We start from the raw sequence: 57,671 nt of genomic DNA, 5'->3' as shown, positions 1-57,671 counted from the left end.
GCGGGTACGTCACCGGTGTCCGCGTCGGCTCAGCCGACGCGGGTCAGCTTCGCGCCGAAGCCGGGCTCGGCGAGGTCCGACTTCAGCGCGACCGGGATGCGTACGGCGTCGCTGGAGCCGTCGCCGACCCTCAGCTCGCCGACGACCGTGCCCGCCTTGCCGGTGTGCGGGACGGCCGACGTGCCCTCGGCCATGCTCAGCCGGGTCTTCAGACCGGGCCAGCCGATCGCGGTCATGTTCTTCGTGGCGACGACCGGGGTCCGGCCGCCGAGCTGGTCGTCCACGTACCCGACGACCTGGCCCTTCTTCACCACCGTGGCGGTGACCAGGCCCTGCTGGACCTTGTCGATCAGCTTCTGGCTGTTCGTGATCGCCAGCTGGAGGCTGTCCCAGAGCTTGCCGGTGCCGGCGTTCTGGTTCATCACCGCGCCGTAGATCGTCTGCGTCTTGCCGTCCACGACCTTGGTCGCGGCCCACACCAGGTTGCCGCCGGCGGGCGTCGACGAACCGGTCTTCAGACCGATCACGCCGACCTGCTTCACCAGCAGGTCGTTGTTGTTGTAGATCGTGCCGGGCAGCCCCGGGATGTCCGCCTTGGCCATCCCGACGATGCTGCGGAAGACGTCGTTCTTCATGACCTTCTTGGCCAGCTTGATCTGGTCCGTGGCCGTGCTGACCGTCGTCTTCTGCAGACCGCTCGGGTCCGTGTACGTCGTGTTCGTCATGCCGAGGTCCTTGGCCGCGGCGTTCATCTTGGCGACGAAGCTCTTGGCGTCGGAGTCCCAGCGGCTCAGCAGCCGCGCCACGTTGTTGCCCGAGGGGATCATCAGCATCTGGAGCATCTGACGCTCGGTGAACTGCTGGCCCTTCGTCATCCGCGCCGTCGACTCGTCCGGCAGCTTCGACTCGTCCTCGGCCTGCTGGTCGACGGTGATCTTCTCGCCGTCCTCGTTCCCCTTCAGCGGGTGCTCCTGAAGGATCACGTACGCCGTCATGATCTTGGCGACGCTCGCCGTGGGGGCGGGGGTCTGCTTGCCGTCGGTCCCCAGGCTGCCCACGCCGTCCACCTCGATCGCGGACTGGCCCTGACCGGGCCAGGGCAGGTCGAGCGTGCCGCCGCCGAAGGTGTACGTGCTGTCGGCGCTGAGCACGAGCGACGGGGCCGGCAGCGGACGGAATGCCTGCGCGACTGCAAAGATCACCACGAGCAGCAGGACCAGCGGCGTCCAGATCTTGACGCGCCGCACGAGGGTGCGGACCGGGGTCTGCGGCGGCGGCGGAGTGTTCGTCAGCTCGGCGAGCAGGTCCAGCGGGGGCTTCGGAGGAAGCGGGAGCTGGGTGGTGCGCTCGGGGCCCACCTGCGGGATGGCCGTGGTGGCCGTGGCCGTGGCGGGTCTGTCGACCGGCTTGGGGGCGGGCGGCGCGGTGCGCGCGGGCTTCGCGGCGGGGGCCGGCGCGGCGGGGCTCGCCGCCTTGGCGGGCTCCGGCCTCGCGGGCCGGGCCTTGGCGGGCTCCGGCTTCGCGGTCTCCGGCTCGGCGGTCTCCGGCTCGGCGGCGGACTCGGGCTTCGGGCGCGCCGGGGCGAAGTCGTCGAGCCGGTTGAGCGGGACGAACTTGCTGGTGCGCACGCCGGAGGAGGCGGGCTTGTCGCCGGTCCGCTCCGACGAGGTGCCGGCGGGCTTGTCGCCGGGCTTCTCGTCCGACGTCTCGTCGGCCGGCCTCCGGGTCGCGCCGCCCAGCTTGAGCATGGTGGTGGGCTGGTCGACGGCGGGGCGGCGCTGGGTCTTGAAGACGGCGGTGGGCTGGTCGACGCGGGGCTCGGGGGCGGAGTCCTCGTCGGAGTCGGTGTCGGTGAAGTCGGGCTTCGCGCCGGAGGGCTCGTCGGAGACCTTGTCCGGGACCGCGTCCGCCGGAGCGTCCACGGGCTCGTCGGAGGAGTCCCCGGCTGCGTCGGAGCGGTCCTGGGGGGCGTCCTGGGGCTCGTCCTCGTGCCGGGCCTCGGCTTCGGGGCCGCTCGCGTCCTCGCTCGTGTCCTCGGAGGCGGAGGCGCGCGCGTCCTCGGGCTCGTCGTCCTCGGGCTCGTCGTCGGCGGGAGTCGCGTCGGCCGCGGCCCTCGGCTCGGAGCCGGACCCGGCGTCCTCGTCGCCGTCCGTGTCGGCGTCGATATCGATGTCGGCGGCGGAATCGGCGGCCTCGTCCGTGGCGGACGTCGCGCCGGAGGCGTCGGCGTCATCGGCGTCGGACGTGCCGTCCGTCGCCTCGGCCTCCGCGGGCTCGTCCTGCTCGTCGGCGGGCCCGGTCACGGCGTCGGCGCCCTCGGCCTCGCCGGAGGCCTGCGCACCGTCCGTGTCACCCTCGGACGCCTCGGCGTCGTCGTCGGCGTCCCCGGACCCGTCCGTCGCTCCGGCGCCCGTCCCGGCCCCGTCCTGGTCACCGGCGTCGCCGTCCGACGCGTCCTCCGGGGCGGGCTCGTCCGAGCCCGCGACCCACGCGGCCACCGCCGCGCGCAGCCGGGTGTCGCCCTCGGCGTTCTTCTCCCCTGACGCGCCGTCGCTCCCGGCGGAATCCGTGGCCGTCTCCGGCTCGGCCGCGGGAGCGGCGTCCGCCGTGCGGGAGCCCTCCCCCGACAGCGCCTTCGTCGAGAAGACCGCCGTCGCCTGATCCACCCGTACGGTGGCGGCCCGCTCACGGGCCATCGCCATCCTGGGGTCGGCCGGAGCCGAGCTCTGGGCCGTCGCCTGCGCGCCCGACCGCGCCGGACCCGGAACCGTCGCCGGGCTCGCCGGCGTCGTTTCTGCCGACGACGCCGACGACTCGTGCTGCTTCGACCTGTCGGGGGACTCGCCCGCCACCGATGCCTCCTCCATGCGGCGCGCGCCCTCCGCGCACCGAAAACGAACCGTCAAACCCTTGAACCGCCGCCCGGACACCGCTGCCCGAACCATGTACCAGTGTCCTGTGCGAGGGCTCGACCCTTGCGGTAGACGAGAACGACATACCTGCCGGTTCCCTCATATTCCGGTCACGTGCTCTCGACAGACCAATGTGAGAGGGGTCACCCTGTCATTCATCCACGCGGGGAGGCATGGATGGGCAAGAGCCGCAGAACAATTCCGGAGGAGCTTCTGCTGCTGGCGTTGGACCCGGCCACGGGTACCACCGCGCAGCCGCAGTCGCTCGACCTCGGTCTGGCCGGAGCACAGCTAGTGGAGCTGGCGCTGGCCGGACGGATAGCCCCAGACGGGGATCGTATCGCCGTGGTGGTGCCACGGCCGACCGGAGATCCGACACTCGACTGTGCGTTGGAACTCCTTCGCCGCCGCGGGGCACCCGTACGCGCGGTCAACTGGATCGGCGGACCCCGCCTGGGGCTTCGCCAGACCTACCTCTCGCATCTGGAGAGGTGCGGCATGGTCCATGCCGTGGCAGGCCAGATGTGCGGGGTTCTTCCGACGACTCGCTACCAGGCGACGGACACGGACATCAGCCGGGAGATCCGAGCCCGGCTGGACAACGCGATCCGCACCGGCGTACCGCCGGACCCGCGGACCGCGGCGCTCGCCGCACTGGCCCACGCGGTCGGTCTCGGCAAGCACCTGTATCCGGGGAACGAGGGACGATCGTCCCGGTCCCGGCTGCGGGACCTGATCAGGCACGACCCCATGGGCGGCCTCGTGGCGCACGCCGTGATGGACGTTCAGAGCGGTGTGGCGGCACAGCCGCGCCGCAACCCGGCACCGGCAGGCCGTCCGGCCACCGCCGGCGTCAGGTCCGCACCGGAGCCCGCACGCGGCGTTCCGATGCAGCCGCGCCATGGTTCGATGGCGCGCGCCGTGGCGCACTGAGCCGCGAGCCCCGGCGGCCCGCTTCGGACACCGCCGCCGGCACCCGTGGCACACCGCACCGGCACCACCGCACCTGCACGGCCAAGCACCGCCAGCACCGCCAGCACCGCCGTAAGACCCAGCGCCGCACCGCAGTCCCCATGATCCGGTTCGGGAGCCGCAGGCTCGCGCGGGGTGGCCGGGACCGTACGTCCGGACGACGACACGGTCCCACCGCCCCGCGCGACCGCATCCGGGCGAGGTCCACGCCCGGGAGCCGGCGTGCGCACGGGCGGCGGCCCGCGCCACAGTGGCGACCGCCCGGAACACGAGCGCGTCCGACCGGAACACGGCGTCCTCCGACCGGACTGCGTCCACGTCCGACCGGACACGGCCGGATCCCACCGGATCGCGACGCCGATCCCTCATGCGATCAAGGGGAGTTCGCCGGAATCGCGACGACGGTCCCCGACCCGCCGACCCTCGGCTATACACGCGGAATCTGTGAACTTGCGCCCACCCGGCGCATATACGCCGTTTCCCAGCGGTAGAAAGCACCTTGGTGGCAATCTGCTCAACAGCAGATACGCAAAGTACAGGCCCGCAGCCGGAGGTGCACGTCCCGTGGCGTCAAGTGTCAATCCCACCGTCCGGCGGCGCCGGCTGGGCCAGGAGCTTCGGCGGCTCCGCGAACTCAAGGGCATGACGGCCGAAGAGGTCGCCGAGCGCCTGCTCGTCTCCCAGTCGAAGATCAGCCGCCTGGAGAACGGCAGACGCAGTATCAGCCAGCGCGACGTCCGCGATCTGTGCGGGGTCTACGAGGTCGAGGACCACCGGATCGTCGACTCGCTGATGCAGATGGCCAAGGACTCCCGCCAGCAGGGCTGGTGGCACTCCTTCGGCGACATCCCGTACAGCGTCTACATCGGTCTGGAGACCGACGCCGCGAGCCTGCGCGTGTACGACCCGCAGGTCGTCCCGGGGCTGCTGCAGACCCGGCAGTACGCCGAGGCACTGATCGCGGGGGCGCTGCCGGAGACCGCGGCCGCCGACATCGACAAGCGCGTGCAGGTCCGGATGAAGCGGCAGGAACGAATCTCCGCCCCCGACAACCCGCTGCGCCTGTGGACCGTCCTGGACGAGGCGGCCCTGCGCCGCGCCGTCGGCAACCGCGCGCTGATGCGCGAGCAGCTGGAGTACCTCGTCGAGCAGTCGCAGCTGCCGCACGTGACCGTGCAGGTGATCCCCTTCGACATGGGCGCGCACCCGGGCCTCAACGGCCAGTACGCGATCCTGGAGTTCCCCGACGCGGCCGACTCCAGCGTCGTCTACATCGAGGGCGTGACCAGCGACCTGTACCTGGAGAAGGCGAACGACGTCCAGAAGTACAGCGTGATGTACGAGCACCTGCGGGCCCAGGCGCTGAACGTGGAGCAGTCGCGCCAGTTCATCGCGGACCTCGCCAAGGAGTACGCGCGCTGACCGGTACGGCCCCGTGAGGGCACCCAGGCGAAGGGCGGCCGGACCTTACACCGTTGCCGCCCTTTCGCGGAAGACCCCCATGGAATATGCCATCCAGTCGGGTGAATAGTCGCTTCGTCAGCCGATGTTGGCGAGTAGCGTCGATCACGCCATCGAGCAATCACGTTGGCGCAATCCGGACTGCGGGTGTCCTGACGGATCCGCGGTCCGGTGACAGTGCGCCGACGGCCCGGTGGTGGCAACTCATCGACGAACGACAGTTCTCTGGAGCGATCATGGCAATTCAGCAGGGCGCCACCGACACCTGGACCAAGTCTTCCTACTCCACCGGCAACGGCGCCTGCGTCGAGGTCAAGTCCCCGGTCGTCGCGGCGATGGCCGTCCGGGACTCCAAGGTTCCCGCCGGCCCCACCCTGGCCTTCCCCGCGGACGCCTGGAACGCCTTCGTCACCGAGGTGAGCCGCGGAGGGTCCGCCCTCGTCTGACCCGACCCCCTGTGGCCGGAACAACTTCATACGCTCCAACGACAGAGCCCTCTCGTCCGGCCCGCCGACCTGGCCGAGAGGGCCGGCTCCATCCGTGCGGCCCGTTCCGACTCCGGAGGGCCGCGGCCGGGCGCCGTCTCCTCAGCGCAGCCGGTCCACGTACGTGTCCGTTCCCGGGACCGTGGGGATGAAGGGGGCCACCAACTCCACCCGGCCCAGGCCCGACTCCGCCACGGCCGCGTCCAGGCCCGTGAAGTGGTCCTCCCAGCACGTGCGGGGATCCGCCTGGAGGAACCACAGCAGGGTCAGCCGGGTGTCCACGCCCTCGACCTGCTTCACATAGGTCATGCGGTCGCCGGGCAGCGGTGTCGGGCGGAAGACGGTGACCAGGGCCGCGGGTGAGCCACCGAGACGCTTCGGGAGGTGGCGGGAGCGCAGCCACTCCAGCAACTCGGCGCGCTGTTCGGGGGATTCGGCGTCGATCACCTCGACCACGAGACCGGCGTAGGGGTGGTCCAGGGCGTGGAAGTCGCGGGGGCCCGCCGCGCCGTCGCGGTAGACGGTGGTCTCGTGGTCCTGGAAGGCCGTGAAGACGTGCGTACGGTCCTGGTAGACGCGGCCGTCGCGGTTCAGCCGCTTGTTGATGCCGACGGTCCACTTCATGTGGTCGTCGTAGCGGCCCTCGGTGACCCAGTAGGTGGAGATGTAGCAGCCCGCGGTGACCGGCTGGGCGACCGCCGACTTCTCGGGGTAGCGCAGCAGCTGGAGGTCGCGGGTGGCCACCCAGCGGCGTCCGGCGTACATCCAGGGCATGGCCATCGCGCCCGCGTAGTAGTGGTCGTCCTCGTACCAGCGGTTGTAGGCGTACTCGTGGCCCGGGTGCGGTTCGACCAGGGTGATCAGCGCGTGGCCCGGACGGACGCCGTACGGGCCGAGGGCGGCCAGTTCCGCGTAGGTCTCGCTGCGGGTCTCCTCCGACATGACGAACCCCTTCCTCGGTGGAACGTGCGCGGGACTTCCTTCCTCCTCCGGACGCCCCTACTCTGACGCCCCGTCAGACAATGCGCCAGAGCCGCGTCGGAGGCGAGTGGGAGCGTTCCTCGCACCGACGGACCGGGCCGGGCCGCGACGAGGGGAGGCCTCGGATGTCACTGCTCGACGGCAGGACCGTGGTGGTGTCGGGAGTCGGAGCCGGGCTCGGCCATCAGGTCGCGGCGGCCGTGGTGCGCGAGGGGGGCAACGCCGTGCTCGGTGCGCGCACGGAGGCCAACCTCGCGAAGGTGGCGGCCGAACTGGACCCGGACGGCACGCACACGGCGTTCCGCGCCACGGACATCACCGACGAGGGGCAGTGCGAGGCGCTCGCGGCACTCGCCGCCGAACGCTTCGGGCGGATCGACGCGGTGGTCCACGTCGCCGCCTGGGACAGCTACTTCGGCGGCCTGGAGGACGCCGACTTCACGACCTGGCGGTCGGTCATCGACGTGAACCTGCTCGGCACGCTGCGGATGACCCGCGCCTGCCTGCCCGCCCTGAAGGAACGCGGCGGTTCGGTCGTCGTCATCGGCACGCAGTCCTCGGTCGCCGCGCCGAGCCAGGTGCGCCAGGCGGCCTACGCGGCCTCGAAGGGCGCGCTGACGAGCGCGATGTACTCCCTCGCGCGCGAGCTCGGACCGCACCGGATCCGGGTCAACACCGTGCTGCCCGGCTGGATGTGGGGTCCTCCGGTGGAGGCGTACGTGCAGTTCACGGCCCACACCGAGCAGGTGCCCGAGGCCGAGGTCCGCAAGCGGCTCACCGAACGGATGGCCCTGCCCGAGCTGGCCACGGACGGGGACGTGGCGGACGCCGTGGCGTTCCTTGCCTCCGACCGGGCCCGGGCGATCACCGGGCAGTCCCTGCTCGTGAACGCGGGCGAGATCATGCGGTAGCCGGTACGGCCGCTCCCCTCCCAGCCGTACGGGACCCGCATCCCGTACGGCTGCCTGCTTCTCCTTGCTGCTGTGGGTCTGACGAAGTGCCCGCCCATGGTGTGGTCCACGTCACGAGCACGACAACCGCCCGGTGGGTAAAGTGGAGGCAAAATCGTTCTGCTTTCTGATCCCCGTTCATATCTGTGACCGCGCGAGGTCTTGACCGGCCGGTCGGACCGGCGGTTCAATCCCCCAAGTCCCCGCTCCCGCACGGGGCCGCCCGACTGCCTACTGGCGAAGTGCCGTCCGGTATCTGCAGGTTCACAAGGCGGACCCCTGGAGGGGGCACATGAACGGTCTCGACTGGGCCGTCCTGGTCGCGTACTTCGGCGTGATGACCGCGATCGGCGTCTGGTCCCACAAACGGGTGGACGACGTCAGCGACTTCTTCACCGCGGGCGGCAGGATGCCCTGGTGGCTGTCCGGCATCTCGCACCACATGTCGGGCTACAGCGCGGTGATGTTCACCGGCTACGCCGGCATCGCGTACACCTACGGCATCACCTCGTACGTCACCTGGGCGCTGCCCATCGCCATCGGCGTCGCCATCGGCGCCAAGGCCTTCGCGCCCCGGCTCAACCGGCTCCGGTCCCGGCTGCACGTGGCCTCGCCCCTCGAATACCTCAAGGACCGCTACAACCTGCCGACGCAGCAGGCGCTGGCGTGGTCCGGCATCCTGCTGAAGATCGTGGACGTCGGTGCGAAGTGGGCGGCCATCGCCACCCTGCTCAGCGTCTTCACCGGCGTCACGCTCACCCAGGGCATCATCATCACCGGCGGCATCACGGCGGTGTACTGCACGATCGGCGGGCTGTGGGCGGACGCGCTGACCGAACTCGGCCAGTTCGTCATCCAGTTGCTGGCCGGGCTGTCGATGCTGGTCATCGTGCTGAACAAGATCTCCGACCAGGGCGGGCTGTCCAAGGCGCTCGACTCGCCGAAGCTGCACGGTCACGGGGACGGCTTCGCGGGCCCGTACCTCACGGTGTTCTTCATCGCGTACCTGTTCATCAAGCTGTTCGAGTACAACGGCGGCATGTGGAACCAGGCCCAGCGCTACATGGCCACGGGCAGCGCCCGGGAGGCCACGCGGTCGGCCCTGCTGTCCGCCGGGCTGTGGTTCGTCTGGCCCGTCATCCTGTTCATCCCGATGTGGCTCTCACCGCTCCTGGTCACGGCGCAGAAGCCGGACGGCTCGGACGCCTACGGCCTGATGACCGAACAGCTGCTGCCGCACGGGCTGCTGGGCCTGGTCGTCGTCGGCTTCTTCTCGCACACGATGGCCATGTGCTCCTCGGACGCGAACGCCATCGCGGCCGTGTTCACCCGGGACGTGATGCCGGTGTTCTCCCGGGCCGCCCGCGCCTGGGACACCCGCTCGGGGCTCATCGCCGGCCGCGTCACCACCGTGGCCTTCCTCGGCCTGTCCATGGCGGTGGCGACCCAGGTCAACTCCCCCACCTTCAAGGACATCATCACCGTCGTCATCAAGTGGGTGGCCGGCCTCATGGGACCGATCGCGATCCCGTTCATCCTGGGCCTGCTGCGGCCGTTCCGCCGGTCCGGCCCGACGGCGGCGCTCACCAGCTGGGCCTGCGGCCTGATCGCCTTCTTCCTGGTCAACTACCACCTGGACTTCTCGCAGCGCACGGACGTGAAGCTGGAGTACCAGGTCTCCGTCCCGATGGTCATCTCCCTGGTCCTGTACGTCCTCATCGGCCTCCTGCGGCCCGAGGACACCCCGGAGCGGGACGCGCTCATCGAACTGCTCAACACGGACGACGACGGCTCGGCGGCCGCGGCGGTCCCGGCACCGGCGGGGGCGGCTGACGGCGCGGTGGACGGCGCGGTGGGCACGCCCGTGAAGGACTAGCGCCTGCCGGACGGGCCCCCGGCGTGCGGGGCCGGGGATCCGGTCAGGCGCGGGGATAGCGGGCGAGCCAGCCCGGGGACGATCCGGCGGGCCCGTGCAGCGCGGGCCCCTGGGTCATCTCCATCGCGAAGTCGTCCGCGAGCACCAGCACCGTGGGGCGGCCCTCCAGTTCGGCCAGCCAGGCCGGCGGCAGGGCCGTCTCCCCGTGCAGGGCGCCCAGCAGACCGCCCGCCAGGGCTCCGGTGACGGCGGAGGGCCCGCCGTGGTTCACCGAGAGGCACAGACCGTGCCGGACGTCCTCGCCGACGAGCACGCAGTACACGGCGGCGGCCAGCGGCCCCTCCGCGGCGCCGCTCCCGGCGAGCTCCCCGACCCGCTCGGGCGAGGGCATCCCCTGCCGGACCGCGCCCAGCGCGTGCTGGAGCGCGGCGGCGACCTGCTGATGCCCCGGGCGGGCCACGAGCAGCGCGAGAGCCTGCTGCACGGCCGCGTCGGGGTTCTCCCCACGGGCGAGCGCGTGCACGATCACGGCGTACGCGCCCGCCGTCAGGTACGCCGAGGGGTGCCCGTGCGTCTGCGCCGCGCACTCGACGGCGAGCTGCATCACGAGCTGCGGCTCCCAGCCGACGAGCAGCCCGAAGGGCACGGAACGGGCGGCGGCCTCGGGGCCCGGCTCCCCCGGGTTCTTGGGCGCGTCCAGCGTCCCCATGATGTCGTCGGCGAGGCCGAGCAGACAGGCCCTGGCCGGGTCACGGCGGGCGTAGAGCCACTCCTCGCGGGCCAGCCAGCCGTCGTCCTTGCGGCGCTCGTCGGGCCCCCAGTCGCTCTGGGTGGCCGCCCAGCGGCGGTAGGCGCGGTGCACGTCGGACGGCGGATGCCAGGCGCCGGTGTCGCGGCGCACCTGGGCGCGGATGAGCCCGTCGACGCCGAACAGGGAGAGCTGGGTCAGATGCGTGACGGCGCCGCGCCGCCCGTACGCGGGGGCGAGCCCGATCAGGCCCTCGGCTCCGTAGGCCTCCCGGATGCCCTCGAGGGGGAGCCCGTCGACCGGGGCGCCCAGCGCATCGCCGACGGCCGCGCCGAGCAGCGTCCCGCGGACCCGGCTGCGGAAGTCCTGCTGCTCCCCGCGCCCCCAGACGGCACCGGCTGTCGCCCCCACCGAGACCTCCTGCGGAACTGACCGTACGTACGTCCGACAGGTCGGCACTGTAGTCCAACACGAACGGTCGGTTGAGGCCACGGATCCACAAAGAACCGGCCGGTTCCGCCACCGGCTCGATCAGCCGCCGTGGCGCTCCCGGACGGCGTCGCGGGCCGCCGTGACCGTGGCGAGGCGCGGGGTCAGCTCGGCCGTCTCGGCGTCGGGAGAGCGCAGGAGTTCGGCGAGGACGTCCACGAGGTCCGCCAGCTCGTCCCAGCCGGGCTCGAGGGCCAGCAGAGCGGTCAGTTCCCGGTCGGCGGCGGCCCAGTCCGCGAGGGCCCACCCGACGATGCAGCGGCCCGACCCGCGGAGCGGTTCCTCCGTTTCCGTGTCCAGCAGCCGCGCCAGCTCCCGCCACCAGGGTTCCGCGGCCGCCCGGCCGCGGAACCGCCGTTCCGTCATCGCCAGCTCGAAGGTGCCCGGCAGCGGTGCCTGTTCGCGCAGCCGCTCGGCGAGCTCCCGGGCGCGCCCGCCCTGCCCCGTGTGCCGGAGAACCTCGACGTGGAGCTGGTCGCGGTCCGGGACGAGGGGGTCGTCCGGGCCCGGCGCCGGGTCCTCGGCCAGCCGGGCCGCCGCCTCCTCCCACCGGCCGCAGTGGATCAGCAGCGCCGCGGTCTCCCGGCGGGCCTCGGCCGTGTCGCCGCCCAGGGCGATGCGCCGTTCCCAGTCGGCGAGGGCCCGCCCGGTCCGGCCGGTCGCCCGGAGGACGCGGGCGCGCCGGTCGAGTGCGTAGGCGTAGTCCGGGTCGGCCGCCAGGGCCCGGTCGAGCCAGGCCAGCGCCTGCGTGTGGTCCCCGGCCTCGTGGAGGACGGCGCCGAGGCAGCCCATCGCCGATTCGTTCCCGGGGTCCCGTTCCAGGAGGTGCCGGAAGACGGCGGCGGCCTCCGGGTACCGGTCGTCCAGGTGGTAGGTGCTGCCCAGCTCCAGCTCGATCCAGTCGGCGTCCGGTTCCGCGGCGAGCGCGCGCCGCAGGTCCTCGTACGCGCCGGGCAGGTCGTCGAGACGGCGCTTCGCCCGGGCCCGCATCACCAGCGCCCAGGCGTAGTCCGGGACCAGTTCGACGGCGCGGTCGAGGTCGGCCAGTGCCTGGGCCGCGTGGCCCAGTTCGAGGTGCGAGGCGCCCCGGCTCGCCAGGGCCGAGGCATATCCGGGCGCGAGGGCGACGGCGCGGCCGAGTTCGGCGACCGCCTCCTCGAAGCGGCCCGCGAGCCGGTAGGTGTCGCCGCGTTCCGAGGCGACCCAGGGGGAGTCGGGTTCCAGGCGGGCGGCCTGGTCCAGATCGGCGAACGCCGTCTCCCACGCGTCCGTGTCGCGGCGCAGCCGGGCCCTGCGCACCAGCGCCCACAGGTAGTCCCCGTCGATGCCGAGCGCCCGGTCGAAGTCCGCGGCCGCCTCCTCGAACCGGCCGAGGGCGTGCCGGCACACCCCTCGGGAGGCCAGCGCGACGGCGTCCGTCGGGTCCAGCACGACGGCCCGGTCGAAGTCGGCCTCCGCCTCCGCCACGCGGCCGGCCAGCCGGTGGGTCTCCGCGCGCTCGGCGATGATCCAGGCCGTGCCGGGCCGCAGTTCGTCCGCCCGGTCGAAGGCCGCGAGCGCCGCGGGGAGGTTCTCCAGCGACTGGAGGGTGAGGCCACGGCCGTAGTGCACGCGCGCCTCCTCCGGATCGAGTTCCAGCGCCCTGTCGTACTCCGCCAGGGCCCGCGTGTACTGCCCGGCGACCCGCAGTTCCCTGGCCAGCACCCCGTGGGCCAGGGCCCGGGCCCGTCCCCGGAGCTCGGGGCGGGCCAGCAGCAGCTCCATGGCCCGGCCGACCCCGTCCTCGTCGGCGAGGGCCTCGGCCAGCGACCTGCCCAGCGCGCCCGGGACCGGGGCTCCGGCCGCGTCCCCGGCTTCCTGGAGCATCCTGGCCCAGGTGCGCCCGGCCGCCGGGTCGGCACGGCAGGCCTCGACCGTCGCGTGGAGCGCGTCGCCCAGGGCGGCGCGAGGGCGGGCGCACAGCCGGTGGTACGACTCCTCCAGCCGCAGCCGCAGCCAGGGCTCGTGCCGCCACACCTCGTCGGGGTCGGCCAGTCCCCTCCCCGCCTCCTCGCGCCACCCGCGAAGGACGTCCGCGAGCCGCTCGTGGCGCTCGGTCCAGCCGCGCGGGGAGTGGCGGCGCTGGAGCCGCAGCATCGCCTCGCGGACCAGGTCGTGGTAGCGGACCCGGTCGCCGCGGCCGTCCACGAAGGGCAGGGCGCGCAGCCAGTCGAACAGCGCGCCGCTCTCCGCGTCCGCGCGCTCCCCCTCCGGGCGCCTCCCGTCCGTCCCCTCCCCGCCAGGGCGCTCCCCCGCCGCCCGCTCCCCGTCCGGGTGCTCGACGGCCGCCCGGAACACGTCCAGGTCCAGGCTCCGGGGCAGGGCGCACGCGAGCGCCACCGCCCGGCGCAGCGGATCCTGTTCCCACTTGAGGAACCGCTCGACGGCGGTGGCGGAGGGGTCTCCGACGTCCTCGGGGTCCGCCGGCCGCTGCTCGGCCAGGGTCGAGACCAGCAGGGGCAGTCCGCCGGTGAGCCGCAGGACCTCCGCGACGACCGGCTCCGAGACGACGCCCTTGCCCGCGAGGAGCCCCCGAGCCTCCGTCTCCGTGAACGGCCCGAGGGGCAGCTCGGTGACGAAGTCGCCGAAGCCGCCCCAGCGGGCGGTGTCGAGGGGGCGCTGCCCGGCGGTCACCACCACGACCGTGGAAGGCAGCGCGCCGTACTCACGGCTGGTCATCATCGTGTGGAGCCAGCCGTCGAGGAACGGACCCGTCCTCTCGTACGTGTCGAAGAACAGGACGATCCACGGCGCGGCCCGGGCCGCCTCGGAGAGCTCCGCGACGAGGACCGGGGTGAGCACGGCCTGGGGCGCGAGGACCAGCCGTACCTCCTCCTGGCTCCGCAGCCGGGCGCTGATCCTCGCGTGCAGCCGGTCGGCGCCCTGGGCCAGCTGGGCGGGATCGACGATCCCGGCGAGGGCGCCGACGCCCGGCACCATCCCGAGGCCGAGCAGGCCGGCCCGCGCCACCGTCAGGCCGGCCGCCGAGGGGCCGGGCGGCTCCGTGTCCTGCGGGGCGAGCACGGCGCTCTGCGCCTCGTGACGCCTCTCGTGGTAGGCCGCGAGGAGCCGGTCGAGCTCCTTGAACCGGTGTCCCTGGGCCGCGAACCGACGGCTCAGCGCCTCCATGGTCTCGGGCAGCCCCGTGACGCTCTCGTCGACGTGGGCGGTCAACGCTCCGTGTTCGAGAGCCAGTTGTTCCATCTCACGGACGAGGAACGACTTCCCCACGCCCGCGTCCCCGTGCACATGGAACAGGAACCGGTGCCGCTCGTCCTCGGGCGCCAGCCCGAAGTTGGCGCGGAAAACGGCCCGTTCGGCCCCACGCCCCACGAAGCCGTGCCGCCGCCGCCCCTCGATCAACTCCTGCATCGACGCCCGCACCCGCACCATCGGCCCGCTCCCTCCCCCGTGGCCCGCCCGGTCCGCCCCCAGTCTGGCGCATCCCGTCCCGGCCGGAGGGGCGGCGGCGGGACGGGGACCGCACGACGGCTGAGCGGGGACCTCGGCGGCCGGAAGCGCGCTTCCGGCTCTCCCCCGGTCCCTCAGTGCCTCAGTCGAGCACCGGCAGGAGTTCCGGGAGATGGCCGTCCGAGGCCGCTGCCGTCTGCTGGCGCTCCAGGGGGACCTCTCCGTAGAGCGTGGTGCGGGGGCGGGCGGGGCGGCCCGCGGACTCGGCCACCGCGACCAGGTCCTTGACCGACATGTAGGAGCCGTAACGGGAGCCCGCCATACGGGAGATGGTCTCCTCCATCAGCGTGCCGCCCAGGTCGTTGGCGCCGGAGCGGAGCATCTCGGCGGCGCCCTCGGCACCGAGCTTGACCCAGCTGGTCTGGATGTTGGGGATGTGCGGGTGCAGCAGGAGCCGGGCCATCGCCATGACCGCGCGGTTGTCGCGGGCCGTCGGGCCGGGCCGGGCGATGCCGGCCAGGTAGACGGGGGCGTTGGTGTGGATGAAGGGGAGGGTCACGAACTCCGTGAAGCCGCCGGTCTGCTGCTGGATGCGGGAGAGCGTGCGGAAGTGGCCGAGCCAGTGCCGGGGCTGGTCCACATGGCCGTACATCATGGTGGACGAGGAGCGGATGCCCAGTTCGTGGGCCGTGGTGACCACCTCGATCCAGGTCGCCGCGGGCAGCTTGCCCTTCGTCAGGACCCAGCGCACCTCGTCGTCCAGGATCTCGGCCGCGGTGCCCGGAATGGTGTCCAGGCCCGCTTCCTTGGCCGCGGTCAGCCACTCGCGGATGGACAGCCCCGTGCGGGTCGCGCCGTTCACCACCTCCATCGGGGAGAAGGCGTGGACGTGCATGCCGGGGACCCGTTCCTTCACCGCCCTCGCGATGTCGAAGTACGCGGTGCCGGGCAGGTCCGGGTGGATGCCGCCCTGCATGCACACCTCGACCGCGCCGACGTCCCAGGCCTGCGCGGCCCGGTCGGCTACCTGCTCCAGGGAGAGCGTGTAGGCGTCGGCGTCCGTGCGGCGCTGGGCGAAGGCGCAGAAACGGCAGCCCGTGTAACAGACGTTGGTGAAGTTGATGTTGCGGGTCACGATGTACGTGACATCGTCGCCGACCGCCGAGCGGCGCACGTCGTCGGCGATCCGGCACAGGGCGTCGAGGGCGGGCCCGTCGGCGTGCAGCAGCGCGAGGGCCTCGTCGTCGGTGAGCTTCGTCGGGTCGTCGGCCGCGGTCGCCAGGGCCGCCCGTACGTCGGTGTCGATGCGCGAGGGGACCATCCCGGGGGCGGCGGCCTCCCGCAGGGCCGACCAGTCCCCGTACACGGTGTCGAAGTCCTCGCGGCGGTCGCCGGTGCGGCCCTCGGTGTCGATGGTGCTGTGCAGATCGGTGCGCCCCGAGGCGGTGAAGGCCTCCTCGGGCTCCTGCCAGGGCCGGCCCTCGACGACGGCGTCCGGCAGCGCGAGGCCCGTCTCCGGGTCCGCGAGCGCCCGGACGTGCGGCAGCAGCCGCGGGTCGAGCCAGGGCTCGCCGCGCCGCACGAACTCCGGGTAGACACAGAGGCGTTCGCGCAGTTCGAAGCCCGCTTCGGCGGAGCGTTCGCGCAGCAGCTCGATCTGTGGCCAGGGCCGCTCCGGGTTGACGTGGTCGATGGTCAGCGGCGAGACCCCGCCCCAGTCGTCGATGCCGGCGCCGATCAGCCGCTCGTACTCGCCGGCGACCAGGTTCGGCGGCGCCTGGAGGCAGGCGGACGGGCCCATGATGTGCCGGGCGACGGCGACGGCGGCGATCAGCTCGTCCAGCTCCGCGTCCGGCATCCCGCGCATCGCCGTGTCCGGCTTGGCGCGGAAGTTCTGGATGATCAGTTCCTGGATGCCGTGGTGGGCCCGGGAGATCCGGCGCAGCGCGAACAGGGAGTCGGCGCGCTCCTCGTACGTCTCGCCGATGCCGATCAGCAGTCCGCTGGTGAAGGGGACGGAGGAGCGGCCCGCGTCCTCCAGGACCCGCAGCCGTACGGCGGGCTCCTTGTCCGGGGAGCCGTGGTGGGGGCCGCCGGGTTCGGACCACAGCCGGGTCGCGGTGGTCTCCAGCATCATGCCCATCGACGGGGCGACGGGCTTCAGCCGCTGGAAGTCGGTCCACGACATCACGCCCGGGTTGAGGTGCGGCAGCAGGCCGGTCTCCTCCAGGATGCGGATGGAGATGGCCCGTACGTAGGCGATGGTGTCGTCGTAGCCGTGCGCGTCCAGCCATTCGCGGGCCTCGGGCCAGCGGTCCTCCGGCTTGTCGCCGAGGGTGATCAGGGCTTCCTTGCAGCCGAGTTCGGCGCCGCGGCGGGCGATGTCGAGGACCTCGTCCGGGGACATGAACATCCCGTGGCCGGCCCGGCGCAGCTTGCCGGGGACGGTGACGAAGGTGCAGTAGTGGCACTTGTCCCGGCACAGCCGGGTCAGCGGGACGAAGACGCTCTTGGAGTACGTGATGACGCCGGGCCGGCCGGCCGCCTCCAGACCGGCGTCCCGTACGCGCGCGGCCGAGGCGGTCAGGTCGTCCAGGTCCGTGCCGCGGGCCTGGAGCAGGACCGCGGCCTCGGCCACGTCGAGCGCGACACCGTCCCGCGCGCGTTTCAGGGCGCGCCGCATGGAGTTCGCCGTCGGCCCGGATCCGGGAGTCGCGCTCGTGGCGGAGGTCGTCATCCTTCGAGCATACGGTCGAGTTCACCGGGGGTGGCGGGACGCGAGGGGCTTCCTCGCCGGGGGCGCGCGGTCGATCGGTCCGGACGGTACCCCGTCGGACGACCGGGCGCCCGTCGGTCCCCCGGCACACCCCTCGGCCCGCACGGCATCGCACCGCCCGCACGACCCCGGTACCCCTCTGCCCGCGCGGCATCTGTCGTTCTGCTCGCAAGCCGTCGATTCCCCTGCCGTGCGCCCGCGTTCACGGTGTGCTCCCACAGTGGTCCCCGGCACGGCGCAGCACTCATGTCACTTGGCCCTGTCCCACCAGAGTCCCACCCGACCCCTGGGAGCAGCAGGATGTGCGAGGACGACCGCGGCATCGGCAGGCGCGCGCTGTTCATGACGGGGGCGGCCGCCGCCCTTACGTTGGGAGGCGTGACCTTCGCCGGCGGTGCGCACGCGGAAGCGGCAGACCATCAGGAGACGAGGACGGTGCGCGGCACCCTGCCCGTCGGCTCCCCCGACTTCGTGTACCTGCCGGTCGACGTACCGGCCGGGGTCGCGGAGATCAGGGTCTCCTACGCCTACGAGCGGCCGTCCGTCCCGGCCGGGACCGCGGGCAACGCCCTGGACATCGGGATCTTCGACGAGCACGGTACGGACCTGGGCGGCCGGGGCTTCCGGGGCTGGTCGGGCGGCGCGCGCACGGAGTTCTTCATCCGCTCGGACGACGCGACCCCCGGGTACGTCCCCGGTCCGGTCCGCCCCGGCACCTGGCACGTCGCGCTCGGCCCGTACACGGTGGCGCCAGGGGGCCTGGCGTACGAGGTGACGATCACCCTGACGTACGGGAAGCCGGCCCCGGCGCCGGAGCCGGTGTACCCGCCCGCACGGGCCGGGGGCCGCGGGCGGGCCTGGTACCGGGGCGACTGCCATCTGCACTCCTGGTACTCCGACGGCCGCCGCACGCCCGCCGAGATCGCGGCGCTGGCGCGGGAGGCGGGCCTGGACTTCATCAACTCCTCGGACCACAACACGCACGCGGCGCATCCGCACTGGGCGGACCAGGCGGGTGACGACCTGCTGGTGATGCTGGGCGAGGAGGTCACCACGCGCAACGGGCACGTGCTGGCGCTCGGCACGGAGCCCGGCACCTTCGTGGACTGGCGCTACCGGGCCCGGGACAACCGGTTCGGCCGGTTCGCGCGCCGGATCCGCGAGGCCGGCGGACTCGTGGTGCCGGCCCATCCGCACGCGACCTGTGTCGGCTGCGGCTGGAAGTTCGGTTTCGGCGAGGCGGACGCGGTCGAGGTGTGGAACGGCCCGTACACGCCCGACGACGAGGTCGCCCTCGCGGCCTGGGACGCCATGCTGGTCGCCGCCGTGCGCGGTGAGCACCGCTGGCTCCCGGCGATGGGCAACAGCGACGCCCACCGGGACCCCGACCGGGTCGGCTCCCCGCAGACGGTCGTCCTCGCCGACGACCTGACCCGCGAGGCGATCCAGGACGGCATCCGCGCGGGCCGCTCCTACGTCGCCGAGTCGAAGCTGGTCTCCCTCTCCTTCTCCGCGTCCGGGGCGAAGGGCGAACACGCGGGCATCGGCGAGCGGTTGCGGGTCGCCCCGGACACCCCCGTCACCGTCCGCCTGGAGGCCACGGGCGCCCCGCGCTGCACGGTCCGCCTCGTCACGGACGAGGGCCTGCTGTTCACCGGCGACCCGCTGCCCGTCTCGGGCTCGGGCACGGTGGAATGGCGTACGACGGCGTCCTACGCGGCGTACGTCCGCGCCGAACTCCGCCACGAAACAGCAGCGGGCCCGGTCCCCGGAGCCCTGGCGGCCTTCACGAACCCGATCTTCCTGGGAGCGTGAGCGAGTCGCGACGCCGGTGAGCGGCTTGCGCCGTATGTCGATGGAATGTCGACGACATGGCGTAAATTCGGCTCAAGCGATTCTTCGATCGCCCCTCCACGGCGACCGGTCGTGTCACTTGACGCGCTCCCCCCTGGAGAAGTCACAAACTTCCCGGGAGGGACACCCTCGAGATAGGTACATGCATGCGAATCACGGGACGGCTGGATGCACCGGATCAAAGGTGCATTGGCGACCAAAACTGCCCGGCGGCGTTCTCCACGTCATCGGGCGACGTGGCTTTCATTGGGCGCACAGCATCGCGTGACATGCGAGACTCACTTCCCGCCGGATCAGGAGTGGGAGAAGGCGAAGAACTCGTCGTAGTTCCACGGGAGGTCCTCATCAGCGCTGGATGGACTCCGCCCGGCATTTGATTTCTGCGGCGTGGCCGGTCAGGAGATCCCTCGTCAGGCCACGCCCTCGTCACTCAACTGACGTAGATACGCAAGTTCTGCCATGTCGTAGAACTTTCGCATCTGACCCCCATGCCGAGCCGTGCGGGTCCGCGCGGGCCGCGTGGCCTCCCAGAATTTCCGCACCACACTGTTACTGAAGGTGTGATAGAGCGTCTGCTCCACCTCCTCGTCGGTGAAATACCCGAGTTCGTAACACATGCAGTGATGGGAGATGATCAGGTTGCAGTAGATGTACTGCTTCCTCAACTCCTCCGAGTCCGCTATCCCGTATATGGGCCAGCATTGCATCAGCACGGGGTCCTTGATGGCCATTTCAAGGAGCTTGATGTGCCGGGCTCGTACCGCCGCTTCCGCCGAGCGTTGCACCGTCTTGTGCTGGCCCTGGGAACTCTCGCGCTGTAAGCAGAGTTCGGCCGTCTGCGCTTCCAGGACTTCTCGATGCATGCGTGATTCGTCGCTCTGGTGCCTGAACGTCCGCGCTATGTAGATGAGGACCACGACGGAGGTGGCGGCAGCGGCGGCACCGTACGCCTGACCGGCGTTGCCGATCGCCGTGGATTGGACGGCCGGGACGCTCGTGAGCAGCAAGGTGAGCCCGAACGATCCCAAGCACGAGGCAATTGTCGTGATTCCGAGTATGCACGCCTCACGCATGCGGCTCGACCCAGCCATGATTCCCTCCGATGCGCCAAAAGCGCCCCCGCACACCTCTCATCGGGGTTTTCCCCGAGCCCGTGCGGCAAAAAAACCACCGACCTGAAGCACACGGAGGGCGCACACGGGGCATGTCTTTTACGCAGGGCAGAGCCGGTGCAATGATCCAGGGACGACTTTCACGGACATCTCCGGTGCCGCCAGCACCACGCGTTCACACCCGTACGTCACAGTCAACGACATCACAAGAATATTTCCCCGGAATTCGAGTCGGGCGCACTCCGCGCGATGCCCCCGGACGCTCTCCGCCATACATAGGTGCGCCCCTCATGCGCGCTTGCGGGCACCAAAAGACCTTGAACCTTCGGAAGCGGTAACTCCCGTTCCCGTCCACAGGTGCTGCGGAAATTTCGACACCTCGGGTCGGAGACTTCTGAACACACCCAAACACTTCCCGGCACTACCGAAAATGAATCTCGGAGACAGCCGTCTCCGGCATTGCCTGCGCCCGCTGCTCCGTGCACCGGCCGCCACGGGCCAGGCGTCAGTCGGCGGCCTGATCGGCCGAGGGCAGTGCAAGGTCCGCCACGACCGCTGTGTGGTCCGAGGGCCATACTCCGCCGGTCGGGGTGTCGCCCGCTCGGTGTACGGAGCGGACGTGGCCGAGGCCGGCGGGGCCGGGTGGGGCGACGTGGATGTAATCGATGCGGGCGGCGGGGCTGTGCGGGCCGACGTAGGGGTTCGCCGGGTCCCAGGTGGCCCAGGGGGCCGCCGGGTCGGCGTACTCCCAGGCGTCGAGGAAGACCTGGCCGGGGACCACGGGGGACGTCTTGTAGCCCCCGAACAGCCGGATCTCGTCGGAGTCCGGCCAGGCGTTGAAGTCACCGGTGACGACCGGGGGGAAGTCGGTGCCGCCCCGGTGCGCGGCGACGAACTCCGCGAGGGCGGTGACCTGTTCGCGGCGCACCCCCGAGGCGTGGATCGCCGAGGTGAGGTGGGTGGTGAAGAACGGCACCTCGTGGGTGGGTGTGGCCAGGCGGGTGTACAGGGCCAGCCGCCCGTCGTAGAGCTCCTCGGGGGCGGGCAGCCGCAGCACCTCCTGCGCCACCACCGGCCAGCGGCTCAGCACGGCGTTGCCGACCTCGACCGTGGGATCCCCGATCCGCCGCTGCCAGCGGTCGGACGCGTCGGAGGCGGCCCAGGCCCAGTGCATGCCCAGCTCGTCCGCGAGCCACCCGGCAAGGTTCTGGCCCCCGCACTCCCAGACCTCCTGCAGCCCGACGACGTCGGGGCGCAGTTCGCGCAGCACGGCCAGAACGGCCTTCTGGCGCTCCTCCCAGGGCCCGAACCGCCACCAGAGGTTCCAGGTCACGATCCGCATCCGCAGCCACCTGCTCCCGTCGCGCGACATCGGGGACCATTGAAGCAACTCCCTTGCGCGCCACACCAGTCCGGACAGGAGCCCCACAGACCATGGCCCGCCACACCGACCTCCGGTTCCGTGCCACGACCGCCCTCCAGCGGCACGTCGTCAACCCGCTCGCCCGCAGGATGCCGTTCCAGATCCTCCTGGAGACCACCGGCCGGGTCTCCGGACTGCCCCGGCGCACCCCGCTCGGCGGCCGCCGGGTCGGCGACGTCTTCTGGCTGGTCTCGGAGTTCGGGGAGCGGTCGCAGTACGTACGCAACATCCAGGCGGACCCGAGGGTGCGGGTGCGGCTCCGCGGCCGCTGGCACGAGGGCACGGCGTACCTCCTCCCGGACGACGACCCCCTGGCCCGGCTGCGTACCCTGCCCCGGGGCAACAGCGCCGCCGTACGGCTCGTCGGGACGGGGCTGCTGACGGTGCGGGTGGACCTGTGGAGACGGGGGACGGCCGGTGACCCCACGGCCGACAGCGCCTGAGCCCACGCCCTGAAGGTCCCAGGGCCTGGCCGCCCCTTCCCGTCCGCTCCTTTCCGTCCGCCCCTTCCCGTCTTCCCGGGCCTCCGGGCGACGACACGACCCGCCGGACAGGCCCCGGCGTCCCAACGGGCGTCCCAGGATTCCGCGTTCTCGCAGGTCGTCCGGGGTGGGATGTTCCAGCGTCCCGAGTCGGCGGACTTCCGTTGTCCCGGGCCCGCGGGAGATCCCATGCTGTGGCTGTCGCACCGGCCGGGCGGGTCATCCGCCCGGCAGCGCCACCTCACCCCGGCCCGCCCGTCCGCATGGCACACCCATGTCCGTCGGTCCGGAGTACCGACCGCCGGCGCACGCGGCCTCCCCACGGATCGCAAAGGAAACGGGACACCATGAACACGTCTGCCCGCAGGAACCGCACGAGCCCCGGGCGCTGGACGTCCTACGCCCTCGGGGCCACCGCGGCCGCGACGCTGCTCGCGACCACGGCCTGCGGGCACGGCACGGTCAAGGACGCGGAAGGCTCCACCTCCTCGGAGCGGCCGAGCGCCTCGGCGTCGGCGAAGCCGGGCGGCGCCTCGGCCGACGCGGGCGGCACGAGCGCCGGCAGCGGCGGTGCCTCCGCAGGCAGCACGAAAGGCACGAACGGCACGAGCGGCACGGGCAGGACCGGGGGCAAGGGCACCACGGGCGGCACCGGCGGGACGTCCGCCACGGGCAGGACGAGCAGCACCGGCAGCGGCGGCGGCACGGCCGGCGGCACCGGCGGTGGCGGCAAGGCCGCGATCGTCCCCTGCACCCAGAAGGAACTCGGCGTCTCCGCCGTGAAGGAGCGGGACGCCCGGCACCTCGCGCTCACCGTCCAGAACGCGAGCACCGAGAAGTGCAACCTCTACGGCTACCCGACCGTGCAGCTGGGTGCCGACGCCCAGTTCACGACTCCGGTGATCAAGGACAGCGACGGGACCCCGGGCGAGCCCGTCACCCTCGACCCGGGCCAGGAGGCGTACGCCGCCCTGCTCGTCAGCAGCGGCACCACGAACGAGTACGCGGCGAAGAGCATCACTCTCAGCCTCCAGGGACCCACGCCCGGCAGCAGCGCGGACGGCCCGATCGACGTCCCCTTGCCCGTCGGCACGCTGTACGCGGACAACAGCCAGCTCGTCACCTACTGGACGACCGCTTCCGGCTTCGCCCTGCGCTTCATCATGTCGAAGTGACGGCCCGCGGCCTCGCCGTGCTCTGCGCCTGCCACGGCATCTGGGTCCCGCGCCCCGGACCACGGCGCGCTCAACGGCGGCGTCCGAGCCGCCCGAGCCGCCCGAGCACCGCGGGGAGGGCGGGCGGCGGGATGTCCACGGGCTGGGTGGTGAGGTACCAGGCGCCGTCGCCGCCCTGGTCCTGGATGACCAGGAAGCCGGGGCGTGGCAGCCGCAGCGCGTAGTGCCCGGCACCCCACCCGTACTCGAGCTCGAACCGGTCGTCACGCGGGGTGCCCCGGGGCCACGCGGGCGGGCGGCAGCGACAGTCGGACCGGAACGTCAGGCACCGGCCGCACAGATAGCGGACCTTCCTGGGGTAGGTGGTCCGGAGCTGGACGGTGAGCACCGCCGGGCCGCCGTCGTAACGGAGCACTTCGTCGCCGTGGCCGCGGTGTTCGGGGGTGAGGACCGTCGCGGCCGACAGCGGGGCGACCCGGACCGACCAGCGGCGGTCGTCGCCGCCGGAGTCGGCGGTGACGAGCAGATGGGTGGGGTCCACGGGCAGGTGACGTCGGCCGTGGTACTCGCCGTACGTCCAGATCAGGGCCTCGTCGGTGCGGGTGCCCTCCTCGGTGCTCGTCATGGACTTGACCTCGAATCTGCCCCCGCCGGTGGCATCGATCTCCAGCAGGGCAGGACGGCCGGGTTCGGGCCGGTCGATGAGCACTTCGGTACTGCCGTCGCCCCGGCCGCCGGACACATGGCGTTCGCCGGTGGCGGTGAGCGGCCGCGGACGGCCGGGGGCGGCGGGAGGGAGGGCGTCGATGGGAACGGGGCGGCCCTGCCGGCGGGCACCGAGACGGATCATGGCCGCGCGGCCGTCCTGCAGGGCGGCCAGCACGTCGTGTTCCGCGCGCGCCGAGCCGGCCCGGTCGTACGCCTCCAGCGCCGCCCGGTACTCGTCCAGAACGGCGAGGGTGACGTCCGGGCCGCTCACGTCGAGCTCCAGGCGGGCCAGTTCCTCCCCGAAGTCGGTCACCGATTGCGCCAAGGACGCGCGCAGCTCGACCGTGGTGCGCCGACGCCGGCGGACCGTCACGAAGAGCCGGTTCACCCCCAGGCCGAGCAGGAAACTCACCGCATAGCCGACCATGTCCCGCATCCTCGCACAGGCGTACGCCCCTCGGCAGGACTCGGCGCCCATGGCTCAAGCCGCCCCGGCGAACCGACCCCTCACCTCGATCCACGTCACTTCACATCACCCCGGCCACACGATCGCCTGAGTCTCGCTGTACGCGTGCAGCGCGTAGGAGCCCACATCTCGCCCCACCCCGCTCTGCTTGAAGCCGCCGAAGGGGGCCTCCATGTTCCGGCCGACGGTGTTGACGCCGACGCCGCCCGCGCGCAGCCGGCCGGCCACGCGGAAGGCGCGAGCCACGTCACCGGACCAGACGTAGTCGATCAGTCCGTAGTCGCTGTCGTCGGCGAGGGCGATCGCCTCCTCCTCGTCGTCGAAGGGCAGCACGACGACGACCGGCCCGAAGATCTCCTCCCTGACGACCCTCATGTCCGGTGTGCAGTCGGCGAGAAGGGTGGGGGCGACGTAGAACCCGGTGGGCAGGGGCGGGCGTTCGCCGCCCGTCACGATCCGCGCGCCCTCCTTGCGGCCGAGTTCGACGTACGACTCGACGCGGTCGCGGTGGGCCGCGGAGATGACCGGTCCGACGACCGTGTCCCGGTCCCGTGGATCGCCGACCTTCAAGCGTCCCGCGTAGGAGGCGAGTTGCTCGATCAGCCGGTCGTGGACGGACCGCTGCACCAGCACCCGCGTGGGCGCCGTGCAGATCTGGCCGCTGTAGAAGGAGAAGGTCGTGCCGATGCCGGACACCGCCGAGGCGAGGTCGGCGTCCTCGAAGACGATCGCCGCGCCCTTGCCGCCCAGTTCCATGAGCTGGCGTTTCATCCCGCGCCCGCACACCTCGGCGATCCGCCGGCCGACCGCGGTCGAGCCGGTGAAGCTGACCATGTCGACGTCCGGGGAGTCGACCGCCGCCTCGCCGGACTCGGCGGTCGAGCCGCCGACCACGTTCACCACGCCCGGCGGCACGCCCGCGGCCTCGAGCGCCTCGGCCATCCGGTAGACGGAGAGCGGGTCCTGCGGGGCGGGCTTGACCACCACGGTGTTGCCCATCGCCAGCGCGGGGGCGATCTTGCCGGCCGGGTTGGCCCACGGGTTGTTGTACGAGGTGATGCAGGTGATCACGCCGACGGGCCGGCGCACGGCCAGCGCGCCCATCACGGCGGCCGGGCCGAACGGGCCCGCCTCGTTGATCTGCGGCGGCAGCGCCGTCTCGACGGGCTCGGGCCGGGCGTAGCGGCGGAAGCGGGCCATCCCGACCCCGACCTGCATGCCGCGCGCCGTCCCGGTGGTGGCACCGCTCTCCGCCTGGGCGAGGGCGGCGTACGGCACGAGGTTGCGCCGGATGACGTCGGCCGCCCGGTCGAGGACGGCGGCCCGTTCCCCGGCGGGGGTGCGCGACCAGGGTCCGAGTGCCTCGCGGGCCGCCGCCGCGGCCGCGTGCACCTGGGCCCGGGACGCCTCGGGGGCGAGCCCGACCACCTGCTCGGTCGCGGGGTCCCGTACCTCGTGGAACCCGTGGTCGGGCGCCACCCACGCGCCGCCGACGAACAGGCGCTGCTCAGCGCTCTCGGCGGCGGTCACCGGGTGCTCACCGTGCGGGTGTCGCGGCCCGACCGCAGGACCCGTCCGGGCACCGCGCCGGTGACCACGTCGTCGCGGATGGCCTCCACCCCGTTGACCCACACGGCGTTCACGCCGATCGCCCGGGAGTCCAGCCGCGGACTGTCTCCCGGCAGGTCGTGCACCAGTGTGGCCTTGCCGGCGTCGATGCGCTCCGGGTCGAAGAGCACCAGGTCCGCATGGAATCCCACCTCGATCCGTCCGCGGTCGCGCAGGCCGAACAGCCGCGCGGGATCGTCCGTGAGCATCTTCACGGCGGCTTCCAGGGAGGTGAGCCCGCGGCCGCGCAGACAGTCGCCGAGGAACCGGGTGGTGTACGGGGCTCCGCACATGCGGTCCAGATGGGCGCCCGCGTCGGAGCCGCCGAGCAGGACGTCCTCGTGCCGCCAGGTCTCGGCGCGGAGGGTCCAGGAGTCCGGGTCGTTGTCGGTGGGCATGGGCCACAGCACCGTACGCAGTTCGTCGGCGGCGCAGATCTCCACCAGGCAGGCGAAGGGTTCCAGGCCGCGTTCGGCGGCGATGTCGCGCACCACGCGCCCGGTCAGGCCCTCGTTGGCCGCGCAGTAGGTGTCGCCGATGACGTACCGACCGAAGTCGGCGAGCCGCCGGAAGACGCCCGCCTCCTTGCTCCGGGCCCGCGCGAGCATCTCGGCGCGGACCGCGGGGTCGCGGAGCCTCGCGATGCGCTCGGGCACGGGCAGCGCGAGGACCGGTCCCCAGCCGGGGATCAGGTTCAGCGCGCAGAAGGTGCCCAGCGACATGTTCATCGGGGTGAGGATCGGCATGGTGAGCGCGACGACCCGGCCGCCGGCCTTGCGGGCGCGTTCGCTCGCCTCCAGCTGGCGCGGGACGCGCTCGGGGACGGCGGAGTCGATGGTCAGGACGTTCCAGTTGAGCGGGCGGCCCGCGGCCGCGCTCATCTCCACGAACAGGTCGATCTCGGCGTCGCTGAACCGGTCCAGGCAGCCGGCGGTGATCGCCTCGATCTGGGTGCCCTCGTGCTCCCCCACGGCCCGGGCCAGGGCGAGGAGTTCGGCGGGCTCTGCGTGCCGGGAGGCGACGGGCCGGCCGTCGCCGTCGGAGTGGGTGGAGGACTGGGTGGTGGACAGGCCCCAGGCCCCGGCTTCCATGGCCTCGTGGAACAGCCGCAGCATGGCGTCGAGTTGTTCCCGGGTCGGCTGTCCGCCGACCGCGTCGGGGCCCATCACGTACCGGCGCAGCGCGCAGTGGCCCACCATGAAGCCGGCGTTGACGGCGATGCGGCCCTCCAGGGCGTCCAGGTACTCCCCGAAGGTGTGCCAGTTCCAGGGCGCGCCCTCCTCCAGGGCGACCAGGGACATACCCTCGACCTTGGACAGCATGCGGCGCGTGTAGTCGGCGTCCTCGGGGCGGCCGGGGTTCAGCGGGGCGAGGGTGAACCCGCAGTTGCCGCCCGCGACCGTGGTGACGCCGTGGTTGAGGGACGGGGTCGCGTACGGGTCCCAGAACAGCTGGGCGTCGTAGTGGGTGTGCGGGTCCACGAAGCCGGGGGCGAGGACCAGCCCGTGCGCGTCCTCGCTCGTCCGGGACGGCTCGGTGACCGTGCCGGTCACGGCGATGCGGCCGTCCCGGATCCCCACGTCCGCGGTGTACCCGGGCGCTCCCGTCCCGTCCACGACGGTCGCGCCCCTGATCACGTGGTCGAGCATCGCGGGAGTACCCCCTAGACGGCTTGGCGGAAGCGGGTGGTGCGGTGCACCGGGTCCGTGTCGATCTTCGGGATGACGTGCTCGCCGATGAGCCGGATCGTCTGGAGGGTCTCCTCCTTGGGGACGCCGACGGGCAGTCCGAAGCTGAGCTGGTCGGCGCCGGCCTGCTCCCAGCGCTTGCACTGCGTGAGCACCTCGTCCGGGTCGCCGCAGATCAGCAGCTCCTCCTCGATGAGCAGCTCGACGAACTCCGCGTTGTACTCGGGGAGGGTCTCGGGCCAGACCGGGAAGCCCTCGGGGCGCGGGAAGGTGTCGTGGTAGCGGAAGACGAGGGAGGGCAGGTAGTGCAGCCCGCCGCCGACCGCGATCCGGATGGCCTCGTCGTGGGTGGGCGCGCAGATCGCGGTGGTCGTCACCATCACGTTGTCGTTGACGAAGTCCCCGATGGGCTCGGCGTCCACGACGGCGGTCTTGTACTGCTCCAGGACCCATTCCATGTCGGCGACCTTCTGCACGCTGAAGCCGAGCACACCGAGGCCCTTGCGGGCGGCCATGGCGTACGAGGGCGGCGACCCGGCGGCGTACCACATCGCGGGGTGGGACTTCCCGTACGGCTTGGGCAGGATCTTGCGCGGCGGCAGCGACCAGTGCTTGCCCTGGAAGCCCACGTACTCGTCCTGGAGCCACATCTTCGGGAACTCGGCGATGGTCTCCTCCCAGATCTCCTTCGTGTGGTTCATGTCGGTGATGCCGGGGAGGAAGCCGAGGATCTCGTGCGAGCCGGCGCCGCGTCCCGACCCGAACTCGAAGCGGTTGCCGGTGAGATGGTCGAGCATGGCGACCTTCTCGGCGACCTTGACCGGGTGGTTGACCTGGGCGAGCGGGTTGAAGATGCCGGAGCCGAGGTGGATGCGGTCGGTGGCGTGCGCGAGGTAGCCGAGGTAGACGTCGTTGGCCGACAGGTGCGAGTACTCCTCCAGGAAGTGGTGCTCGGAGGCCCAGGCGTACTTGAAGTTGGACCGGTCCGCCTGGATGACGTACTCGGTCTCCTCCATCAGCGCCTTGTGCTCCGCGAGCGGGTCGGTCTCGGCCCGCTTACCCACGTATCCCTGTACAAAGAGCCCGAATTCCAAGGCGGTTCACCGTCCCCATCCAGTTATCTGACATACCGTCAGATTCATTGAGCCGACTGTTCCACCACGCGCATGGACCGTCAATAGCTGATACACCGTCAGAGAACGCTCACGCCCGCGAGCCAGCCGCCGTCGATCACGAAGGGCTGGCCGGTGATGTACGCGGAGTCCTCGCCGGTCAGGAACAGGGCGAGCCTCGCCACGTCCTCGGGCCGGCCGATCCGGCCGAGCGGCACCAGCTTGGAGTAGAACGCGTCGAGGGCCCCCGAGGCCTCCTCGGCGTCCTGGCCCGGGGAGAGCTGCGCCGGATTGCTCATGGCCGTGTCGACGGCGCCGGGGCAGACCGCGTTGACCCGGATCCCCTTCTCCGCGAGTTCCAGCGCCGCCACCCGGGTCAGCCCGACGATGGCGTGCTTGGTCGCCGCGTACGCGCCCACGTACGCCATGCCCGTCAGCCCCGTGAAGGACGCCGTGTTCACGATCGTCCCGCCGCCGGCCTCGGCGATCTCGGGCGCGAGGGTCTTGATGCCGAGGAACACCCCGACCTGGTTGACCTGCACGACCTGCAGGAACTCGTCGAGCGGGGTGTCGACGAGGGCGTTGAAGCGCAGGATGCCCGCGTTGTTGACCAGCCCGTCGATCCGCCCGTAGGCGGCCTTGACGGAGGCGACGGCCGCCGTCCAGTCCTCCTCCCGGCTCACGTCGAGGTGGACGTAGACCGCGCCGATCTCCTCGGCCAGCTTCTCCCCCTGGTCGTCGAGCACGTCCGCGACGGCCACGCGCGCGCCCTCCGCGGCGAAGAGCCGCGCCTCCTGTTCGCCCTGCCCGCGCGCCGCGCCGGTGATGAGGACGACCCGTCCGTCCAGCTTGCCCATGCCCTGACTCCTTAAGCGAGGTGGGGCGCGACGTCCGCGCCGAACGCGCTGATCTGGTCGAGGAGTTCGTCACGGCTCCGGCTGCGGAACCGCACCTGTATCTGGTGGACGCCCATCGCGGCGTACTCCCGCAGCGAGGCGGCCAGGGCCGCGGGCGGCCCGCTCAGCGTCCGCCGCCCGACGTCCCAGCCGGGCGCGCCGACGTACAGCGGCTCGGTGATGGCGCCGATCGTGAGGGGTCCGGTGACGCCCGCCTCGGCGCGCAGAGCGGTGATCCGGGCGATCTGGGCCGGCAGCCGGTCACGCGGGTCGCCCTGCGGCAACCAGCCGTCGCCGCGCAGCGCGGCCCGGCGCACGGCGGCGGGCGAGGAGCCGCCCACCCACACCGGCACCCGTTCCCGGGCGGGCCGGGGCCGCTGGCCGAGGCCCTCGAAGTCGTACCGTTTGCCGTGGTGGACGGGGTACTCGTCCGGTCCGAGCGCGGCGCGCAGGGCGTCGATCGTCTCGTCGAGGACCTCTCCCCGGCGCTCGAAGTCCGCGCCGACCGCCTCGAACTCCTCCCGTACGTGCCCGGCGCCGACCCCGAGGATCAGCCGTCCGCCCGAGAGGTGGTCGAGGGTCGCGTACTGCTTGGCGGTGACGAGCGGGTGCCGCAGCCCGACGACCGCGACATGGCTGAGCAGCTGGACGCGCTCGGTGGCGGCGGCGAGGAAGGCGAGCGTGGCGACGGGGTCGTACCAGATCGTGCTCATGGCGTCGGCGAGCCGGCGCGGTACGGCGACGTGGTCGCAGCTCGCGATGTAGGCGAACCCGGCGCGGTCGGCGGCACGGGCGATCTCGACGAGGTCACCCGGCCCCGCGTCCGTCTCCCAGGGCTCGGCGTAGATGGTGCTCTGGGACTGGACGGGGAGCTGGATGCCGTAGGACAGACGTTCCTCGGACGGGACGGGCACGACGACCCCCTTGCCTGACCGACGGCCGCCCGACTGACGGACCGTCAGATTTCAATGGGACCCGCACATCGTCGTCGCTGACGGCTCGTCAGACAAGGGGCGGCCCCGGCGGAAAATGTCCGCCGGAGCCGTTGTCCGGAAGAGCCCTGAAGTGCGTCAGGGGGCGAGGCCGTAGCCGAACCAGGCGTCGGTGACGGGCGCGCCGAGGGCGGCGGGCCCGAAGGAGACGGAGCCGGTGGCGGTCGGGCCGGTGCTGGTGGAGCGGAAGGCCCAGACGCCGCCGTCGTAGGTGTTCTCCCCGTGCGCGGCGACGTACAGCTCCGCACGGCCGTCATGGTTGGCGTCGGCCAGCGCGGTGTACCCGCCGAAGAGGTCTCCCTTCTCGGCGGTGCCGGGAACACCCGTGGCGTCCTGACTGAAGGACACGGCGCCGCTGCCCGTGAGTCCGGACGCCGAACCGCGCAGGACGGCCACGCCGCCGGCCGAGGCGAGCGTGCCGATGGCCTCGCCCGGGGTGCCGACGGCGACGTCCGCGTACCCGTCGCCGTTGACGTCGCCGACGGAGATGCCGAGGCCGAAGTCGTCGCCCTTCTCGGACACTCCGGGCACGCCCGCCGTGTTCTGGTTGATCACCTTCGTACGGGAGGTGTCGGGTCCGCTCGCCGAGCCGTACACCACACCGACCTGCCCGCCGAGGAGCGCCGGCTCGACGGATTCCTCACCGTGGCCGTCGACGGGACGCCCGATGACGAGGTCGGCGTAGCCGTCCTTGTTCACGTCGCCGATGCCGAGGCTGGAGCCGCCGGGCATGTCGGTGCCGTCGGTCCGCGTCAGTTCGACCGGGTCGCTCAGCCCCTGCTTGGTGCCGTGGAGGTAGGCGATGCGGTAGCCGACGCCCGCCCAGAATTCCTCGACCGGGGTGTGGATGAGGCCGACGAGGTCGGTGATGCCGTCGTGGTCGACGTCCCCGGCGGCGATGTCGTCGATGTGGTAGGGGCTGTTGATGTCGTCGTCCGTGTCGAGGACGAGGCTCCCGGTCGCCGCGGCACCGGCGGTGCGGGTGAACGGGCCGGTCAGCAGGTGGTTGTCCGCGGCCACGTCGAGCCGGCCGTCGCCGTTGAAGTCGCCGACGGCCGTGTTCCGGGTCCTGACCTGGTCGAACGTGGAGCCGGCCGCCACGACCCTTCCGCCGGACAGTCCCGCCTTTCCGCCCCAGACGGCCGTGAGGGTGCCCGCTCCCGGCACGGATCCGACACCCTCGTTCGGGGCGCCGACGACCAGGTCCGTGTACCCGTCGCCGTCCAGGTCGCCGTAGGACAGGCCCCAGCCGAAGTAGTCGTTGGTCTCGGCGGCCCCGGGTATACCGGTCGTGTTCTGACTGATGACCTGGCGGTGTGTGGTGTCCAGCCCCTTCGAGGAGCCGTACACGACGCTCACGTACCCCGCGCGGGTGTGCCCGCCGACCGCGCCCTCGGGCGCCGCGACGGCGAGGTCCGCGTACCCGTCGCCGTTGAAGTCGGCGCGCACGCTCGTCGCACCGGCCGCGTGTGCGCTCACCGGGCCGACGACGGCCCCGGCGGCGGCCACGGCGGCCGCGAGTGCGAGGCGAGAAAGAGACCTGCGTCGTCCCATGTGGAACCCAACTCCTGCGATGAAGGAACAGCCGACCAGTAGCGGAATCCTAGATTCCGCCGCCGGTACGACCCTCCTCACGGCCACGGGGTTGCCCGGAGGACGGTCGGAGTTTCCGAACTGTTATCCGGCGCCGCCGGCCGGGCGCACCGGGCGCCGCAGCCCTCAGCCCGCCCCTCAGCCCGCCCAGAGTCCCTCCCCCGTCAGCCCCAGCAGGTCGATCGCGTTCCCCCGCACGATCCGCTCGACGACGTCGGGGGCCAGGTGGCCCATCTGGGCCTCGCCGACCTCCTTGGACTTCGGCCAGGTGGAGTCGGAGTGCGGGTAGTCCGTCTCGTACAGGACGTTGCCGACGCCGATCGCGTCGAGGTTGCGCAGGCCGAAGGCGTCGTCGAAGAAGCAGCCGTAGACGTGGTCGGCGAACAGCTCGGACGGCGGCCGGTGGACCTTGTCGGCAACCCCGCCCCAGGCGCGGTTCTCCTCCCACACCACGTCCGCGCGCTCCAGGATGTACGGGATCCAGCCGATCTGGCCCTCCGCGTACATCACCCTCAGGTTCGGGAACCGCTCGAACTTGCCGCTCATCAGCCAGTCGACCATCGAGAAGCAGCAGTTGGCGAAGGTGATCGTCGAGCCGACCGCGGGAGGCGCGTCGGCCGAGGTCGACGGCATCCTGCTGCTGGAGCCGATGTGCATGGCGACGACCGTGCCGGTCTCGTCGCAGGCCGCGAGGAAGGGGTCCCAGTCGTCGGTGTGCACGGACGGGAGCCCGAGGTGCGGCGGGATCTCGGAGAACGCCACCGCGCGGACCCCGCGGGCGGCGTTGCGGCGCACCTCGTCCGCCGCGAGCCGGGCGTCCCACAGCGGGACGAGCGTCAGCGGTATCAGCCGCCCCCGGGCGTCCGGCCCGCACCACTCCTCCACCATCCAGTCGTTGTAGGCCCGCACCGACAGAAGGGCCAGCTCCCGGTCGGCCGCCTCGGTGAAGGTCTGTCCGCAGAAGCGGGGGAAGGTGGGGAAGCAGAGGGCGGACTGGACGTGGTTGACGTCCATGTCGGCCAGCCTGCGCGTCACGTCGAACGAGCCGGGGCGCATCTGCTCGTAGGTGATGACCTCCAGCCTGATCTCGTCCCGGTCGTAGCCCACGGCCGTGTCGAGACGGGTGAGGGGCCTGTGCAGGTCTTCGTAGACCCACCAGTCCCCGACCGGCCCCTCGTCACCCGGGGCGCCCATCACCGGGGCGAACTTCCCGCCCAGGAAGGTCATCTCCTTCAGGGGGGCGCGGACGATGCGGGGTCCGGTGTCCTGGTACTTCGCGGGCAGCCGGTCCCGCCAGACGTGGGGCGGCTCGACCGTGTGGTCGTCCACCGAGATGATCCTCGGGAAGGCGTCAGGTGCGTCCGCCGAGGGGCTCTGCGCGTTTTCCGTGGTCTCCATACCGGCCACGGTAGCGCCGATCTGACGGTGCGTCAGCTGTCGGTCGGCGGTCCTCCCGCCGGCCTCCGGGGTACGCCTCCGGCCATGGCGGCCGGATGAATGGGCGGGGAAGTGTGAGGAGCCTGTGTGAGGACCGTGTGGCCCACCCGGCGATGCCTTGTGATCGCTGTCTCGCACGGCTGACGCATCCGCCATGAACAAGGCAAACTGGCCTCGTTGTACTGACAGTTCGGCAGGGGGAAGCGATGGACGGTGTGCCGCGCGTACCGAAGCAGTGGCATCCGGGCCCCGAGGAGCCCGCGGCGTTGCGCTTCAGCGTGCTCGGCCCGGTGCGCGCCTGGCTCGGGGAGGATCCGCTGCCGGCCGGGTCCCCGCAGCAACGCGCCCTGCTGGCCGCGCTGCTGCTGCGCGACGGCCGCACCGCCACGGCCTCCGAACTCATCGACGCCCTGTGGGGCGACGAGCCCCCGTCCCAGGCACTGGCCGCCCTGCGCACGTACGCCTCGCGCCTGCGCAAGACGCTCGGCGCCGAGGTGCTGGTGAGCGAGTCCGGCGGCTACGCCATCCGCTCCCTGCGCGAGGGCGCGCTCGACCACGTCAACGCCCAGGAACTCGCCGCCGACGCCGAGAAGGCGCGCGCCTCGGGCGATCTCTCCCGCGCCCGCGACCTGCTCCGGGACGCCCTCGACCTGTGGGACGGCGAACCGCTCGCCAGCATCCCCGGCCCCCACGCCGAGACCCAGCGGGCCCGCCTGGAGGAATGGCGGCTGCAACTCCTCGAATCCTGCCTGGACATGGACCTGGAGCAGGGCTTCCACGCGGAGGCGGTCTCCGAACTCACGGCGCTCACCGCGGCGCACCCGCTGCGCGAACGCCTGCGGGAACTGCTGATGCTGGCGCTGTACCGCTCCGGCCGGCAGGCCGAGGCCCTCGCCGTGTTCGCCGACACCCGGCGGCTGCTCGCCGACGAGCTGGGGGTCGACCCGCGTCAGGGGCTGAAGGAGCTCCAGCAGCGGATACTCCAGGCGGACCCGGGTCTCGCGGAGCCCTCCGCCCCCAAGGCGGAGCCCGTCGTCGCCCTCGTCCGCCCCGCCCAGCTCCCGGCCACCGTCACCGACTTCACCGGCCGGGCGTCCTTCGTGCAGGAACTGAGCGACGTCCTCGCCGCGGCCTCCTCCGAGGAGGGCCGGGTCATGGCCGTCTCGGCGCTCGCGGGCATCGGGGGCGTCGGCAAGACCACCCTCGCCGTGCACGTGGCCCACCAGGCCCGCGCCTCGTTCCCCGACGGACAGCTGTACGTCGACCTCCAGGGCGCCGGATCGCGGGCCGCCGAACCGGAGACCGTCCTCGGCGCCTTCCTGCGGGCCCTCGGCACCGCGGACTCGGCGATCCCGGACTCGCTGGAGGAACGCTCCGCCCTCTACCGCTCCGTCCTCGACGGCCGCCGGGTGCTGGTCCTGCTGGACAACGCCCGCGACGCCGCCCAGGTACGGCCCCTGCTGCCCGGCACCGAGGGCTGCGCCGCCCTGGTGACCTCGCGCATCCGGATGGTGGACCTGGCCGGGGCCCATCTCGTGGACCTCGACGTGATGTCCCCCGAGGAGGCGCTCCAGCTCTTCACGAAGATCGTGGGCGAGGAGCGGGTCGCCTCCGAGCGCGAGGCCGCCCTGGACGTGGTCGCGGCCTGCGGGTTCCTGCCGCTGGCCATCCGGATCGCCGCCTCCCGGCTCGCGGCCCGCCGCACCTGGACGGTGTCGGTGCTCGCGGCCAAGCTCGGCGACGAGCGGCGCCGGCTGGACGAGCTCCAGGCCGGCGACCTGGCCGTCAAGGCCACCTTCGAACTCGGCTACGGCCAGCTGGAGCCGGCCCAGGCCCGCGCCTTCCGGCTGCTGGGCCTCGCCGACGGGCCCGACATCTCGCTCGCGGCCGCGGCGGCGGTGCTCGACCTCCCGGCCGAGGACACCGAGGACCTCCTGGAGTCCCTCGTCGACACCTCCCTCCTGGAGTCCGCCGCGCCCGGCCGCTACCGCTACCACGACCTGGTCCGCCTCTACGCGCGTGCCTGCGCCGAACGCGACGAACAGCCGCCGAGCGAAAGGGCGGCCGCCCTGTCCAGGCTGCTGGACTTCTACCTGAGCACGGCGGCCGGGGTCTACGCGATAGAACGCCCCGGCGACCGCCTGGTCGACCACCTGGAACCCACGGCTTACGCGGGGCTGGTGTTCGGTGACCGGCAGGCGTCCTGGGACTGGCTGTACGCCGAGGCCGTGCCCCTCCTGGCCTGTGTACGGCAGTCGGCGGGCGCGCCGACCCTTCGGCGTGCCATCGACCTCCTCTGGGCGGCCGTCGACCTCGCCGAGTCGGGGGCCAACTCGAAGGAGTACGAGGCCGCCGCGGCCGCACTGCGCGATGCCGCCCGGGAGGCCTCGGACCCGCACGCGGAAGGGCGCGCGGGGGTGGTCCTGAGCAACGCGCAGCTGTTCTCGGGGATGTTCGACCAGGCCTACCGCGAGGCCAAGGAGGCGCTCCGGCTGGCCGAGGCGTCCAAGGATCCGCTGCCCTGCTGCTGGGCGGCGAACATCCTGGGGAGCATCGCCTTCTACCAGAAGCGGTACGTGGACGCGGAGGCCTACTTCAGCCGGGCGGTCGAGGAGTTCCGCGGCTGCGGCGACCTGGCCGGGTCGGCGAGCCCGCTCTGCAACCTCTCGCGGCTCCATCTGGCCACGGGACGCGCCGACAGCGCCGTGGTGCTCGCCGGCCAGGGCACGGAGATCTACGAGACGCTGGGCCACTCCCTGCGGGTGGCGAACGGCCGCTACGCGCTGGGGATGGCCCTCGGCAAGAGCGGCCGCCACTCCGACGCCACGGCCGAACTCGAGGAAGCGCTAAGGGTGTTCAGGGACAGCCGGCAGCGGCTGTGGGAGGGAATGGCCCTCTGCCGCCTCGCGGAGGTCGACCTGGACGCCCGCAAGCCCGCCGGGGCGGCGAGCAACGCCGAGATGGCGCTCACCGTGCTGCGGGGCATCGGTGGCGAATGGCGCCGGGGCAATGTACTGACCGTACTGGGCAAGGCGCTGGTCGGAATCGGTCAGTCCGGCAGGGCCCAGGTCTGCTGGCGAGAGGCCCTGCAGATCTACGAGAAGCTGGGTTCACCGGAGGCCACCGAGGTCCGGGCGCTGCTGACGCCCATCGCGGCCTAGGTACGCGGACGTTCATCGTTCGTTTATCGCCGCGCGGCAGTCTTTCTCTTGTCGATCCGTCGCGTCGGGGGGCAGACGGACCGCCGCAGTGGTCGCCGAACTCACAGTCTAGGGTTGGCGGCTCGAGTGGCTCGTCCGGCCATCCTCGGGGGAATGGCCGGACGGGGTCACAGTTCCACGATGAACCGCCAAAGGGGAGGCAGCACCATGAGCGACACCGACAAGACGATCACGGAGCCGGACAACACGCACGTGACGGACGAGAACGGCGAAGAGATCACGCCGATGAACACCCACGTGACGAGCAGCCCGATCAAGCCGCTGAGTGCTAGCGGCGAGGCCACTCCGGACAACACCCACGTGACGGACGAGCCTGCCTGACCAGGACCACACACCACGGGGATCGACCGCGGCGGCGCGGAGGGGGAGCCGTCGCGGTCGCCGTGTGTCCGGGCCCGGCACCGGGCGAACGGGTCGGACGGGTCGGACGAAGGGCGCCTAGCGCCCCCGTAGCTCCCCCTTCACCACCTTTCCGCTCGCGTTGCGGGGCAGGGTGGCGACGAAGGCGATCGTGCGGGGCACCTTGTAGTTGGCCATCTCGCGGCGGGACCAGGTGATCAGGTCGTCGGCCGTGAGGGCGGAGTGCGGGCGGCGGACGACGTAGGCCCGGCCGACCTCGCCCAGGCGGCTGTCCGGTACGCCGATCACCGCCACGTCCGCGACCTCGGGGTGCAGTCCGAGCAGTTGCTCGATCTCCGCCGGGTAGGCGTTGAACCCGCCGACGATGAACATGTCCTTGATCCGGTCGGTGATGCGCAGGTTGCCCTCGGCGTCGAGGACCCCCACGTCACCCGTGCGCAGCCAGCCCTCCGGGGTCAGCACCTCCGCCGTGGCCGCCGCGTCCTCGAAGTAGCCGCTCATCACGTTGAAGCCGCGCACCAGGACCTCGCCCGGGGACCCGGGCGCCACCGGGGCGCCCGCGGAGTCCACCACCCGTACCTCGGTGTCCGGGATCGCCCGGCCCGAGGTCGAGGCGATCACCTCCGGCCGGTCGCCCCGGCGGCACATGGTGACGATCCCGCTCGCCTCGGAGAGCCCGTACGCCGTCAGGACCGTGTCCACGCCGAGTTCGGTGCGCAGCCGCTCCACCAGCCGCAGCGGGACCACCGCGGCGCCGGTCACCACCAGGCGCAGGGCGGAGAGGTCGTAGGCGTCGCGGGCGGGGTGGTCGAGGAGGGACTGGTGGAGGGTGGGCGGCCCGGGCAGGACGGAGACGCGTTCCGCGGCGACGTTCGCGAGCACCGTGTCCACGTCGAACACGGGCTGCGGGACCATCGTCGCCCCGCGCATGAGACAGGCGATGATCCCGGCCTTGTAGCCGAAGGTGTGGAAGAACGGGTTCACGATCAGATAGCGGTCGCCCTCGCGCAGCCCGGCGAGGTCGCTCCAGATCTCGTAGCCGCGCAGGGTCTGGGCGTGGGTGATCAGGGCTCCCTTGGGCCGGCCCGTGGTGCCCGAGGTGAAGATGATGTCCGAGGGCGAGCCGCCGGACACGGACGCCGCGCGGCGGCGGACTTCCTCGCGCCCGACTCCCTCGCCGTCCGCGAGGAAGTCCTTCCAGGTGCGGAAGTCGGCGGGGGCGTCGTCCGCGAGGGCCACCACCTGCTCCAGATGCGGAAGGCCGGGCAGTGGACCGCTTCCCGGGGCGGGGTCGGGGGCGGGGGCGCGGCCGGAGGCTGGGCCAGTGCCGGCGCCGGCGCCGAGCAGAGGATCGGGGCCGGTCCCGGGGCCGGGCTCCCCCGCCGCCCGCCGCAGCGCGGCCACGTACGACGTGCCGAGGAACGTCCCCGTCACGAACAGCAGCTTCGCCCGGCTCCTGGCCAGCACGTATGCCGCCTCGGCGCCCTTGAAGCGGGTGTTGAGGGGAACGAGGACCGCCCCCGCGGACACCGCGCCGAGGGCGCAGACGATCCAGTCGAGGGTGTTCGGGGCCCAGACGGCCACGCGGTCGCCGGCGCGGACCCCGCTCGCCAGACAGGCCGCCGCGGCACGCTCCACCCGAGCGCCCAGCTCCGCGTAGGAGACGCGCGTCCGGCCCTCGACGACCGCCTCGCGGTCCGCGAAGCGGTCCGCCGCCCACCGCACCAGCCCCGGGACGCCGCCCCACTCCAGGTCACCGCGCATCGAGCACCTCCCGCCGAAACCCCACTAGCTGACTGACCGTCAGATTAGCTGTAGCCTGACGGACTGTCAGCAGCCGGGACGCGTGCGGAGGTCAGCCATGCCAGGCATCAAGGACGCCACGGCCGTCGTCGGGATCGGACAGACCGCCTTCGCGAAGCAACTCCCCGAGTCCGAGAAGACGTTGGCCTGCCGCGCGATCCTCGCCGCGCTCGACGACGCCGGCATCGCGCCTGCGGAGGTCGACGCGCTGGCCTCGTACACGATGGAGGAGACCGACGAGGTGGAGGTCGCCAAGGCCGTCGGGCTCGGCGACCTCACCTTCTTCAGCAAGGTGGGCTTCGGCGGCGGCGGCTCCTGCGCCACCGTCGCGCACCTGGCCGCCGCCGTCGCCACCGGCCAGGCGACGGTGGGCGTGGCCTGGCGCTCGCGCAAACGGGGCAGCGGACCGCGCCCCTGGCGGAACACGGCCGTGCAGCTGCCCACCCCGGCCCAGTGGACCAGGCCCTTCGGGCTGCTGCGGCCCGCCGACGAGATAGGCATGCTCGCGCGCCGGTACATGCACGAGTACGGGGCCACCCGCGACCACCTCTTCAACGTGGCCCTGGCCTGCCGCAACCGCGCCAACCAGAACCCGGCCGCGATGATGTACGACCGCCCGCTGACCCGCGAGATGTACATGACCGCCCGCTGGATCAGCGAGCCGCTCTGCCTCTTCGACAACTGCCTGGAGACGGACGGCGCGCTCGCCTGCGTGATCGTCTCCGCCGAGCGGGCCCGCGACTGCCGGCAGCGGCCGGTGTACGTCCACTCCGCCGCGCAGGGCCTGCCCGCCCAGCACCACGGGATGGTCAACTACTGGAACGACGACCCGCTCACCGGCCCCGCCTGGACCGCCGCCCGGCATCTGTGGAAGCACGCCGACCTCACCCCCGAGGACGTGGACGTGGCGCAGATCTACGACGCGTTCACGCCCCTGATCCCCCTCTCGCTGGAGGGCTACGGGTTCTGCGGGCGCGGGGAGGGCGCGGCCTTCACCGAGGGCGGGGCCCTGGAGATCGGCGGACGGCTGCCGCTCAACACCGGGGGCGGCGGGCTCAGCGAGGCCTACGTGCACGGCTTCAACCTCATCAACGAGGGCGTGAAGCAACTGCGGGGCACCAGCACGGCACAGGTGCCGGGTGCGGCGACCTGTCTGGTCACGGCGGGGGAAGGGGTCCCCACCTCCGCGCTCCTGCTGAGGAACTGAGGGACGGGATGGCTGAGATGACGAAGACGGCCGACGCGAGCGGGGAGCGGGGCGACGAGGACCTCCTCTCCCCCGTCCCCGACGACGACGGGGCGCCCTTCTGGCGGTACGCGGCCCGCGGCGAACTCCGCGTCCAGGCCTGCGCCGACTGCGGTGAGCTCCGCTTCCCGCCGCGCCCCTGCTGCCCGCACTGCCACTCCTTCGCGGACACGTGGCACCTGACGAACGGGCGCGGCCGGATCTGGTCCTACGTCGTGCCGCATCCGCCGCTGCTGCCCGCCTACGCGGCGCTGGCCCCCTACGACGTGGTCCTGGTCGAGCTGGACGAGGCGCCCCGGATCCGGCTGGCCGGGAACCTGGTGAGCGGACCGGACGCCCCCCTCGGCTCCGTGCCGCCGGGGCGGATCCGGATCGGGGCCCGGGTACAGGCGGTGTTCGCCGAGGTGAACGGCGTGACCGTGCCCCGCTGGGTACTGGAGCGGACGTGAGCGGGGCACGGGGAGCGGGCGGGAACGGAACGCCGGGGACGGGGGCGGACGGGGTGCCGGGAGCCGACGGGACCAGGACGCCGGGAGCGAGCGGGACCGGGGTGCCGCGAACCGGCGGGACCCGGGCTCCGGGGGCCGGCGGGCTCTCGCTGGACGTCGACAAGGACACCGGGGTCGCGGTCCTCACGCTCGACCGGCCCGACCGGCTCAACGCCCTCGATCTCGCGACGGCCGCCGAACTGGCCTCCGCCTGGCGGGCGTTCCGGTTCGACGACACCGTACGGGCGATCGTGGTCACCGGCGCGGGACGGCGGGCCTTCTGCACCGGGATCGACCGCTCCGCCGAGGTTCCGCAGCCCAACTCGCCCTACATGGTGGACGATCCGCTCGCCGTGATCGGTCCGAAGACCAACGGCCTGTTCAAGCCGGTGATCGCCGCCGTGAACGGGATCGCCTGCGGCGGTGCCTTCTACCTGCTGGGCGAGGCGGAGTTCGTCGTGGCCGACGAGGAGGCCACCTTCTTCGACCCGCACACGACGTACGGGATGGTCAGCGCGTACGAGTCCGTCTACCTCGCGCAGCGGATGCCGTTCGGGGAGGTGGCCCGGATGGCGCTGATGGGGACGGCCGAGCGCGTCTCGGCGCGGCGGGCCCACGAGGTGGGCCTGGTGTCCGAACTCGCGCCGCCGGGCGAGGCGTTGGCGGCGGCCCTCGCGTGCGCGCGGGTCATCGCGTCGTACCCGCCCGAGGGGGTCCAGGGGACCGTGCGGGCGCTGTGGCAGGCGCAGGAGGCGACCCGTGCGGCGGCCCTGGCGCACGCCCCCCAGCTCGTCTCCCTCGGCAACCTGCCGGGCGAGCGGCAGGCCGAACTGTTCGCGGCCCGGCGCCCCGGGTTCCGGCTGCGCTGAGGCCGCCCGGGCGGCCGGACCGCTCCGGGCCGGGCGGGGAAACACCGGAGGCGGGGCGGAGCGGGCCGGGCCGCTGTTCGCTCCGTGTGGCGGACCGGTCACGCGGGGCGTAGCCTCGCAGCCGGAGCGGCTTCCGCAGGCCGTCCGCGCGAACGACGGCCGCCGTCCGGAGACCCTTCCGTGCCCGGTGCGGCGGCCGTCGCAGAAGCCCCGGCCGCCTGGCCCGGACCCGTCCCGCGTGCGGGGCAGGCGGGGGCCCGCACGGCACGGATCCGGCCCGGCTCAGGTCGTGCGCGCGGTCCCCGTGCCCTTCTCCGCGTCCAGCGCGTACACGCAGCGGTCCTTGCTGCAGGCGTACACGACGCCGTCCTTGACCACGGGGGCGCCGGTGATCTCGCCGCCGGTGGCCAGCTTCCAGCGCAGCCGCCCGTCGTCGGCCTTCAGGGTGTACAGGAGGTGGTCGGTGGAGCCGAAGTGGATCCGGCCCTCGGCCACCGCCGGAGCGCCCACCAGGTCGCCGCCGGCCTGGAAGCGCCACTTCGGGGTGCCGGTGACGGCGTCCAGCGTGTACAGGCCCTTGCCGCTGCCCACATGGACGTGTCCGGCCGCCACGAGGACCGGCTCGGTCGAGGCGCGGGACTCGGTGGCGATGCGCCAGCGGTCACGGCCGTCGGTGGCGTCGAGGGCGTAGACCGTGCCGAGGTAGTCGGCGAGGTAGACGCCGCCGCCCGTCACCGCCGGGCCCGGGGCGAAGGTCGGCGGGCTGAGGAAGACGGCCGGCGCCTCGAAGTGCCAGCGGACGTGACCGCCGGCCACGTCGATGGCAAGGACACGGGTGCCCGCGCAGATGTAGACGTAGCCGTCGGGCGCGTGGGTCATCCGGACCGGTACGCCGCCACAGGAGGCCGCGTCACCGATCGGGTACGACCAGCGCTCCTCGCCCGTACGGGCCTCCAGGGCGCGCAGCCGGGCGTCCTTCCAGACGTACACCGTGCCGTCGTGGATCGCCGGACCGGCCTCCGGGGACTCGAAGTCCGTCTGGGCGCCGCTGATCTCCCAGAGCTTCTGGCCGTTCGCGGCCTCCCAGGCCTGGACGCCGCCGCCGCGCGTGCCGGTGACGACCGTGCCGCGGTCGGCCTGCAGGGAGTAGACCCAGGCGTCCGTGGACAGCCGCCACAGGTCCGCGCCCTCCCGGGCCTCCAATGCGTAGAGCGTGGGCCCGTCGGACGCGTGGATGCGGCCGTCCGCGACGGCCATCGACCAGGCCACGTCCCGGGTCTTGAACCGGCGCCGCCCGGTCGCGACGTCGAGGGCGTGGACCTCGAAGGAGGTGACGTAGACGAGGTCGTCGGCGACCGCGGGGGTGCCCCACACGTCGTTCGACATGCGGAAGCGCCACGGGCGCCAGCCCGTGGAGGTGTCGGGCGCGGGGGCCACGGGCACCGGGGCCGGTTCGGCGCCGTTCACGCCGATACGGGGCCGGGACCAGGAGGCGGCGAGTCCGGCCTCCGGGGGCGGGGCCTTCACGGCCGCCGCGCGGGCGTCCAGGACCCGGGGTCCGGGGCCGATGGGCACCTTGCCGCCGGCGAGGCGCACGGGGCCGGTGTCGGGCGCGCCCACGGGGACCGCGGGGGCGTGCGAGGGCGGCGGGGGCAGGGCGGGGCGCCCGCCGGCGCTGCGTCCGCCGCCCGAGGCCGGCTGCTGGACCGGCGGACGGCCGCCGCGGCGGGTCTCGATCAGGCTCACCGCGCGCTCGGGCAGCCATGCGGAGGCCGTACCGCTGTCGTCGGAGCCGGAGCCGAAGAGGTGGGGGGCGAGCTGGGCCTGGAGGTCGGCCGGGTTGGGGCGGGCCGTGGCGTCCATCTGCATGCAGGACTCGATGAGCGGGCGCAGCTCGTCGGGCAGGCCCTCGAGGTCCGGGCCCTCGCGGAGCAGCATGAAGACCGTCTCGACGGGGTTGGCGCCGTGGTACGGGGCGTGTCCGGTGGCCGCGAAGACGAGCATCGAGGCGAGCGAGAAGACGTCGCTCGCGCCGGTGACGCTGCGCGAGTCCTTGGCCTGCTCGGGCGACATGTAGGCGGGGGTGCCGACGGCGACGTTGGTCATCGTCAGACGGGTGTTCGAGACGCCGGACGCGATACCGAAGTCGATCACGCGCGGCCCGTCCTCGACGACGAGGACGTTCGACGGCTTCAGGTCGCGGTGGACGAGCCCCGCCCCGTGGATCGACTGGAGCGCCTCCGCGACACCGGCCGCCAGCCAGCGCACCGCCTGGGCCGGGAGCGGCCCGCACTCGTTCACTATCTCCTCGAGCGAGGGCGCGGGAACGTAGGCGGTGGCGAGCCAGGGCACCGCGGCCCGGGCGTCGGCGTCGACGACGGCCGCCGTGTAGAAGCCGGAGACGGCACGGGCCGCCTCGACCTCGCGCGAGAAGCGGACCCGGAACAACTGGTCCTCGGCGAGCTCGGTCCTGACCGTCTTGATCGCCACGCGCCGGCCGGAGGCCGAGCGCGCGAGATAGACCAGCCCCATGCCGCCGGCACCCAGCCGGCCCAGCACCTCGAACGGCCCGATCCGGCGCGGATCGTGCTGCGTCAGCTGATCCACCACTTGCCTGCCACCTCCCCGTACGGGTCGCGTCATCCACGTATGAACGCGGCCCAGTGCAGCGTCTCACCACCGCACCGCCATGGCGGCACGCACCCCGATTCTTCCTGGCCGAGCCTCCGGTTGCGAACCCGGGGGCGGATCGGGGTGTCTCATGACAAAACAGCCGCCCCGACAGGAGTACGGCTGCGGGGGCGTCATGGTTCAGGGCCGAAATGCGCCCCTCACCCCAGAAGTACCCCGCTCGGGGGCCCGGAAGTGCCGTCCCTCACGTCGAAATGCCCCACACCTCACCGCGGAAGCGTTTCGGCCGTTGCCGGCGGGCCCTCACCGGCGGTTCCCGGCGGCCGTGAACCGGGACCCGTCCCCCGGCGTCACGCCTGGTCGCGGCACCGTCACCGTTGGAGCAGGGCGAACGAGGCGCCCTGGTTGTCGGTGACGACGGCCACCCGCCCGTACGACGTGTCGAAGGGTGTCACCTGGACCCGGCCGCCGAGCCTGTTCACCGTACCGAGTGTCGCCTCGCAGTCCTCGACCCCGAAGTGGACGAGGAAATGGGGCGGCATCTCGGCCGGAAAGACACCCGTGACCGGAACGCGGCCGAAATCGGGGGTCGCCTCGGGGCCGAAGAGGGCGTCGTGGAACAGGGTGCCGTAGAAGCGGTCGACGGTGGCGGTGTCGCGGGCGTAGAGCTCGGCCCAGCAGAACGTGCCCGGCTCGTGGTGCCGGGCGAAGCCGGTGTGGGTGCCGCGCTGCCAGAGGCCGAAGACGGCGCCCTCCGGGTCGGTGGCGAGGGCGGCCGTGCCGAGCTCGCCCGAGGCGCCCACCGCCGTGGGCACGGCGATGACCGCGCCGCCCGCCGCGACGATCCGCCGGGTGAGCGCCTCGCCGTCCGGGGTCGCGAAGTACACCGTCCACACCGTGGGCATCCGCCCGTCGAGCTTCGGCGTGAGCGCGGCGACCGTTTCGCCGTCCAGTTCGGCCCAGCCCTGCGGCGCGGACTCCTCGGGGAACGTCCAGCCGAACAGCTCGCCGTAGAAGCGCTTGCCCGCCTCCACGTCGGGGAGCTGTGCGTCGACCCAGCAGGGCACACCCTCGGGGAACTCGGCGACAACCGCTGATTCGGCCATGCGGCCAAGCTAACGGCCCGCCGGTCATCCCGCAGGGCGTGCGCACCTGCTCCGGTGACGCCCCGTCCCTGCTCAGGGGCCCCGCGCGGAGTTCTCGCGGGGCTTTCCGGGGGCGGAGCACGCACGCGATCCCCGCGCCGTTCCCGGGGACCGCGCGGGAAAGGCGCCGAGTCGCCGGGGGCCGCGCGGGAATTTCCACGGGAACGCGGACGGCGTTCGTACGGGCCCCCGGGAATGCGAGCCGCCTTTCCCACGGGACCCGTTACGGCCGGAGCGCACCCTTCCGCTCGGACCGTACTCCCGCGACGGAACCGGAGAAACGGCGGAAGACCTGGTGAACCCCTCCCCGAACCCCGTCCGAACCCCCCTGGAACCCCCGCGATGTACGGCCGCACCCCATTTGCAGTCGGCCGAATCGCGCTCCGATCACCCCTCGGTAAGCTGACGGCATGACAGGACAAGTGCGTACCGTCGACGGCCGCGTGGCCGGACGACGTGGGCAGGCGACCCGGCAGAAGCTGCTCGACTGCCTCAGCGAGATGCTCAGCTCATCGCCCTACCGTGACGTCAAAGTCATCGACGTCGCCCGGAAGGCGGGCACTTCACCGGCGACCTTCTACCAGTACTTCCCGGACGTCGAAGGCGCCGTCCTGGAGATCGCCGAGCAAATGGCCGCCGAGGGCGCCGCGTTGACCCAGTTGCTCGAAGGCCGATCCTGGGTCGGCAAGGCCGGATGGCAGACCGCGCAGGAACTCGTCGAGGGTTTCCTGGAGTTCTGGCGGAAGAACGACGCCATCCTGCGCGTGGTCGATCTCGGCGCCGCCGAGGGCGACAAGCGGTTCTACAAGATCCGCATGAAGATCCTGAACTCCGTGAACAACTCCCTTACGGATTCCGTCACCGAACTCCAGGCCAAGGGAAAGGTCGACAAGGACGTGAACCCGGCCGCGATGGCCGGTTCCCTCGTGGCCATGCTCGCCGCGGTCGCCTCGCATCAGAAGGGGTTCCAGACCTGGGGCGTCAAGCAGGCCGAACTCAAGCCGAACCTCGCGCTGTTGGTGTATCTGGGCGTGACCGGGAAGAAGCCGACGAAGTAGCGCCCCGACGCCCCAGCTCCTGTCATGCGGGCGGCAGCCGCACCGGAGAAACCCTCCGACGGGCTGCCGCCCGCTGCGCTGTCCGGGCCCCGCGACCGGGCGGCACCCCGCACCGAGCGGTCACCCCGCACCGGCCCGGCAACCCGCACAGCCGCCCGGCGACCAAGCCATCGCCGGAAACCGGGCACGGCCGCCCCGTCCGCTCAGCGGGCCGTCCGCTCAGCCGGCCGCCCCCTCCGCCCTGCGCACGATCCTGAAGAGCCGTATCTCCCGGTCCACCCGGGCCTGGTACGTGGCGTACGGCGGCCAGAACGCCAGCACCGTCCTCCAGACCGCCTCCCGCTCCTCGCCCGTGAGCAGCCGGGCGGTCACGGGGATGTCCTCGCCCTTCCAGTTGATGACGGCGTCGGGAGAGGCGAGCAGGTTCGCGGTCCAGGCCGGATGATCCGTACGGCCGAAGTTGGACCCCACGAGGATCCAGCCGGACTCCGCGTCCCCGGCGGCACCAGGAGCAGCCCCCGCCCTCGCGGCTCCCACCCTGTCCGCCCCGCTCTCCGGCATGCAGGCCAGCGGCGTACGACGCTCGAGCCCGCTCTTCGCGCCGCGTGCGGTCAGTACGACTCCCGGCAGCATCTGGGCGCTGAGCAGCACCTTCCCGCGGGTGAGCCGGTGCACGGCCCGGTCGAGGGCCGGGATGAGATGCGGGGCGACCCGGGCGAACGTCCGGGTGGAGGACACCCGCTGCACCAGCCGCACCCCGGGCATCCCCCGCGCCCCGGTCCCGGTCCCCGCCTTGCCGCCCGCTCCCGTACCGCTCTCCCCGCGCGAAGCCCCTGACGCCGCCATCAGACCGTCACCTCCCCGCCGTCGAAGAGCCGCGCCGCCTCGGCCGCGTGGGCGCGCAGCCGGTGGACGGGGCCGAAGAGCAGTTCGTCGCCGGAGGCGCGCTTGAAGGAGAGATGGGCCTCGTGCTCCCAGGTGAAGCCGATGCCCCCGTGGAGCTGGATGCCCTCGGAGGCGGCGGTGCGCAGCGCCTCCAGCGCCTGGGCCAGCGCGAGGGCGCCCACGCGCTCACCGCCCGTCCCCACGGACCAGGCCGCGTAGTAGGCCGCGGACCGGGCCGACTGCACGCCCACGTACACGTCCGCGAGCCGGTGCTTGACCGCCTGGAAGGAGCCGATGGCCCGCCCGAACTGCTCGCGTCGGCCGACGTGTTCGACGGTGCGCTCCAGCGCGCGGTCGGCGGCGCCGACGGCCTCCACCGCGAGGACGGAGGCCGCTGCGTCCCCGGCGGCGGCCAGCGCCGCGGGCACGTCGGCCTGGTCGTCGCCCAGCAACTCCGCTTCCACGTCCCGCAGTTCGATCCGGGCCTGCGGACGGGTCGGGTCGAGGGAGGTCTGCCGTGCGCGGACGAGCCCGTCGGCGTCGCCCCGCACCAGGAAGAGGAGCGTCCGGGACCGCGCGAAGCCGCCGGTGTGCGCGGCCACCACGAGGAGTCCGGCGCTGTGCCCGTCGAGCACCTGCGCCGCCTGCCCGTAGAGCCGCCAGACCCCCTCCGCCCGCCGGGCCTGGACGCCTCCGGCCCGGCCGCCGCCCGCCCAGTCGCCGCGGTTGTCGCCGGTCAGCCCGAGCGCGGTGGCCAGACCCGTGCCGGGGACCGCGAGGGCGGCGGTCCCCGTGCCCGAGGCCAGCGGCGGCAGCAGGGCGGAGCGCTGCGCCCCGGTGCCGAGGGCCAGGATCAGCGGGGCGGCGAGGACGGCGGTGGACAGCAGGGGCGAGGGGGCGAGAGCGCGGCCCGACTCCTCGCAGGCGAGGGCGAGTTCGGTCATCGTGCAGCCGACGCCGCCGTACTCCTCGGGGAGGGCGAGTCCGGGCAGTCCGAGCCGCTGCGCGAGGGCCTCCCAGAGCGCCTGGTCGTAGCCGGCGGAGGTCTGCTCGGCGGCCCGCAGCTCGTGCGGACCGCACCGTTTCGCCAGCAGCTCCCGCAGGGCGCGGCGGATCTCCTCCTGCTCCGCGGTGAGATGGGCATCCATGGGCGCGTTCCTCCCTCGTCGGGGGGCCGATCCGGCAGGCCGATCTGACGGGCCGTCATGTTAGGGCGGAGGGTCCCAGATGCACAGGGGCGTGACGCCCTCCCGGCGAAGGGGTTATCTGATGTACCGTCAGATTCATGACTCCCGCCATCCCGGGGCACAGCCGTCGAAAGGTCGCCGTCGTCGGCATATCCCTGTCCGACTGCGGCCGTGTGGACGAGGCGACCCCGTACGCGCTGCACGCCCAGGCCGCACGCCGGGCGGTGGCCGACTCCGGTCTGGACCGCTCGGTGATCGACGGACTCGCCTCGGCGGGGCTCGGCGTCCTCGCGCCCGCAGAGGTGGCCGAGTACCTGGGGCTGCGGCCCACCTGGGTCGACTCGACCTCCGTCGGCGGCTCCACCTGGGAGGTCATGGCGGCCCACGCGGCGGACGCCATCGCGGCGGGCCACGCGAACGCGGTCCTGCTGGTCTACGGCTCCACGGCCCGCGCCGACATCAGGGCGGGCCGGCGCACCGGCAACCTCTCCTTCGGCGCCCGGGGCCCCCTCCAGTTCGAGGTCCCCTACGGCCACACCCTGGTCGCCAAGTACGCGATGGCCGCCCGCCGCCACATGCACACGTACGGCACCACGCTCGAACAGCTCGCCTCGGTGGCCGTCCAGGCCCGCGCGAACGCGGCCCGCAACCCGGAGGCGATGTTCCGCGACCCGGTCACGGTCGACGACGTCCTGTCGGGGCCGATGATCGCGGACCCCTTCACCAAGCTGCACTGCTGCATCCGCTCCGACGGCGGCGCGGCGGTGCTGCTGGCGGCCGAGGAGTACGTGCGCGACTGCCGTACGGCCCCGGTGTGGGTGCTCGGGACCGGCGAGCACGTCTCCCACACCACGATGTCCGAGTGGGCGGACTTCACGGTCTCCCCGGCGGCGGTGAGCGGCCGGCTCGCCTTCGAGCGGGCCGGGGTGCGCCCCGCCGAGATCGACTTCGCCGAGATCTACGACGCCTTCACCTACATGACCCTGGTGACCCTGGAGGACCTCGGTTTCTGCGCCAAGGGCGAGGGCGGCGCCTTCGTGGAAGCGGCGAAGGGACGGCTCCTGGTGGACGGCGAACTGCCGGTGAACACGGACGGGGGCGGGCTGTCGGCCCAGCACCCAGGCATGCGCGGCCTGTTCCTGCTCGTGGAGGCCGTACGACAGCTCCGGGGCGAGCTCCCCGAGGGCCGCCAGGTACGACGCCCCGACGGGAGCCTGCCCGAGCTGGCGGTGGCGTCCGGGACGGGGGGCTGGTTCTGCTCCTCGGGGACGGTGGTGCTGGGCCGGGGGTGAGGCCCGGGCCGATCCGAGCCGGCCCGCCGGACGACCGGGCGCCCGCCCCCGGCCACCCGGACCCCGCGAACCACCGCGCGCGCCACCGCCCGGTCCCGCGCGTTCCCCGATCCCCGGGGGAGCCGGTGAGGACCGGAGGGGAAGCCGGTGAGAACCGGAGGGGGAGCGGGGGAGTATCGGAAGCCGAGGACGATACTCGGAGCATGGAACCGGATCTTCATGAACTGCTGAGATCGCTGCGGGTGTGGGACACGGAGCTGCCCGGCTTCACGCCGGAGGACGCCCCGGCGGACCCGCTGACCCTGTTCACCCGGTGGTTCGCGGAGGCCGCGGCGGCCGGGCAGCCCGAGCCGCACACGATGTCGCTCGCGACGGCCGGCGAGGACGGCCTGCCCGACGTGCGGACCGTGATGCTGCACGGCGCGGACGACGCCGGCTGGGCGTTCGCCTCGCACGTGACGAGCCGCAAGGGACGCCAGCTCACCGAGCGGCCGTACGCGGCCCTCGGCTTCTACTGGCCCGCGCAGGGGCGCCAGATCCGGGTCCGCGGCCCGGTCGCGGCCGCGTCGCCCGAGGAGAGCCAGGCGGATCTGCACGCCCGCTCCACCGGGGCGCTGGCCGCCGCCCTGGTGGGCCGGCAGAGCGAGGCCCTGGCCTCGCGGGACGCGCTGGACCGGGCCTCGGACGCGGCCTGGGAGCGGGCCGGGGACACCCCGGACGCCCCCGCCCCCACCTGGACCCTCTACCGCCTGCGTCCGGACGAGGTCGAGTTCTTCCAGGGCGACGCCCGCCGCCGCCACACCCGTCTCGTCTACCGCCGCGCGGAGACGGGCTGGACGACCGAGCTGCTGTGGCCCTGAGACCCGGCCCGCTCCCCGGAACCGCCCCCGCCCACCCGCGGGACCCGCGCTCCTACGCCGCCCCGTGCGTGAAGCCGTACACCGCGAAGTCGGAGACGGGCCGGTAGCCGATGCGCCGGTACAGGCCGTTGCTGGTCGGGTTGGAGAGGTCGGTGAACAGCAGGACCTCACGGACGTCCGTGGCGAGGGCGGCACGGGTCACCTCCGCAGTGACGGCGCCGGCGTATCCCCGGCCGCGCAGGTGCGCGGGGGTGTAGACGGGGCCGACCCGGAGCTGCCCGGCGACCGGCCGGGTCAGGCCCGCCATGGCGACGGGGGTGCCGTCGGGGATCTCCCACAGGGTGATGCCGCCGTAGGAGATCCGGTCGTCGGCCCAGACGCCGGGGTCGCCGTGTCCGCCCTCCCCGATGGCCTCGGCGAACTCCGTGTACCAGCGGCCGAGCAGGTCCCGGTCGCCCGCGTCCGCGACCCGGGGGCGGCCGGGCGGTGCGGGCTCGGGCACCGACAGCTCGCCGAGCCGGTACAGCCGATCGCTCCGGAGCAGCGCGGGCGTCGCCCCGGTGCGCCGTCCCCAGGCCTCGGCGAAGGCATCGGCGGTCGCGGTGTCGGCCGCGACCCCGGACACCTCGGTCCCGGCGTCCGCGAGCAGCGCGGTGAGCGCCTGGACGCCGGGCTCGTCCAGCGGGGTGACGTTCAGCGGGTACGGGGGCGTGCGGAAGAAGGCCGCGCGGACCTCCCCGGAGTGCTCCAGGGCTCCGAAGACCGGCGTGTCCTTCCCGTACCGGTCCATGCCGCCTCTACGGAGTCCTTCCGTCACGGTCAGCGCGACGGTGTGCTGCGCGGGCCGCGAGCGGAGGAAGTCCCCGGCCAGCGCGAGGAACGCGTCGAGGTCGTGGGTGAGCCGCCAGTCGTACGTCACGGAGGTGTCCATGCCGGATGATCCCGCGCGGCCGGGCCGCCCCGCCTCCGGTTTTCGGCGTGCTCCGGAGCGGCACCGAGGAGGGTTTCCGCCGGCGTCGAACGCCCAGGGAGTGACCGGTGGGCCCGAAGGGGCTTGAATGACTGGATGGCCGACGTCCGTCTGCAGTTCTCCGTCCAGCCCGAACCCGAGCTGACCGGCCTCGGGCTGCGGCTGCGCCCCTGGGACCCGGAGTCCGACGCCGACGTGTCGGCGTATCTGCGCGGGCTGGCCGATCCCGAGTTCCAGCGCTGGAACACCCCGCTCAGGTTCGTCCGGGACATCGACTCCGCCCGTGAGGCGCTGCGGACCCGCGTCGCGGCGGCGACGAGCGGCACCGGGTTCTCCTTCTGCGTCACCGACGCCGGGTCCGGCGAGACGCTGGGCCACATCGGTGTCAACGAGATCGACCACGTCATGAGCTGCGCCCGTGTCGGCTACTGGGTGCTTCCGGACTCCCGGGGCCGCCGGGTCGCCACCCGGGCGCTCGGCCTCGTCGCCCGGTTCGGTTTCACGGAGCTGGCCCTGAACCGCCTCGAACTCGGCCACGCCGTGGGCCACGACGTGTCGTGCCGGGTCGCCGAGCACTGCGGGTTCCGGCAGGAGGGAACGCTGCGCGGCGCGATGTTCGAGGCCGGCCGCCATGACGCGTTCCGCGACGTGCACCTGCACGGCCGGCTGGCGACGGACCCGGACCCGACGCCCTCGACCTGAAGGGTGTCGCAGCCGGTCAGCCACCGGCGCCCGTCACGGGCCGAAAGACGGGGATCCCCGCCCGGAAGGCCACATCCAGCTCCATCCCGATCCGCAGGTCCGCCTCCTCGCAGCCGATGACCTCGGTCATCATCCGGGGCCCCTCCGCGAGGTCGACGACGGCGGCGGCGTACGGGACGCGCTCGCCGAACGGCGGCAGGTCGTTGCGGTGGACGACCGACCAGGTGTGGAGGGTGGCGCGTCCGCTCGCGCCCCGCCAGCTCACGTCCTCGCTCCAGCAGTACGGGCAGAACTCCCGGGGGTAGTGGTGGACGCGGTCGCAGGCGGCGCAGTGCCGGATCAGCAGCCGTCCCTCGGCGGCGGCGTCCCAGTAGGGCCGGGTGAAGGCGTCCGGCTCGGGTTCGCCGTACCCGCCGCTCATCGGAAGAGCCCGAGGGCGTCGTCCAGGGACCAGGTCTGCCAGGACATCGCGAACAGGGCGACGGCCGAGATCAGCGCCATCATCGCGTTCTGCCCCTGCTCCGCCCAGTCGTGGATCATGAGGGTGAAGTACAGGACGTTGAGGAGCAGGCCCGCGACCAGGGCGACGGGGGTCAGCAGCCCGGCCACGAGCCCGAGGCCGAGTGCCAGCTCCGCGTACACGACGACGTAGGCCATCACCTTGGGCCGTGGGGCGACGACCGTCTCGAAGCCGGAGCGCACGGCGCTCCACCGGTGCTTGGCGGCGACGTCGGCCGCCCAGGCGATTCCGGTCCCGCGCTCGAACCAGCCCTTCCTGTCCTTGTGCCGCCAGCTCTCGAGCCACCACAGCCCGAGCCCGACGCGGAGCACGGCCAGCCATTCCGCCCCGCCGAGCCAGATCGTGTCCATGGGCGAACCTCCCGCAGAGGAGCCGTATCTGACGGAACGTCAGTTTCGACTCCGAGCGACGCCCGCGCAAGAGCCGGGCGACACCCGCCCGAAATCAGAACGCCCTCTCTCCCCCGGGGCGCACGGACCCACCCCCCACGCTCCCGCAAAAGGCGTACACCCCGGCGCCCACCTGCGGCGACAACGCCCTTCCCGCACATCCCCACCACACCGAAGTGACCTACGCCACCGGGCCCACCCACCCCTCCCACAGTCGTGACCAGTTCGCAACCGATTCCCCTCTTGACCGAGACCTATCAAGCAAAGTCGTGATTACGCTCGCGCTATGGCCGACACGACTGCTTCCACGACCTCCCGCACGGTGCCCTCGCACGAGGACCGCCCCGTGTACGTGATCGGAGGCGGCCCCGGAGGGCTCGCGGCGGCGTACGCGCTGCGCGCCCGGGGCGTACGAGCCGTCGTGCTGGAGAAGTCGGACCAGGTCGGCGCCTCCTGGCGCAACCACTACGACCGGCTGCACCTGCACACCACCCGGCGGCTGTCCGCGCTGCCGGGGCTGTCGATGCCGCGCTCGTTCGGCCGCTGGGTGGCACGCGACAACGTGGTGCGCTACCTGGAGAAGTACGCCGAGCACCACGGTCTGGAGATCGTCACCGGCGTGGAGGTCTCCCGCATCGAGCCCGCGCCGGGCGGCGACGGCTGGCTGCTGCACGCCACGGGCGGACGGGAGCTGACCGGCAGCGCGGTGGTCGTCGCGACCGGCTTCAACCACACCCCGCGCATTCCCGACTGGTCCGGGCGCGACGGCTACACCGGCACGCTGCTGCACGCCGGGGAGTACCGCAACCCGGCCCCCTACGCCGGCCGCGACGTCCTCGTCGTCGGCGTCGGCAACACCGGCGCCGAGATCGCCGTGGACCTGGTCGAGGGCGGCGCCTCGCGCGTACGGCTGTCCGTGCGCACCGCGCCGCACATCGTGCGCCGCTCGACGGCGGGCTGGGCCGCGCAGTTCACGGGAATCGCCGTACGAAGACTGCCGGTGCGCCTCGTGGACGCGCTGGCGGGTCCGATGGCGAAGCTGAGCGTGCCCGATCTGTCGGCGCAGGGGCTGCCCCGCCCGTCCACCGGGCTCTACTCCCGCGTCAACGAGGGGGCCATCCCCGTCCAGGACGTCGGCATCATCGACGCCGTGCGCAAGGGGAAGGTCGAGGTCGTGGCGGCGGTGGAGGGGTTCGAGGACGACAAGGCCGTCCTCGCCGACGGGAGCCGGATCGATCCGGACGTGGTCATCGCGGCGACGGGGTACTCGCGGGCCCTCGAGGGCATGGTCGGGCACCTCGACGTGCTCGACGGGCGGGGGCGTCCGGTCGTCCACGGCGGGCGGAGCCCTCGCAATGCACCGGGCCTGTACTTCACCGGGTTCACCAACCCGATCAGCGGCATGTTCCGCGAACTGGCCCTCGACGCAGAAAAGATCGCCAAGACCATCTCCCACCACACGCCCAGCCCCACCCCCCGCTGAGGCAACGCGGCCCCGGACCCCGGCACCCGGCACCCGGCACCCGGCACCCGGCACCACACTCGCCGCCCCGCCCCACCGGCACCCAGCGCTGCACCCACGGCCCCCACAGGCACCCGGCACGACCCCGTAGCCCCAAGCGGTTTTTCGCCCCCTCCGCCCCTACCCTTCCCGTCCCTGGGGCTCCGCCCCAGACCCCGCTCCTCAAACGCCGGAGGGGCTGAATTTTCGTCGGCCGGGGCTGGAATTGGCCCCGCGCCCGAGAGCGGGCCGGAGGGATGGCCACCCCTGGGGCTCCGCCCGGACCCTGCTCCTCAAGCGCGCGAAGGGCTGAAACTCAGCCACGATCCACCGGCACCCGGGATCCGGCGCGAGGGGCCGTGCCGGTACATCGATGCCCGTCGCCACTAACGTCCACCACTACGTCCAACGGCGACGGGCTGATGCACCGGCACGGCCCCGACCCACCACCGGACCGGAACGCGGTACGTCACACCCCGTACCGGGTACCTAACACAAGCCCACCCCTGCACAACGGTTCCTGACACGGCGTCAGTTAAGTAATCTGACAGTGCGTCAGTTATCCATTGGCTGTCACACAGGAGCGGGCGGACCGATGCTTGGATCAACCCACGGCACCCTCACCACCGACTCCCGCCGGGCCCGGGTCATCGCCTGCGGCGAGCAGCCCTCCCCGGTCGTGCACGGACGCCCGGCCGACGTCGACGACCTCGACGTCAGCGGCCGCCCGCTGTACGCCCCAGTCCCCGACCTGGACCGCTTCTTCCGCCCCGAGTCCGTGGCCGTCATAGGCGCCTCGGACACCGAGGGCCGGCCGAACACAGGCATCACCCGTCAGCTGATCGCCTGGGCGGACAGGGTCGGCGCCCGCCTCCACCCGGTGCACCCCACCCGCCGAACGGTCTTCGGCCTGACCTGCCTCCCCACCGTGGCAGACCTCCCGGACCAGGTCGACCTGGCGGTACTCCTCGTCGCCGACCCCCTCCCCCTGATCGGCCAACTGGCCGAGGCCAAGGTGAAGTTCGCGGTCGCGTTCGCCTCCGGATTCGCCGAGACCGGCACCGAGGGCGCCGCCGCCCAGGCCAGACTCGCCGCCGCCGTCACCGGCTCCGGCCTGCGCCTGCTCGGCCCCAACACCAACCTCAACGCCTTCGAGCACTTCCGCGAGGACCTCGAAGGCCCCGCGATCGCCCTGATCACCCAGTCCGGCCACCAGGGCCGGCCGGTGTTCGCGATGCAGCAGCTCGGGGTCCGCCTGTCCCACTGGGCCCCCACCGGCAACGAGGCCGACCTGGAGACCGCGGACTTCATCTCCTACTTCTCGGAGCGCCCCGAGGTCGGCGCCATCGCCTGCTACGTCGAGGGTCTCAAGGACGGCCGCTCCTTCCTGCTCGCCGCCGACCGCGCCGCCCGGCGCAAGGTGCCCGTCGTCGCGGTGAAGGTCGGCCGCACGGAGACCGGCGCCCGCACGGCGGCCTCGCACACCGGCAAGCTGACGGGCGCGGACGCCGTGGTGGACGCGGCGATGCGGCAGTTCGGCGTGATCCGGGTCGACGGGCTCGACGAACTCCAGGACACCGCGGCCCTGCTGGCACGGGCCCGCACCCCGCAGGCCGACGGGGTCGTGGTCTATTCGATCTCCGGCGGAACGGGAGCGCACTTCGCGGACCTGGCGACCGAGGCGGGACTCAGTCTCCCGGCCCTCTCGGAGGCCAAGCAGACGGAGCTGCACACCTGGATACCCGGCTACCTGAACGTGGCCAACCCGGTCGACAACGGCGGGCACCCGGTGGGCGACCATCGCGGCCGGAAAATCATCGACGCGATCCTCGCCGACCCCGCGGTCGGGGTGCTGATCTGTCCGATCACGGGACCGTTCCCGCCGATGAGCGACAGGCTGGCGCAGGACCTGGTGGACGCGGCGGAGCAGACGGACAAGCTGGTCTGCGTGGTGTGGGGGTCGCCGGTGGGCACGGAGGCGGCGTACCGGGAGACGCTGCTGGGGTCGTCCCGGGTCGCCACGTTCCGTACGTTCGCGAACTGCATCACCGCCGTCCGCGCCCACCTGGACCACGCGCGCTTCACCGCCGCGTACCGCTCGCCGTTCGACGAGGCGCCGCGCACCCCGTCGCCCTCGTTCCGCAAGGCCCAGGCCCTGATGCGCCCGGGCCAGCAGCTGAGCGAGCACGCGGCGAAGCAGCTGCTGCGGGCGTACGGGATCAGGGTGCCGCGCGAGCAGCTGGTGACGAGCGCGGCGGCGGCGGTGCGGGCGGCGAGCCAGGTCGGCTACCCGGTGGTCATGAAGGCCTCCGGGGCGCAGATCGCGCACAAGACCGAGCTGGGTCTGGTCAAGATCGGGCTGACCTCGGCGAGCCAGGTGCGGGACGCGTACCGCGAGCTGACGGACATCGCCCGCTACGAGGGGATCTCCCTGGACGGGGTCCTGGTCTGCCAGATGGTGGAGCGGGGTGTCGAGATGGTGGTGGGTGTCACGCACGACGAGCTGTTCGGGCCGACGGTCACGGTCGGGCTGGGCGGGGTGCTCGTCGAGGTGCTGCGGGACGCGGCCGTACGGGTGCCGCCGTTCGGTGAGGACCAGGCGCGGGCGATGCTGTCCGAGCTGCGCGGGCGGGCGCTGCTGGACGGGGTGCGCGGAGGTCCGCCGGTGGACGTGGACGCGCTGGTCGAGGTGGTGATCCGGGTCCAGCGGCTGGCGCTCGAACTCGGTGACGAGATAGCTGAGTTGGACATCAATCCGCTGATGGTGCTGCCCAGGGGACAGGGGGCGGTCGCCCTGGACGCACTGGTGCTGTGCCGCTGACCGGAGCCCGCACCGAACCTCCCCCCCGCACCCACCCGAACCGGAGCCCCCGATGACCACCTCCGAAGCCCCCGAAC

The 57,671-nt window shown here is 72.7% G+C and carries 42 protein-coding genes; 19 read left to right on the top strand and 23 right to left on the bottom strand.

Translation table 11 applies throughout. The features are described 5' to 3' along the window. Positions 1 to 29: 29 nt before the first annotated feature. Positions 30 to 2,867 carry a serine hydrolase gene (locus tag IO36_RS40030; protein ID WP_245173663.1) on the bottom strand — a complete coding sequence of 946 codons (2,838 nt, stop codon included), beginning with the start codon at positions 2,865 to 2,867 and terminating at the stop codon, positions 30 to 32. Positions 2,868 to 3,089: 222 nt separating this feature from the next. Here IO36_RS40030 and IO36_RS40025 point away from each other — a divergent pair, with 222 nt between their 5' ends. From IO36_RS40025 to IO36_RS40015, 3 genes are all read left to right on the top strand, one after another. Continuing rightward, a complete protein-coding gene (locus tag IO36_RS40025; protein ID WP_037628092.1) occupies positions 3,090 to 3,845 on the top strand; it encodes a GOLPH3/VPS74 family protein in 756 nt (251 codons plus the stop codon). A gap of 603 nt (positions 3,846 to 4,448) precedes the next feature. After that, entirely contained in the window at positions 4,449 to 5,306 is an 858-nt protein-coding gene (locus IO36_RS40020) for a helix-turn-helix domain-containing protein (protein ID WP_037628091.1), read from the top strand. A 275-nt stretch (positions 5,307 to 5,581) separates the two neighbouring features. Continuing rightward, positions 5,582 to 5,791 (top strand): DUF397 domain-containing protein, encoded by a 210-nt coding sequence (locus IO36_RS40015; protein WP_037628089.1) that lies wholly within the window; start codon positions 5,582 to 5,584, stop codon positions 5,789 to 5,791. A gap of 141 nt (positions 5,792 to 5,932) precedes the next feature. Here the strand turns inward: IO36_RS40015 and IO36_RS40010 are convergent, their stop codons facing one another. After that, the gene (locus IO36_RS40010; protein WP_037628088.1) at positions 5,933 to 6,772 is read right to left on the bottom strand and encodes a hypothetical protein; all 840 of its coding nucleotides are present in this window, start codon (positions 6,770 to 6,772) and stop codon (positions 5,933 to 5,935) included. A 164-nt stretch (positions 6,773 to 6,936) separates the two neighbouring features. Here IO36_RS40010 and IO36_RS40005 point away from each other — a divergent pair, with 164 nt between their 5' ends. Continuing rightward, positions 6,937 to 7,722, top strand: coding sequence for an SDR family oxidoreductase (locus tag IO36_RS40005; RefSeq protein ID WP_037628087.1), 786 nt, complete (start codon positions 6,937 to 6,939; stop codon positions 7,720 to 7,722). Between the two features lie 331 nt (positions 7,723 to 8,053). After that, positions 8,054 to 9,637 carry a sodium:solute symporter family protein gene (locus IO36_RS40000; RefSeq protein ID WP_037628086.1) on the top strand — a complete coding sequence of 528 codons (1,584 nt, stop codon included), beginning with the start codon at positions 8,054 to 8,056 and terminating at the stop codon, positions 9,635 to 9,637. 43 nt (positions 9,638 to 9,680) lie between these two features. Here the strand turns inward: IO36_RS40000 and IO36_RS39995 are convergent, their stop codons facing one another. The 3 genes from IO36_RS39995 to IO36_RS39985 form a co-directional block, all read right to left on the bottom strand. Further along, a complete protein-coding gene (locus IO36_RS39995) occupies positions 9,681 to 10,796 on the bottom strand; it encodes an ADP-ribosylglycohydrolase family protein (RefSeq protein ID WP_037628085.1) in 1,116 nt (371 codons plus the stop codon). A 120-nt stretch (positions 10,797 to 10,916) separates the two neighbouring features. Continuing rightward, positions 10,917 to 14,306, bottom strand: a complete 3,390-nt coding sequence (locus tag IO36_RS39990) for a tetratricopeptide repeat protein (RefSeq protein ID WP_037628084.1) — start codon at positions 14,304 to 14,306, stop codon at positions 10,917 to 10,919. A 160-nt stretch (positions 14,307 to 14,466) separates the two neighbouring features. Continuing rightward, positions 14,467 to 17,061 (bottom strand): bifunctional FO biosynthesis protein CofGH, encoded by a 2,595-nt coding sequence (locus IO36_RS39985; protein ID WP_037628082.1) that lies wholly within the window; start codon positions 17,059 to 17,061, stop codon positions 14,467 to 14,469. A 339-nt stretch (positions 17,062 to 17,400) separates the two neighbouring features. On the opposite strand from IO36_RS39985, the gene IO36_RS39980 reads away from it, so the two are divergent. Next, on the top strand, positions 17,401 to 18,915 hold the full coding sequence (locus IO36_RS39980; protein WP_037628080.1) for a CehA/McbA family metallohydrolase: 1,515 nt from the start codon (positions 17,401 to 17,403) through the stop codon (positions 18,913 to 18,915). A 449-nt stretch (positions 18,916 to 19,364) separates the two neighbouring features. Here IO36_RS39980 and IO36_RS39975 read toward each other — a convergent pair whose 3' ends face one another. Together IO36_RS39975 and IO36_RS39970 are read right to left on the bottom strand one after the other, a co-directional pair. After that, positions 19,365 to 20,045, bottom strand: a complete 681-nt coding sequence (locus IO36_RS39975; protein WP_209441343.1) for a DUF6082 family protein — start codon at positions 20,043 to 20,045, stop codon at positions 19,365 to 19,367. 526 nt (positions 20,046 to 20,571) lie between these two features. Further along, positions 20,572 to 21,408, bottom strand: a complete 837-nt coding sequence (locus IO36_RS39970; protein ID WP_037628283.1) for an endonuclease/exonuclease/phosphatase family protein — start codon at positions 21,406 to 21,408, stop codon at positions 20,572 to 20,574. 92 nt (positions 21,409 to 21,500) lie between these two features. Here IO36_RS39970 and IO36_RS39965 point away from each other — a divergent pair, with 92 nt between their 5' ends. Next, entirely contained in the window at positions 21,501 to 21,932 is a 432-nt protein-coding gene (locus IO36_RS39965) for a nitroreductase/quinone reductase family protein (protein ID WP_037628078.1), read from the top strand. A 386-nt stretch (positions 21,933 to 22,318) separates the two neighbouring features. Next, positions 22,319 to 23,146, top strand: a complete 828-nt coding sequence (locus IO36_RS39960; protein ID WP_078943743.1) for a DUF4232 domain-containing protein — start codon at positions 22,319 to 22,321, stop codon at positions 23,144 to 23,146. Positions 23,147 to 23,216: 70 nt separating this feature from the next. On the opposite strand, the gene IO36_RS39955 is transcribed toward IO36_RS39960, so the two are convergent. The 8 genes from IO36_RS39955 to IO36_RS39920 form a co-directional block, all read right to left on the bottom strand. Continuing rightward, the gene (locus IO36_RS39955) at positions 23,217 to 24,281 is read right to left on the bottom strand and encodes a hypothetical protein (RefSeq protein WP_037628077.1); all 1,065 of its coding nucleotides are present in this window, start codon (positions 24,279 to 24,281) and stop codon (positions 23,217 to 23,219) included. A 105-nt stretch (positions 24,282 to 24,386) separates the two neighbouring features. Further along, positions 24,387 to 25,850 (bottom strand): aldehyde dehydrogenase family protein, encoded by a 1,464-nt coding sequence (locus IO36_RS39950; protein WP_037628076.1) that lies wholly within the window; start codon positions 25,848 to 25,850, stop codon positions 24,387 to 24,389. Next, positions 25,847 to 27,577, bottom strand: a complete 1,731-nt coding sequence (locus IO36_RS39945; protein ID WP_037628075.1) for an N-acyl-D-amino-acid deacylase family protein — start codon at positions 27,575 to 27,577, stop codon at positions 25,847 to 25,849. The genes IO36_RS39950 and IO36_RS39945 overlap by 4 nt, the downstream gene beginning before the upstream one ends. 14 nt (positions 27,578 to 27,591) lie before the next feature. Next, positions 27,592 to 28,710: an LLM class flavin-dependent oxidoreductase gene (locus tag IO36_RS39940; protein WP_078943741.1), complete on the bottom strand. Its 1,119-nt coding sequence runs from the start codon at positions 28,708 to 28,710 to the stop codon at positions 27,592 to 27,594. 98 nt (positions 28,711 to 28,808) lie between these two features. Further along, a complete protein-coding gene (locus IO36_RS39935; protein ID WP_037628072.1) occupies positions 28,809 to 29,585 on the bottom strand; it encodes an SDR family NAD(P)-dependent oxidoreductase in 777 nt (258 codons plus the stop codon). A gap of 11 nt (positions 29,586 to 29,596) precedes the next feature. After that, positions 29,597 to 30,538 (bottom strand): TIGR03619 family F420-dependent LLM class oxidoreductase, encoded by a 942-nt coding sequence (locus IO36_RS39930; RefSeq protein WP_037628071.1) that lies wholly within the window; start codon positions 30,536 to 30,538, stop codon positions 29,597 to 29,599. Positions 30,539 to 30,694: 156 nt separating this feature from the next. Beyond that, a complete protein-coding gene (locus IO36_RS39925) occupies positions 30,695 to 32,170 on the bottom strand; it encodes an FG-GAP-like repeat-containing protein (RefSeq protein WP_037628070.1) in 1,476 nt (491 codons plus the stop codon). 177 nt (positions 32,171 to 32,347) lie between these two features. Continuing rightward, positions 32,348 to 33,607: an amidohydrolase family protein gene (locus IO36_RS39920; RefSeq protein ID WP_051901308.1), complete on the bottom strand. Its 1,260-nt coding sequence runs from the start codon at positions 33,605 to 33,607 to the stop codon at positions 32,348 to 32,350. Positions 33,608 to 33,852: 245 nt separating this feature from the next. Between IO36_RS39920 and IO36_RS39915 the strand changes: the two genes are divergently transcribed. Next, entirely contained in the window at positions 33,853 to 36,807 is a 2,955-nt protein-coding gene (locus IO36_RS39915) for an SARP-family global regulator AfsR (RefSeq protein WP_037628069.1), read from the top strand. Positions 36,808 to 37,014: 207 nt separating this feature from the next. Next, a complete protein-coding gene (locus IO36_RS47590; RefSeq protein WP_167347443.1) occupies positions 37,015 to 37,188 on the top strand; it encodes a hypothetical protein in 174 nt (57 codons plus the stop codon). Between the two features lie 117 nt (positions 37,189 to 37,305). Here the strand turns inward: IO36_RS47590 and IO36_RS39910 are convergent, their stop codons facing one another. Then, entirely contained in the window at positions 37,306 to 38,991 is a 1,686-nt protein-coding gene (locus IO36_RS39910) for a fatty acid--CoA ligase family protein (protein WP_037628068.1), read from the bottom strand. Positions 38,992 to 39,088: 97 nt separating this feature from the next. On the opposite strand from IO36_RS39910, the gene IO36_RS39905 reads away from it, so the two are divergent. The 3 genes from IO36_RS39905 to IO36_RS39895 all read left to right on the top strand — a co-directional run bounded on the left by IO36_RS39905 (position 39,089) and on the right by IO36_RS39895 (position 41,633). Continuing rightward, the gene (locus IO36_RS39905; RefSeq protein ID WP_037628067.1) at positions 39,089 to 40,237 is read left to right on the top strand and encodes a lipid-transfer protein; all 1,149 of its coding nucleotides are present in this window, start codon (positions 39,089 to 39,091) and stop codon (positions 40,235 to 40,237) included. An 8-nt stretch (positions 40,238 to 40,245) separates the two neighbouring features. Continuing rightward, a complete protein-coding gene (locus IO36_RS39900; RefSeq protein WP_245173662.1) occupies positions 40,246 to 40,725 on the top strand; it encodes a Zn-ribbon domain-containing OB-fold protein in 480 nt (159 codons plus the stop codon). Positions 40,726 to 40,874: 149 nt separating this feature from the next. Further along, positions 40,875 to 41,633, top strand: a complete 759-nt coding sequence (locus tag IO36_RS39895; RefSeq protein ID WP_425535575.1) for an enoyl-CoA hydratase/isomerase family protein — start codon at positions 40,875 to 40,877, stop codon at positions 41,631 to 41,633. 282 nt (positions 41,634 to 41,915) lie between these two features. On the opposite strand, the gene IO36_RS39890 is transcribed toward IO36_RS39895, so the two are convergent. Beyond that, on the bottom strand, positions 41,916 to 44,243 hold the full coding sequence (locus IO36_RS39890; RefSeq protein WP_037628065.1) for a serine/threonine-protein kinase: 2,328 nt from the start codon (positions 44,241 to 44,243) through the stop codon (positions 41,916 to 41,918). A gap of 392 nt (positions 44,244 to 44,635) precedes the next feature. Further along, positions 44,636 to 45,370, bottom strand: a complete 735-nt coding sequence (locus IO36_RS39885; RefSeq protein ID WP_037628064.1) for an AfsK-binding protein KbpA — start codon at positions 45,368 to 45,370, stop codon at positions 44,636 to 44,638. A 449-nt stretch (positions 45,371 to 45,819) separates the two neighbouring features. Here IO36_RS39885 and IO36_RS39880 point away from each other — a divergent pair, with 449 nt between their 5' ends. After that, the gene (locus tag IO36_RS39880) at positions 45,820 to 46,467 is read left to right on the top strand and encodes a TetR family transcriptional regulator (protein WP_078943740.1); all 648 of its coding nucleotides are present in this window, start codon (positions 45,820 to 45,822) and stop codon (positions 46,465 to 46,467) included. Positions 46,468 to 46,686: 219 nt separating this feature from the next. Here IO36_RS39880 and IO36_RS39875 read toward each other — a convergent pair whose 3' ends face one another. Together IO36_RS39875 and IO36_RS39870 are read right to left on the bottom strand one after the other, a co-directional pair. After that, positions 46,687 to 47,232, bottom strand: a complete 546-nt coding sequence (locus IO36_RS39875) for a nitroreductase/quinone reductase family protein (RefSeq protein ID WP_037628062.1) — start codon at positions 47,230 to 47,232, stop codon at positions 46,687 to 46,689. 80 nt (positions 47,233 to 47,312) lie between these two features. Continuing rightward, entirely contained in the window at positions 47,313 to 48,500 is a 1,188-nt protein-coding gene (locus IO36_RS39870; RefSeq protein ID WP_037628060.1) for an acyl-CoA dehydrogenase family protein, read from the bottom strand. Between the two features lie 137 nt (positions 48,501 to 48,637). Between IO36_RS39870 and IO36_RS39865 the strand changes: the two genes are divergently transcribed. Together IO36_RS39865 and IO36_RS39860 are read left to right on the top strand one after the other, a co-directional pair. Then, a complete protein-coding gene (locus IO36_RS39865) occupies positions 48,638 to 49,831 on the top strand; it encodes a thiolase C-terminal domain-containing protein (RefSeq protein ID WP_037628058.1) in 1,194 nt (397 codons plus the stop codon). 203 nt (positions 49,832 to 50,034) lie between these two features. Next, positions 50,035 to 50,691 carry a pyridoxine/pyridoxamine 5'-phosphate oxidase gene (locus IO36_RS39860; RefSeq protein WP_037628055.1) on the top strand — a complete coding sequence of 219 codons (657 nt, stop codon included), beginning with the start codon at positions 50,035 to 50,037 and terminating at the stop codon, positions 50,689 to 50,691. A gap of 52 nt (positions 50,692 to 50,743) precedes the next feature. Here IO36_RS39860 and IO36_RS39855 read toward each other — a convergent pair whose 3' ends face one another. Further along, complete coding sequence (locus tag IO36_RS39855; RefSeq protein WP_037628053.1) at positions 50,744 to 51,622, bottom strand: GNAT family N-acetyltransferase; 879 nt, start codon at positions 51,620 to 51,622, stop codon at positions 50,744 to 50,746. Positions 51,623 to 51,757: 135 nt separating this feature from the next. Here IO36_RS39855 and IO36_RS39850 point away from each other — a divergent pair, with 135 nt between their 5' ends. Beyond that, a complete protein-coding gene (locus tag IO36_RS39850; protein WP_037628051.1) occupies positions 51,758 to 52,363 on the top strand; it encodes a GNAT family N-acetyltransferase in 606 nt (201 codons plus the stop codon). Between the two features lie 16 nt (positions 52,364 to 52,379). On the opposite strand, the gene IO36_RS39845 is transcribed toward IO36_RS39850, so the two are convergent. Beyond that, positions 52,380 to 52,784, bottom strand: a complete 405-nt coding sequence (locus tag IO36_RS39845; RefSeq protein WP_037628049.1) for a Zn-ribbon domain-containing OB-fold protein — start codon at positions 52,782 to 52,784, stop codon at positions 52,380 to 52,382. Further along, positions 52,781 to 53,233, bottom strand: a complete 453-nt coding sequence (locus tag IO36_RS39840) for a hypothetical protein (RefSeq protein ID WP_037628047.1) — start codon at positions 53,231 to 53,233, stop codon at positions 52,781 to 52,783. The genes IO36_RS39845 and IO36_RS39840 overlap by 4 nt, the downstream gene beginning before the upstream one ends. A gap of 325 nt (positions 53,234 to 53,558) precedes the next feature. Here IO36_RS39840 and IO36_RS39835 point away from each other — a divergent pair, with 325 nt between their 5' ends. After that, complete coding sequence (locus IO36_RS39835; protein WP_037628045.1) at positions 53,559 to 54,755, top strand: flavin-containing monooxygenase; 1,197 nt, start codon at positions 53,559 to 53,561, stop codon at positions 54,753 to 54,755. Positions 54,756 to 55,368: 613 nt separating this feature from the next. Continuing rightward, a complete protein-coding gene (locus IO36_RS39830) occupies positions 55,369 to 57,594 on the top strand; it encodes an acetate--CoA ligase family protein (RefSeq protein ID WP_037628043.1) in 2,226 nt (741 codons plus the stop codon). Positions 57,595 to 57,671 lie beyond the last annotated feature (77 nt).

This window comes from Streptomyces aureus, from assembly GCF_000725495.1.
GTDB classification, from domain to species: domain Bacteria; phylum Actinomycetota; class Actinomycetes; order Streptomycetales; family Streptomycetaceae; genus Streptomyces; species Streptomyces aureus_B.
This window is presented reverse-complemented; position numbering and strand designations above follow the sequence as displayed.

Bases quoted from the DNA above. Each gene is read 5' to 3' on its own strand.
- IO36_RS39900 (WP_245173662.1), top strand. From the start codon at position 40,246: ATGGCTGAGATGACGAAGACGGCCGACGCGAGCGGGGAGCGGGGCGAC.
- IO36_RS40005 (WP_037628087.1), top strand. From the start codon at position 6,937: ATGTCACTGCTCGACGGCAGGACCGTGGTGGTGTCGGGAGTCGGAGCC.
- IO36_RS39855 (WP_037628053.1), bottom strand. From the start codon at position 51,622: ATGGACACCTCCGTGACGTACGACTGGCGGCTCACCCACGACCTCGAC.
- IO36_RS39920 (WP_051901308.1), bottom strand. From the start codon at position 33,607: ATGGAGACCACGGAAAACGCGCAGAGCCCCTCGGCGGACGCACCTGAC.
- IO36_RS40025 (WP_037628092.1), top strand. From the start codon at position 3,090: ATGGGCAAGAGCCGCAGAACAATTCCGGAGGAGCTTCTGCTGCTGGCG.
- IO36_RS47590 (WP_167347443.1), top strand. From the start codon at position 37,015: ATGAGCGACACCGACAAGACGATCACGGAGCCGGACAACACGCACGTG.
- IO36_RS39830 (WP_037628043.1), top strand. From the start codon at position 55,369: ATGCTTGGATCAACCCACGGCACCCTCACCACCGACTCCCGCCGGGCC.
- IO36_RS40015 (WP_037628089.1), top strand. From the start codon at position 5,582: ATGGCAATTCAGCAGGGCGCCACCGACACCTGGACCAAGTCTTCCTAC.
- IO36_RS39865 (WP_037628058.1), top strand. From the start codon at position 48,638: ATGACTCCCGCCATCCCGGGGCACAGCCGTCGAAAGGTCGCCGTCGTC.
- IO36_RS39970 (WP_037628283.1), bottom strand. From the start codon at position 21,408: ATGCGGATCGTGACCTGGAACCTCTGGTGGCGGTTCGGGCCCTGGGAG.
- IO36_RS39925 (WP_037628070.1), bottom strand. From the start codon at position 32,170: ATGGGACGACGCAGGTCTCTTTCTCGCCTCGCACTCGCGGCCGCCGTG.
- IO36_RS39860 (WP_037628055.1), top strand. From the start codon at position 50,035: ATGGAACCGGATCTTCATGAACTGCTGAGATCGCTGCGGGTGTGGGAC.
- IO36_RS39980 (WP_037628080.1), top strand. From the start codon at position 17,401: ATGTGCGAGGACGACCGCGGCATCGGCAGGCGCGCGCTGTTCATGACG.
- IO36_RS40010 (WP_037628088.1), bottom strand. From the start codon at position 6,772: ATGTCGGAGGAGACCCGCAGCGAGACCTACGCGGAACTGGCCGCCCTC.
- IO36_RS39875 (WP_037628062.1), bottom strand. From the start codon at position 47,232: ATGCCCGGGGTGCGGCTGGTGCAGCGGGTGTCCTCCACCCGGACGTTC.
- IO36_RS39850 (WP_037628051.1), top strand. From the start codon at position 51,758: ATGGCCGACGTCCGTCTGCAGTTCTCCGTCCAGCCCGAACCCGAGCTG.
- IO36_RS39845 (WP_037628049.1), bottom strand. From the start codon at position 52,784: ATGAGCGGCGGGTACGGCGAACCCGAGCCGGACGCCTTCACCCGGCCC.
- IO36_RS39975 (WP_209441343.1), bottom strand. From the start codon at position 20,045: ATGGCTGGGTCGAGCCGCATGCGTGAGGCGTGCATACTCGGAATCACG.
- IO36_RS39885 (WP_037628064.1), bottom strand. From the start codon at position 45,370: ATGGCCGAATCAGCGGTTGTCGCCGAGTTCCCCGAGGGTGTGCCCTGC.
- IO36_RS39955 (WP_037628077.1), bottom strand. From the start codon at position 24,281: ATGGTCGGCTATGCGGTGAGTTTCCTGCTCGGCCTGGGGGTGAACCGG.
- IO36_RS39870 (WP_037628060.1), bottom strand. From the start codon at position 48,500: ATGGATGCCCATCTCACCGCGGAGCAGGAGGAGATCCGCCGCGCCCTG.
- IO36_RS39910 (WP_037628068.1), bottom strand. From the start codon at position 38,991: ATGCGCGGTGACCTGGAGTGGGGCGGCGTCCCGGGGCTGGTGCGGTGG.
- IO36_RS39985 (WP_037628082.1), bottom strand. From the start codon at position 17,061: ATGACGACCTCCGCCACGAGCGCGACTCCCGGATCCGGGCCGACGGCG.
- IO36_RS40000 (WP_037628086.1), top strand. From the start codon at position 8,054: ATGAACGGTCTCGACTGGGCCGTCCTGGTCGCGTACTTCGGCGTGATG.
- IO36_RS39915 (WP_037628069.1), top strand. From the start codon at position 33,853: ATGGACGGTGTGCCGCGCGTACCGAAGCAGTGGCATCCGGGCCCCGAG.
- IO36_RS40030 (WP_245173663.1), bottom strand. From the start codon at position 2,867: ATGGAGGAGGCATCGGTGGCGGGCGAGTCCCCCGACAGGTCGAAGCAG.
- IO36_RS39945 (WP_037628075.1), bottom strand. From the start codon at position 27,577: ATGCTCGACCACGTGATCAGGGGCGCGACCGTCGTGGACGGGACGGGA.
- IO36_RS39840 (WP_037628047.1), bottom strand. From the start codon at position 53,233: ATGGACACGATCTGGCTCGGCGGGGCGGAATGGCTGGCCGTGCTCCGC.
- IO36_RS39960 (WP_078943743.1), top strand. From the start codon at position 22,319: ATGAACACGTCTGCCCGCAGGAACCGCACGAGCCCCGGGCGCTGGACG.
- IO36_RS39835 (WP_037628045.1), top strand. From the start codon at position 53,559: ATGGCCGACACGACTGCTTCCACGACCTCCCGCACGGTGCCCTCGCAC.
- IO36_RS39990 (WP_037628084.1), bottom strand. From the start codon at position 14,306: ATGGTGCGGGTGCGGGCGTCGATGCAGGAGTTGATCGAGGGGCGGCGG.
- IO36_RS39935 (WP_037628072.1), bottom strand. From the start codon at position 29,585: ATGGGCAAGCTGGACGGACGGGTCGTCCTCATCACCGGCGCGGCGCGC.
- IO36_RS39905 (WP_037628067.1), top strand. From the start codon at position 39,089: ATGCCAGGCATCAAGGACGCCACGGCCGTCGTCGGGATCGGACAGACC.
- IO36_RS39880 (WP_078943740.1), top strand. From the start codon at position 45,820: ATGACAGGACAAGTGCGTACCGTCGACGGCCGCGTGGCCGGACGACGT.
- IO36_RS39965 (WP_037628078.1), top strand. From the start codon at position 21,501: ATGGCCCGCCACACCGACCTCCGGTTCCGTGCCACGACCGCCCTCCAG.